Annotated in this window: 52 protein-coding genes and 1 pseudogene (1 of these 53 only partly in view); 27 read left to right on the forward strand and 26 right to left on the reverse strand. The window is 73.6% G+C overall.

The features are described 5' to 3' along the window. Positions 1-63: 63 nt before the first annotated feature. From ACZ5D2_RS24280 to ACZ5D2_RS24300, 5 genes are all read left to right on the forward strand, one after another. Positions 64-1,260: a methyltransferase gene (locus tag ACZ5D2_RS24280; protein ID WP_371681092.1), complete on the forward strand. Its 1,197-nt coding sequence runs from the start codon at positions 64-66 to the stop codon at positions 1,258-1,260. Positions 1,261-1,288: 28 nt separating this feature from the next. Beyond that, positions 1,289-2,044, forward strand: coding sequence for a MerR family transcriptional regulator (locus ACZ5D2_RS24285; RefSeq protein ID WP_371675512.1), 756 nt, complete (start codon positions 1,289-1,291; stop codon positions 2,042-2,044). A 152-nt stretch (positions 2,045-2,196) separates the two neighbouring features. After that, entirely contained in the window at positions 2,197-2,826 is a 630-nt protein-coding gene (locus tag ACZ5D2_RS24290) for a DUF6230 family protein (RefSeq protein ID WP_371675513.1), read from the forward strand. Further along, entirely contained in the window at positions 2,817-3,254 is a 438-nt protein-coding gene (locus ACZ5D2_RS24295) for a DUF6114 domain-containing protein (RefSeq protein WP_371675514.1), read from the forward strand. Before ACZ5D2_RS24290 ends, ACZ5D2_RS24295 begins: the two co-directional genes overlap by 10 nt. After that, the gene (locus ACZ5D2_RS24300) at positions 3,251-3,901 is read left to right on the forward strand and encodes a hypothetical protein (RefSeq protein ID WP_371675515.1); all 651 of its coding nucleotides are present in this window, start codon (positions 3,251-3,253) and stop codon (positions 3,899-3,901) included. The genes ACZ5D2_RS24295 and ACZ5D2_RS24300 overlap by 4 nt, the downstream gene beginning before the upstream one ends. A gap of 84 nt (positions 3,902-3,985) precedes the next feature. On the opposite strand, the gene ACZ5D2_RS24305 is transcribed toward ACZ5D2_RS24300, so the two are convergent. The 6 genes from ACZ5D2_RS24305 to ACZ5D2_RS24330 form a co-directional block, all read right to left on the reverse strand. Further along, on the reverse strand, positions 3,986-4,756 hold the full coding sequence (locus ACZ5D2_RS24305; protein ID WP_371675516.1) for a metallophosphoesterase: 771 nt from the start codon (positions 4,754-4,756) through the stop codon (positions 3,986-3,988). Positions 4,757-4,924: 168 nt separating this feature from the next. Next, the gene (locus ACZ5D2_RS24310; protein ID WP_371675517.1) at positions 4,925-6,355 is read right to left on the reverse strand and encodes a dihydrolipoyl dehydrogenase family protein; all 1,431 of its coding nucleotides are present in this window, start codon (positions 6,353-6,355) and stop codon (positions 4,925-4,927) included. A 43-nt stretch (positions 6,356-6,398) separates the two neighbouring features. Further along, the gene (locus tag ACZ5D2_RS24315) at positions 6,399-6,800 is read right to left on the reverse strand and encodes a thioredoxin family protein (RefSeq protein WP_371675518.1); all 402 of its coding nucleotides are present in this window, start codon (positions 6,798-6,800) and stop codon (positions 6,399-6,401) included. 81 nt (positions 6,801-6,881) lie between these two features. Further along, positions 6,882-8,321 carry an aldehyde dehydrogenase family protein gene (locus tag ACZ5D2_RS24320; RefSeq protein ID WP_371675519.1) on the reverse strand — a complete coding sequence of 480 codons (1,440 nt, stop codon included), beginning with the start codon at positions 8,319-8,321 and terminating at the stop codon, positions 6,882-6,884. Positions 8,322-8,472: 151 nt separating this feature from the next. Further along, positions 8,473-9,672 carry a thiolase family protein gene (locus ACZ5D2_RS24325; protein WP_468931919.1) on the reverse strand — a complete coding sequence of 400 codons (1,200 nt, stop codon included), beginning with the start codon at positions 9,670-9,672 and terminating at the stop codon, positions 8,473-8,475. A gap of 193 nt (positions 9,673-9,865) precedes the next feature. Continuing rightward, positions 9,866-10,942: a LacI family DNA-binding transcriptional regulator gene (locus ACZ5D2_RS24330; protein WP_371675521.1), complete on the reverse strand. Its 1,077-nt coding sequence runs from the start codon at positions 10,940-10,942 to the stop codon at positions 9,866-9,868. A 733-nt stretch (positions 10,943-11,675) separates the two neighbouring features. Between ACZ5D2_RS24330 and ACZ5D2_RS24335 the strand changes: the two genes are divergently transcribed. From ACZ5D2_RS24335 to ACZ5D2_RS24350, 4 genes are all read left to right on the forward strand, one after another. Continuing rightward, complete coding sequence (locus ACZ5D2_RS24335; protein ID WP_468931923.1) at positions 11,676-13,148, forward strand: amidase; 1,473 nt, start codon at positions 11,676-11,678, stop codon at positions 13,146-13,148. A gap of 73 nt (positions 13,149-13,221) precedes the next feature. Next, positions 13,222-13,650, forward strand: a complete 429-nt coding sequence (locus tag ACZ5D2_RS24340) for an ester cyclase (protein WP_468931926.1) — start codon at positions 13,222-13,224, stop codon at positions 13,648-13,650. Between the two features lie 140 nt (positions 13,651-13,790). Next, entirely contained in the window at positions 13,791-14,135 is a 345-nt protein-coding gene (locus ACZ5D2_RS24345; protein WP_468931929.1) for a hypothetical protein, read from the forward strand. A gap of 96 nt (positions 14,136-14,231) precedes the next feature. Then, entirely contained in the window at positions 14,232-15,509 is a 1,278-nt protein-coding gene (locus ACZ5D2_RS24350) for a pyroglutamyl peptidase (RefSeq protein WP_371675524.1), read from the forward strand. On the opposite strand, the gene ACZ5D2_RS24355 is transcribed toward ACZ5D2_RS24350, so the two are convergent. Beyond that, positions 15,493-16,998, reverse strand: a complete 1,506-nt coding sequence (locus ACZ5D2_RS24355; protein WP_468931932.1) for a cellulose binding domain-containing protein — start codon at positions 16,996-16,998, stop codon at positions 15,493-15,495. The genes ACZ5D2_RS24350 and ACZ5D2_RS24355 overlap by 17 nt on opposite strands. 324 nt (positions 16,999-17,322) lie before the next feature. On the opposite strand from ACZ5D2_RS24355, the gene ACZ5D2_RS24360 reads away from it, so the two are divergent. Beyond that, complete coding sequence (locus ACZ5D2_RS24360) at positions 17,323-17,787, forward strand: type II toxin-antitoxin system PemK/MazF family toxin (RefSeq protein WP_371675526.1); 465 nt, start codon at positions 17,323-17,325, stop codon at positions 17,785-17,787. Positions 17,788-17,911: 124 nt separating this feature from the next. Here the strand turns inward: ACZ5D2_RS24360 and ACZ5D2_RS24365 are convergent, their stop codons facing one another. Then, positions 17,912-18,724 carry a TIGR02452 family protein gene (locus ACZ5D2_RS24365; RefSeq protein WP_468931934.1) on the reverse strand — a complete coding sequence of 271 codons (813 nt, stop codon included), beginning with the start codon at positions 18,722-18,724 and terminating at the stop codon, positions 17,912-17,914. A gap of 107 nt (positions 18,725-18,831) precedes the next feature. Here ACZ5D2_RS24365 and egtA point away from each other — a divergent pair, with 107 nt between their 5' ends. From egtA to egtD, 4 genes are read left to right on the forward strand one after another with little or no spacing between them, the layout of a single operon-like run. Next, positions 18,832-20,148, forward strand: a complete 1,317-nt coding sequence (egtA, locus tag ACZ5D2_RS24370) for an ergothioneine biosynthesis glutamate--cysteine ligase EgtA (protein WP_468931936.1) — start codon at positions 18,832-18,834, stop codon at positions 20,146-20,148. Next, positions 20,145-21,467: an ergothioneine biosynthesis protein EgtB gene (gene egtB / locus ACZ5D2_RS24375; protein ID WP_371675529.1), complete on the forward strand. Its 1,323-nt coding sequence runs from the start codon at positions 20,145-20,147 to the stop codon at positions 21,465-21,467. The genes egtA and egtB overlap by 4 nt, the downstream gene beginning before the upstream one ends. Further along, on the forward strand, positions 21,467-22,225 hold the full coding sequence (egtC, locus tag ACZ5D2_RS24380; RefSeq protein ID WP_468931940.1) for an ergothioneine biosynthesis protein EgtC: 759 nt from the start codon (positions 21,467-21,469) through the stop codon (positions 22,223-22,225). Before egtB ends, egtC begins: the two co-directional genes overlap by 1 nt. 11 nt (positions 22,226-22,236) lie before the next feature. Beyond that, positions 22,237-23,208, forward strand: coding sequence for an L-histidine N(alpha)-methyltransferase (gene egtD, locus ACZ5D2_RS24385; RefSeq protein WP_371681093.1), 972 nt, complete (start codon positions 22,237-22,239; stop codon positions 23,206-23,208). Between the two features lie 431 nt (positions 23,209-23,639). Here the strand turns inward: egtD and ACZ5D2_RS24390 are convergent. The 3 genes and pseudogenes from ACZ5D2_RS24390 to ACZ5D2_RS24400 all read right to left on the reverse strand — a co-directional run. Next, positions 23,640-24,170 (reverse strand): annotated as a pseudogene (locus ACZ5D2_RS24390) (lysophospholipid acyltransferase family protein); the annotation flags it as partial. Next, on the reverse strand, positions 24,167-24,970 hold the full coding sequence (locus ACZ5D2_RS24395; RefSeq protein ID WP_468931943.1) for a GNAT family N-acetyltransferase: 804 nt from the start codon (positions 24,968-24,970) through the stop codon (positions 24,167-24,169). The gene ACZ5D2_RS24395 and the pseudogene ACZ5D2_RS24390, both read right to left, overlap by 4 nt. A gap of 156 nt (positions 24,971-25,126) precedes the next feature. Continuing rightward, on the reverse strand, positions 25,127-26,392 hold the full coding sequence (locus ACZ5D2_RS24400) for an extracellular solute-binding protein (RefSeq protein WP_468931983.1): 1,266 nt from the start codon (positions 26,390-26,392) through the stop codon (positions 25,127-25,129). A 173-nt stretch (positions 26,393-26,565) separates the two neighbouring features. Here ACZ5D2_RS24400 and ACZ5D2_RS24405 point away from each other — a divergent pair, with 173 nt between their 5' ends. Continuing rightward, complete coding sequence (locus tag ACZ5D2_RS24405; protein WP_030241592.1) at positions 26,566-26,781, forward strand: dodecin; 216 nt, start codon at positions 26,566-26,568, stop codon at positions 26,779-26,781. Between the two features lie 225 nt (positions 26,782-27,006). On the opposite strand, the gene ACZ5D2_RS24410 is transcribed toward ACZ5D2_RS24405, so the two are convergent. Then, the gene (locus ACZ5D2_RS24410) at positions 27,007-27,501 is read right to left on the reverse strand and encodes a phosphatase domain-containing protein (protein ID WP_266846921.1); all 495 of its coding nucleotides are present in this window, start codon (positions 27,499-27,501) and stop codon (positions 27,007-27,009) included. 117 nt (positions 27,502-27,618) lie between these two features. On the opposite strand from ACZ5D2_RS24410, the gene ACZ5D2_RS24415 reads away from it, so the two are divergent. Both ACZ5D2_RS24415 and ACZ5D2_RS24420 read left to right on the forward strand, forming a co-directional pair. Continuing rightward, positions 27,619-28,611 carry an LLM class flavin-dependent oxidoreductase gene (locus ACZ5D2_RS24415; protein ID WP_371675532.1) on the forward strand — a complete coding sequence of 331 codons (993 nt, stop codon included), beginning with the start codon at positions 27,619-27,621 and terminating at the stop codon, positions 28,609-28,611. Positions 28,612-28,629: 18 nt separating this feature from the next. After that, positions 28,630-31,074 (forward strand): excinuclease ABC subunit UvrA, encoded by a 2,445-nt coding sequence (locus ACZ5D2_RS24420; RefSeq protein WP_468931946.1) that lies wholly within the window; start codon positions 28,630-28,632, stop codon positions 31,072-31,074. Between the two features lie 10 nt (positions 31,075-31,084). On the opposite strand, the gene ACZ5D2_RS24425 is transcribed toward ACZ5D2_RS24420, so the two are convergent. The 4 genes from ACZ5D2_RS24425 to ACZ5D2_RS24440 form a co-directional block, all read right to left on the reverse strand. Then, positions 31,085-31,738, reverse strand: coding sequence for a hypothetical protein (locus ACZ5D2_RS24425; protein WP_468931947.1), 654 nt, complete (start codon positions 31,736-31,738; stop codon positions 31,085-31,087). Positions 31,739-31,931: 193 nt separating this feature from the next. Then, a complete protein-coding gene (locus ACZ5D2_RS24430; protein WP_371675535.1) occupies positions 31,932-32,672 on the reverse strand; it encodes a succinate dehydrogenase/fumarate reductase iron-sulfur subunit in 741 nt (246 codons plus the stop codon). After that, a complete protein-coding gene (locus tag ACZ5D2_RS24435; protein WP_266846940.1) occupies positions 32,669-34,582 on the reverse strand; it encodes a fumarate reductase/succinate dehydrogenase flavoprotein subunit in 1,914 nt (637 codons plus the stop codon). The genes ACZ5D2_RS24430 and ACZ5D2_RS24435 overlap by 4 nt, the downstream gene beginning before the upstream one ends. A gap of 122 nt (positions 34,583-34,704) precedes the next feature. Further along, complete coding sequence (locus ACZ5D2_RS24440) at positions 34,705-35,409, reverse strand: succinate dehydrogenase cytochrome b subunit (RefSeq protein WP_468931949.1); 705 nt, start codon at positions 35,407-35,409, stop codon at positions 34,705-34,707. Between the two features lie 95 nt (positions 35,410-35,504). On the opposite strand from ACZ5D2_RS24440, the gene ACZ5D2_RS24445 reads away from it, so the two are divergent. Then, a complete protein-coding gene (locus ACZ5D2_RS24445; protein ID WP_468931951.1) occupies positions 35,505-36,383 on the forward strand; it encodes a LysR family transcriptional regulator in 879 nt (292 codons plus the stop codon). A 235-nt stretch (positions 36,384-36,618) separates the two neighbouring features. After that, complete coding sequence (locus ACZ5D2_RS24450) at positions 36,619-37,359, forward strand: class I SAM-dependent methyltransferase (RefSeq protein WP_371675537.1); 741 nt, start codon at positions 36,619-36,621, stop codon at positions 37,357-37,359. 141 nt (positions 37,360-37,500) lie between these two features. Here ACZ5D2_RS24450 and ACZ5D2_RS24455 read toward each other — a convergent pair whose 3' ends face one another. Beyond that, on the reverse strand, positions 37,501-38,151 hold the full coding sequence (locus ACZ5D2_RS24455) for a TetR/AcrR family transcriptional regulator (RefSeq protein WP_371675538.1): 651 nt from the start codon (positions 38,149-38,151) through the stop codon (positions 37,501-37,503). Positions 38,152-38,256: 105 nt separating this feature from the next. Here ACZ5D2_RS24455 and ACZ5D2_RS24460 point away from each other — a divergent pair, with 105 nt between their 5' ends. Beyond that, positions 38,257-39,327, forward strand: a complete 1,071-nt coding sequence (locus tag ACZ5D2_RS24460) for an FAD-dependent monooxygenase (RefSeq protein WP_468931954.1) — start codon at positions 38,257-38,259, stop codon at positions 39,325-39,327. 152 nt (positions 39,328-39,479) lie between these two features. Here the strand turns inward: ACZ5D2_RS24460 and ACZ5D2_RS24465 are convergent, their stop codons facing one another. The 3 genes from ACZ5D2_RS24465 to ACZ5D2_RS24475 form a co-directional block, all read right to left on the reverse strand. Continuing rightward, positions 39,480-41,639 carry a putative bifunctional diguanylate cyclase/phosphodiesterase gene (locus ACZ5D2_RS24465; RefSeq protein ID WP_371681097.1) on the reverse strand — a complete coding sequence of 720 codons (2,160 nt, stop codon included), beginning with the start codon at positions 41,637-41,639 and terminating at the stop codon, positions 39,480-39,482. A 140-nt stretch (positions 41,640-41,779) separates the two neighbouring features. Next, positions 41,780-42,610: an SAM-dependent methyltransferase gene (locus ACZ5D2_RS24470; RefSeq protein ID WP_371675540.1), complete on the reverse strand. Its 831-nt coding sequence runs from the start codon at positions 42,608-42,610 to the stop codon at positions 41,780-41,782. Between the two features lie 392 nt (positions 42,611-43,002). Next, positions 43,003-43,155, reverse strand: coding sequence for a hypothetical protein (locus tag ACZ5D2_RS24475; protein ID WP_468931956.1), 153 nt, complete (start codon positions 43,153-43,155; stop codon positions 43,003-43,005). 333 nt (positions 43,156-43,488) lie between these two features. On the opposite strand from ACZ5D2_RS24475, the gene ACZ5D2_RS24480 reads away from it, so the two are divergent. From ACZ5D2_RS24480 to ACZ5D2_RS24490, 3 genes are all read left to right on the forward strand, one after another. After that, a complete protein-coding gene (locus ACZ5D2_RS24480; protein WP_371675541.1) occupies positions 43,489-43,614 on the forward strand; it encodes a hypothetical protein in 126 nt (41 codons plus the stop codon). 67 nt (positions 43,615-43,681) lie between these two features. Further along, the gene (locus ACZ5D2_RS24485) at positions 43,682-44,452 is read left to right on the forward strand and encodes a bestrophin-like domain (RefSeq protein ID WP_468931958.1); all 771 of its coding nucleotides are present in this window, start codon (positions 43,682-43,684) and stop codon (positions 44,450-44,452) included. A gap of 224 nt (positions 44,453-44,676) precedes the next feature. Further along, positions 44,677-45,387, forward strand: a complete 711-nt coding sequence (locus ACZ5D2_RS24490; RefSeq protein ID WP_468931960.1) for a hypothetical protein — start codon at positions 44,677-44,679, stop codon at positions 45,385-45,387. 145 nt (positions 45,388-45,532) lie between these two features. Here ACZ5D2_RS24490 and ACZ5D2_RS24495 read toward each other — a convergent pair whose 3' ends face one another. Continuing rightward, positions 45,533-46,033 (reverse strand): hypothetical protein, encoded by a 501-nt coding sequence (locus tag ACZ5D2_RS24495; RefSeq protein ID WP_468931962.1) that lies wholly within the window; start codon positions 46,031-46,033, stop codon positions 45,533-45,535. A 353-nt stretch (positions 46,034-46,386) separates the two neighbouring features. On the opposite strand from ACZ5D2_RS24495, the gene ACZ5D2_RS24500 reads away from it, so the two are divergent. Continuing rightward, positions 46,387-47,052, forward strand: a complete 666-nt coding sequence (locus tag ACZ5D2_RS24500) for a class F sortase (RefSeq protein ID WP_285529027.1) — start codon at positions 46,387-46,389, stop codon at positions 47,050-47,052. A gap of 111 nt (positions 47,053-47,163) precedes the next feature. On the opposite strand, the gene ACZ5D2_RS24505 is transcribed toward ACZ5D2_RS24500, so the two are convergent. Then, positions 47,164-48,048 (reverse strand): polysaccharide deacetylase family protein, encoded by an 885-nt coding sequence (locus ACZ5D2_RS24505; protein WP_468931964.1) that lies wholly within the window; start codon positions 48,046-48,048, stop codon positions 47,164-47,166. A gap of 91 nt (positions 48,049-48,139) precedes the next feature. Next, on the reverse strand, positions 48,140-51,442 hold the full coding sequence (gene lysX / locus ACZ5D2_RS24510; protein WP_468931965.1) for a bifunctional lysylphosphatidylglycerol synthetase/lysine--tRNA ligase LysX: 3,303 nt from the start codon (positions 51,440-51,442) through the stop codon (positions 48,140-48,142). A gap of 60 nt (positions 51,443-51,502) precedes the next feature. Here lysX and ACZ5D2_RS24515 point away from each other — a divergent pair, with 60 nt between their 5' ends. Beyond that, the gene (locus tag ACZ5D2_RS24515; protein ID WP_371675547.1) at positions 51,503-51,964 is read left to right on the forward strand and encodes a universal stress protein; all 462 of its coding nucleotides are present in this window, start codon (positions 51,503-51,505) and stop codon (positions 51,962-51,964) included. Positions 51,965-52,069: 105 nt separating this feature from the next. Here ACZ5D2_RS24515 and ACZ5D2_RS24520 read toward each other — a convergent pair whose 3' ends face one another. Further along, a complete protein-coding gene (locus ACZ5D2_RS24520) occupies positions 52,070-53,275 on the reverse strand; it encodes a CapA family protein (RefSeq protein ID WP_371675548.1) in 1,206 nt (401 codons plus the stop codon). Positions 53,276-53,542: 267 nt separating this feature from the next. Here ACZ5D2_RS24520 and ACZ5D2_RS24525 point away from each other — a divergent pair, with 267 nt between their 5' ends. Both ACZ5D2_RS24525 and ACZ5D2_RS24530 read left to right on the forward strand, forming a co-directional pair. Further along, positions 53,543-54,076: a sigma-70 family RNA polymerase sigma factor gene (locus tag ACZ5D2_RS24525; RefSeq protein WP_371675549.1), complete on the forward strand. Its 534-nt coding sequence runs from the start codon at positions 53,543-53,545 to the stop codon at positions 54,074-54,076. A gap of 257 nt (positions 54,077-54,333) precedes the next feature. Next, on the forward strand, positions 54,334-54,798 hold the full coding sequence (locus tag ACZ5D2_RS24530; RefSeq protein ID WP_371681098.1) for a hypothetical protein: 465 nt from the start codon (positions 54,334-54,336) through the stop codon (positions 54,796-54,798). Between the two features lie 82 nt (positions 54,799-54,880). Here ACZ5D2_RS24530 and ACZ5D2_RS24535 read toward each other — a convergent pair whose 3' ends face one another. Beyond that, a complete protein-coding gene (locus ACZ5D2_RS24535) occupies positions 54,881-55,294 on the reverse strand; it encodes a hypothetical protein (RefSeq protein WP_371675550.1) in 414 nt (137 codons plus the stop codon). A 27-nt stretch (positions 55,295-55,321) separates the two neighbouring features. Further along, positions 55,322-55,724 carry the 3' end of an Fpg/Nei family DNA glycosylase gene (locus tag ACZ5D2_RS24540; protein WP_371675551.1) on the reverse strand. It continues 458 nt past the right edge of the window, so 403 of the gene's 861 nt are visible here — the last part of the coding sequence; its start codon lies beyond the right edge, outside the window; its stop codon occupies positions 55,322-55,324.

Genomic DNA, 55,724 nt, shown 5'->3' on the forward strand with positions numbered 1-55,724 from the left:
TCCGGCCCCGCGTGTGCGGGGCCGGGGGGCGGCCTCGGCTAGCCTGGGTTCCATATGAACCGCCTGACCACGCCTTTCGGCTCCTACGAACTCACCCGTTTCCCCGTCGACCCGCGCGACCAGCTCCGCGCCTGGGACGCCGCCGACGAGTACCTGCTGCGTCATCTCGACGCCGGTACCGGCGAGCGCGGCCCGGTGGACCTGGCCGGCGCCGGGCAGGTCACCGTGGTCGGCGACCGCTGGGGGGCGCTGACGACGGCCCTGGCCGCGTACCGTCCCACGCAGATCACCGACTCCTCGCTGACCCGCGCCGCCACCGAGGCGAACCTGGACCGGGCCGGCATCGGCACGGCGAAGTCCACGGTGACCCTGCTGACCACGCAGGACGCGCCGCCCGAGCGGATCGACGTCCTGCTGATCAGGGTGCCCAAGAGCCTGGCGCTGCTTGAGGACCAGCTCTACCGGCTGGCCCCGCACGTGCACGCGGGCACCGTGGTCATCGGCGCCGGCATGGTGAAGGAGATCCACACCTCCACGCTGCGCCTGTTCGAGAAGGTCCTCGGGCCGACGAAGACCTCCCTCGCAGAGAAGAAGGCCCGCCTGATCTTCTGCACCCCCACCGCCCCGGGCGCGGCCCGGCCGGCGGGCACGGACCCGTGGCCGGTGACGTACACGGTGGACGAGGACGGGGGCTCGGGCGCCGGGCTGACCGTGGTCAACCACGCCGGGATCTTCTGCGCGGACCGGCTGGACGTCGGCACGCGCTTCTTCCTCCAGAGCATCCCGACGAACACGGACGGGGCCCGGGTCGTGGACCTGGGCTGCGGCAACGGCGTCGTCGGCACGGCGGTCGCCGTCGCCGACCCGGACGCCGAGGTCGTCTTCACGGACGAGTCGTACCAGGCGGTCGCCTCGGCGCGGGCGACCTACGAGGCCAACGTCCGGCCGGGCCGGCGCACGGCGGAGTTCCGGGTCGGCGACGGGGTCGCGATGCTGGAGCCGGGTTCGGTGGACCTGGTGCTCAACAACCCGCCCTTCCACTCGCACCAGGCGACGACGGACGCGACGGCGCTGCGCATGTTCGCGCAGTCCCGCAAGGTGCTGCGCACCGGCGGCGAGCTGTGGGTGGTGGCCAACCGCCACATGGGTTACCACACGCACCTGCGGCGGCTCTTCGGCAACAGCGAAGTCGTCGCGAGCGAGCCGAAGTTCGTGGTCCTGCGGGCGGTCAAGCGGGAGGCGCGGCAGCGCCCCATGTGACCTGCCGGTACGTCCTACACTCGGCCGCGTGAGCAACGGGGCGCGGACGGACACGGGCGGTGAGCGGCGCTACCGCCGCGAGGAGGTGGCCCGGGCGGCGGGCGTCAAGGTGCGCAACCTGCGCTACTACCAGGAGCGCGGGCTGCTCCCGCCGCCGCGCCGCGAGGGCCGGATCGCCTGGTACTCCGACGACCATCTGACCCGGCTGCGCCTGGTCAGCGACCTGCTGGGGCGCGGCTACACCGTCAACGGCATCGCGGAGCTGCTCTCCGCCTGGGAGCAGGGCGGCGGCCTGTCCCAACTCCTGGGCCTGGAGCGGGAGATGACCCGGGACTGGGTGCAGGAGGACCCGGTGTCGATGACCCGGGCCGAGCTGCGCGAACTCTTCGGCCCGGCGGCTTCGGCCGGCGACACCCGGCGGGCGGCCGAGCTGGGCTACGTACGCCTGGACGGGGACCGGGTCACGTACCCGAGCCGGCGGCTGCTGGAGGCCACGGTGGCGCTGGTGCGGCAGGGGGTGCCGCTGGCGGAGATCCTGGACGCCGGGGAGTTCGTCCAGTCCCAGGCGGCCGCGCTCGCGGACCGGTTCGTGGGACTGTTCCGCCGGCATGTGATCGGCCCGGACGGGCTGGAGCATCTTTCGGCCACCCAGCTGGATCACATCCGGGAGGCGGTGGCGGCCCTGCGGCCCGTCGCGGGTGAGGTGGTGGCCGCGGAATTCGCGCGGGCGATGGCGCGGCGGGTGGAGGCGGAGGTAGCCGAACTGCTGCGTACGGAGCAGTAGGAGTCGGCCGAAAAGGTGCGCTCACGCAACCTTGCCAACCACCATTGGCACTCTTACATTCAACTCGTCGGTAACAAAGGTGCACAGCCGAGATAAGGGACGATCTCATGGCAAGCTCACCGAACTTATCCGAACCGCCCGGCGGGGAAGGCATGGCCTCCCCGGACGCCGCGGACGCCGCCGACAGAGGTGAGGGCCGGGTCCGCTGGCGCCGCTTCGCCCTGTTGACCCTGCCCGCCGTGGCGGTGACCGCGGGCCTGGGCATCGCCCTCGCGCAGGGGGCGCTCGCCGCCTCCTTCGCCGTGTCGGGGCAGCAGTTCAAGGTGTCGGCGACGAGCCTGGAGGGCGAGGGCTTCGCCCAGTACGGCAGCGTCGACGTCAACGCCCGCGAGGAGCTCATCCCGGTGGCGGTCACCGCCATCAAGGAGGCAAAGCTGCACAGCCTCTGCCAGTCGGTGGTCACCACCCTCCCGGTCATCGGCGACATCTCGCTCAACCTGACCGCGGGCAAGAAGGACCCCGTCGAGGCCAGCAACCTGTTCGTGGACGCGACCCAGCTCGCCGGCGACGCGGTCTTCAAGAACATCGAGATCGGCCGCGACGCCTCCACCCTCGACAAGGGGCCGGCCGAGGCGGTCGGCATGCAGGACCTCTTCGCCCAGCAGGCCGACACGGTCACCATCTCCAACCTGCAGCAGACGGCGTGGGCGACCAACGCCGGCACCTTCAAGCTCTCCGGGCTGAGCATGAACATCAGCAAGGGCAAGAAGGAATGCTTCTGAGCCGCTGGCGGCGGTGGCGGCGCGGCCGGCCCTTCTGGGGCGGGCTCTTCGCGGTCCTGGCCGGGGCCTGGATCTGCGTACTGCCGCTGGCACCGCTGAAGATCATGCTCCAGCAGGGAGTGGCGGGGATCCCGTCCGTCCTGATGGGGATCATCATGATCGTCCTCGGTCTCACCGCCTGGTTCTCCCCCCGGCAGCGCTCCCTCGCCGGGGTTCTCACCACGCTCATCGCCACCGCCGCGCTGGTCCTGTCGAACCTCGGCGGGTTCCTGATCGGCACCCTGCTCGGCATCCTCGGCGGCGGGCTGATGTTCGCCTGGCAGCCGAACGCCGCCCCGCGCACCGGGGGCTCCGCCGCCCCCGCCCGGCCCTCCCCCGCCGGGGACTCCCCCACTCCGCACCCCGATCCCCAAGGAGCACAGCCATGAGCCGTACGCGTACCGCGCTCGCCCTCGGCATGGCGGCCGCAGCCGCCCTGACGGTGGCCTCCGCCACCGCCACCGCCGCGCCGTTACCGCTGGCCGGGTCGACGACCGTCACCCCGGCCGGGCACGCCTTCCAGGCCACCCTCAGCGGGAAGGCCACCCTCAAGGCCGGTTCGGTCACGGTGACCTGCACGGTCTCCGTCTCCACCGGCGCGGTGCCGGCCGCCCCCGGCAACCACAACGCGGCCGGGCCCGTCTCCTCGCCCATCTCGCCGCCGACCTACAGCTCGTGTACGTCGAGCCTGCCGGGCGTGACCCCGACCGTGACCACCAGCGGCGCCTGGTCGGTGTCCATGCAGAACGGCTCCCCGATCACGGCCACCATGACGGTGCCGACCGGCGGTCTCGTCGTGCACACGACCGGACTCGCCACCTGCACCGTCACCGCCGCCCCCGGCGGCCCGGCGGCCGTCCCGGGCACCTGGGCCAACGGCGCCCCGTCGAGCCTGACCTTCACCAACGCCTCGGTCCCGGTCACGGTGACCGGCGGCTTCGGCTGCCCGACGAGTGCGACCTCGTCCACCTTCAACGCCGTCTACAAGGTCACCGACACCACCGACCCGGCGCAGCAGATCACCGTCGCCCCCTGACCGGGGCCGCCCCGCGCACCGCCGTCCCGCCGTTGCCGGAACCCCCGGCGACGGTGGGACGTGCCGTTGCGGCTACAGCCGCGGCTACGGCGCCGGCCTGTCGACGACCACCCGGTAGTGCGTCGTCAGCCGCCCGTCGTCGCCGATCACGTGGAAGGCGACCGCCGGCGGCTCGTCGAGGTGGACGTGGTGGTCGGGATCCGTCTGCACCTCCCAGGGCAGGCGCAGGGTGGACACCACCCCGGGCGCCACCAGCAGCGGGCGGCCCGCGAAGGTGGTCACGGCCGCCGTGTGGGCGTGCCCGCACAGGAAGGCGAGCAGGTGGGGGTGGCGCTCCGCGAGGGCCGCGAGCCGCTCCTCACCGAACTGCCTGATGTCGTCCACGTACGGGGTGTGCAGCGGGACCGGCGGATGGTGGAAGGCGACCAGCACCGGGACCTCGTGCGGGGTCCCGGCGAGGATGCCGTCGAGCCAGGCGAGCGTGGAGTCCTCCAGGTACCCGTGGTCCTTGCCGGGGACCGAGGAGTCGCACACGGCCAGGACGAAGCCCTCGCCGCGCAGCACCTGGTTCACGGGCTCCGCGGACGGTTCCTCCTGACCCAGCAGGACCCGGCGGAACGCGCCGCGCTCGTCGTGGTTGCCGGGGCAGACGACGGCCGGATGGCGGGAGGCGAGCGCCCTGCGGGCCTCCTCGTACTCGGCGTCCGTCCCGTGGTCGGCTATGTCGCCGCTCATCAGGACCGCGTCCAGGTCGTACGGGAGGGCGTCCAGGTACTCCAGTACGGCGCGGGTGCGCTCCGCTGCGCGGGTCCCGCCGTCGAGATGGACATCACTGAGCTGCGCGATCACGATCACGAACGGTGGCTCCTTCGTCGCCGGTGCGTGGCCGTCACCGGCGTCGCGCGTGACGGTGGGTCACGGCCCCGCCGGGGACGGCTCGTTCGGCCCATTCAACAGGGTGTGCGGGGAGCCCCCGCCCCCGCCCACCGGGTGCGGCCGCGCCCCACCGCCCGGGGCCCGCCGCTACCCCCGGTACGTCTCCAGCAGCCGCAGCCACACCTCGCTGATCGTCGGGAAGGACGGAACCGCGTGCCACAGCCGCCCGATCGGCACCTCGCCCACCACCGCGACGGTCGCCGCGTGTACCAGTTCGGCCGCGCCGGGCCCCACGAAGGTGGCGCCCAGGAGAACCTCCCGGTCGAGGTCGACGACCATCCGGGCCCGCCCCCGGTACCCGTCGGCGTACAGGCCCGCGCCGGACACCCTGCCGAGGTCGTAGTCGACGGCGCGCACCCGGTGACCCGCCCGCTCCGCCTCGGCGAGGGTGAGGCCGACCGCGGCGGCCTCCGGGTCGGTGAACACCGCCTGGGGCAGGGCCTCGGTATCGGCGGTGGCGGCGTGCGCGCCCCAGCGGGCGGTGTCCGGGGCCGGCGATCCGGCCGCGCGGGCGGCGATGGCCGCGCCCGCGATCCGGGCCTGGTACTTGCCCTGGTGGGTGAGGAGCGCCCGGTGGTTGACGTCCCCGACGGCGTACAGCCAGTCGTGCCCGGGGACCCGGCAGCCGTCGTCGACACCGATCCAGCCGCCCGGGGTCAGCCCGACCGTGTCCAGCCCGATGTCCTCGGTCCGCGGCGCCCGCCCGGTGGCCATCAGCAGCTCGTCGCCCTCCAGGGTCTCGCCGCCCTCCAGCACCACGGTCACCGGCCCGGTCGGACCGTCCCGTACGACCGCCTCGACCGCCACCCCGGTGCGCACCACCGCGCCGGCCTCGGTCAGCGCCTCGACGACCAGCTCGCCCGCGAAGGGTTCCATCCTCGGCAGCAGCCCCGGCCCCCGGACGAGGACGGTCACCCGGGATCCGAGGGCCTGCCAGGCCGTGGCCATCTCGGCGGCCACCACGGAACCGCCCACGATCAGCAGCCGGCCGGGCACCTCCCGGGCGGAGGTCGCCTCACGGCTGGTCCACGGCCGGGCCCCGGCGATGCCGGGGAGGTCCGGGACCACGGCCCGGGTGCCGGTGGCGACGACCACGGCGTGCCGGGCGGCGAGCACGTGGTGCTCCCCCTCGGGACTGGTCACGGCGACCTTGCGGACCCCGTACAGGCGGCCGTGGCCCCGGTAGAGGTGGGCTCCGATGGAGTCCAGCCAGTCGAGCTGGCCGTCGTCCTTCCAGTCACCCGTCCAGTAGTCGCGGTGCGCGAACACCGCCTCCGCGTCGAGCGGCCCCCGGACCGCCCCGGCCAGGCCGGGCACCCGGCGCGCCTCCGACCGGGCGAGCGCCGGGCGCAGCAGGGCCTTGCTGGGGACGCAGGCCCAGTACGAGCACTCCCCGCCGACGAGTTCGCTCTCCACCAGCGCCGTGCTCAGCCCGGCGGCGCGGGTCCGGTCGACGATGTTCTCGCCGGCCGGGCCCCCACCGAGCACCACGACGTCGTACTCCACCGCTTCAGTCATGCGGTCCAGTGTCACCGCAGCGCGGGGGGCACGTCCCGCAAGGTCAGGCCTCCGGCGTGCCGGGGGCCCCGTCCGCGCCCCCGCCGGGGGCGGACTCGGCGATCTTCGCCCGGACCTCGTCCATGTCCAGGGCGCGGGCCTGCCCGATGAGGTCGGTCAGCGCCGCCTCGGGCAGCGCTCCGGGCTGCGCGAAGATGGCGACCTGGTCCCGGACGATCATCAGCGTCGGGATCGAGCTGATCTGGAAGGCCGCCGCCAGCTCCTGCTGCGCCTCGGTGTCCACCTTGGCGAAGACCAGGTCGGGGTTGGCCTCGGCGGCCTTTTCGTAGACCGGGGCGAACTGCAGGCAGGGGCGGCACCAGCCCGCCCAGAAGTCGATCAGCACGAACGGGTTCTCGCTGACCGTCCGGTCGAAGTTCTCCTTGGTGAGTTCGACTGTAGCCACGGTTTCCGGACCTCCTGATCGCAGTGTGTCCTGCTGGAACGATCGGCCGGCGCCCTGAATTCCGCCGGCGCGGCGGGGTCGCTAGAACGGGTGGGCCGGCGGGGTGGTGCGGGCCGTGGTCCAGCGCAGCTCGGTGAAGGCGTCGAGGTTGGCCTCGCCGCCGAAGCGGGCGCCCGTACCGGAGGCGCCGACCCCGCCGAAGGGGGCCACCGCCTCGTCGTTCACGGTCTGGTCGTTGACGTGGGCGATACCGGTCGGGATGCGTCCGGCCAGCTCCAGGCCGTGTCCCGCGTCGCGGGTGACGATGCCCAGGGAGAGTCCGTAGGGGCCCGCCGAGGCCAGCTCCACCGCTTCGTCCTCCGTTGCGAAGGACCGTACGGGTGCCACCGGACCGAAGACCTCCTCCGCGTAGGCGGGGGTGTCGTCGGCCACCCCCGCGAGCACGGTCGGCCGGTAGAACAGGTCCCGGTGGGTGCCGCCCGCGACCAGCTTGGCGCCCTGCTCCACGCTGGCCTCGACCAGGCCGTGGACCCGCTCCAGCTGGGTCCGGTCGAGCAGCGGGCCGAGGTGCACGGGCTCGCGGTACGGGTCGCCGACGGCCAGGGCCTCGGCGCGGGCGGCGAGCCGTTCCACGTACTCGTCGTAGAGCGAGGCGTGGACGAGGTGGCGTCCCGCGGTCATGCAGATCTGGCCCTGGTGGAAGAAGGAGCCCCAGGAGGCCTGAGCGACGGCGGCCTCGACGTCCGCGTCGGCGAGCACGACGAGCGCCGAGTTCCCGCCCAACTCCAGGTGGGCACGGGTGAGATGACGGCCCGCCAGTTCGCCGACGGAGCGCCCGGCGGCGGTGGAGCCGGTGAAGGACACGACCCGCACGCGCGGGTCGGCCACCACCGCGGAACCCGTCCGCGCCCCGCCGGGCAGGACGTGCAGCAGCCCGGCCGGCAGTCCGGCGGCCGCGAACACGGCGGCGAGGGCGAGGCCGCCGCAGACGGCGGTGCGGCGGTCCGGCTTGAGCAGGACCGCGTTGCCGAGCGCGAGCGCGGGCGCCACGGAGCGGATCGAGAGGATCAGCGGGGCGTTGAAGGGGGCGATCACCCCGACCACCCCCGCCGGCACCCGCCGGGTGAAGGAGAGCCGGGGCGCCTCACTGGGCAGCACCTGCCCGACCGGGCGGGAGGCCAGCGCGGCGGCCTCGTAGCACTCCTGGGCGGCGACGTGCAGCTCGAAGTCCGCCTTGCCGGGAATCGAACCCGACTCCCGGACCAGCCATTCCCGCAGTTCACCGGCGTGGGCCGTGAACAGGTCCCCGGCGCGGCGCAGCACGGCCGCGCGCTCCGGGTGGCCCGCCCGAGCCCAGTCGCGCTGGGCCGCGCGGGCCCGTACGGCGGCCTCCCCCACGTCGGCGGGCCCGGCGAGGTCGACGGTGGCGAGGGTACGGCCGGTCGCGGGTTCGACGACCGGGGCCGTGCCCCCGGTGAGGGTGGGTCCGTCCTGCCAGAGAGTCGGGTCGAGCAGTGGCATGACGCGGGGCCTCCGGATGGGGGTGGGCGGGGCGGGGGGCGGCAGCACGCGCCATCGTGCCAGACCGGGGGCACCACTTCTGTTCAGTTATTGGGCAGTTGACGGGATCCGGTGACCGGAAACGATCGACTCCCCCGGGGCGTGGGCGGGTTCAGCGCTCCAGGACCAGCGCGATGCCCTGCCCGACGCCGATGCACAGCGCCGCCATACCGGTACCCGAACCGGCCGCCGCCAGCTGGTGGGCGACCGAGCCCGCCAGCCGGGCGCCCGAGGCGCCGAGCGGGTGGCCGATGGCGAGGGCCCCGCCGCGCGGGTTCACCGTGGCCGGATCCAGCTCGGGCCAGGCCCCGAGACAGCCCAACGCCTGGGCCGCGAAGGCCTCGTTGAGCTCCAGGACGGACAGGTCGGCCAGTCGGCGGTCCGCCTTGGCGAGCGCCCGCGCGACGGCGTCGACCGGTCCGAGGCCGAAGAGCTGCGGCTCGATGCCGGTGACGGCGGAGGCGCTGATCCGGGCCAGCGGCTCGCGTCCGGTGGCGGCCAGCCCCGCCTCGTCGGTGAGCAGCAGGGCGGCGGCCCCGTCGTTGAGCGGGGAGGCGTTGCCGGCGGTGACGGTGCCGGAGCCGTCGCCGCGGAAGGCGGGCTTGAGGCGTGCCAGGGACTCGGGGGTGGACCCCTCGCGGACGGACTCGTCGCGCACGAGGTCCACGCCCGGGTAGCCGACGACCTCGCCGTCGTAGAGCCCGGCGGCCCAGGCGTCCGCGGCCTTGCGGTGGCTCTCCAGGGCGAACAGGTCCTGTGCCTCGCGCGAGATGCCGTGCTTCTCCGCGATCAGCTCGGCACCCTCGCCGAGGGAACCGGTCCACTCGGGGGGCATGGCCGGGTTGGTCATCCGCCAGCCGAGGGTGGTCGACCACATCTGCTGGTGCCCGGCGGGGAAGGCGCGTTCGGGCTTCTGCACCACCCAGGGGGCGCGGGTCATCGACTCGACGCCGCCCGCGATGGCGACGGAGGCGTCACCGACCGCGATGGCGCGGGCGGCCTGGATGACGGCTTCGAGCCCCGATCCGCAGAGCCGGTTGACGGTCACGCCGGGCACCGTCACCGGCAGTCCGGCAAGCAGTACGGCCATGCGGGCCACGTCGCGGTTGTCCTCGCCGGCGCCGTTGGCGTCGCCGAAGACGACGTCGTCGATGCGGGACGGATCGAGGTCGGGCGTACGGTCCACCAGGGCGCGCACCACGTGCGCGGCCAGGTCGTCCGGCCGGATCCCGGCGAGGGCCCCGCCGAACTTGCCGATCGGGGTGCGGACGGCGTCGACGACGTACACGTCGCGGACGGTGCGGATGCTCATGGGGTCGCTCCTGGGCGGATCCGTACGGGCGGGCGGCGCGTTCGGTGCCGGTGTGGGCACCGGGACGCACCCCCGGGGCACGCCCGGTGGGGCGCGCCCGCAGTCTCCGCTCCCGCGTCGCCGCCTGTCAACGGCCCCCGGCCACCCCTCGGCCGCCGGGCCGGGGGGGGGGCGGCCGGGGGCGGGCCCGCCGTCAGGTGGATTCGCGGTGTACGGCCGTCGCGGACATCAGGTCGTGCCGCCCGGTGATCTCGGACGGCTCCCGCACCGCGCGGTCCACGAGCGAGGCCAGGTGGTCCCCGGTCGGCAGCTCGATCTGGACGGTGCTGAGCCGGGGGCGCAGCAGCCGCCCGATGAGCAGGTCGTCGGCGCCCATGACGGCGACGTCCCCGGGGACGTCCAGCCCCTCGTCCTGAAGGGCCCGCATCAGCAGCATCGCGTACTCGTCGTTGTACGCGAACACGGAGTCCAGGCCGAGCGAGCGCCAGCGGCCCGCCAGCTCCGCCGCGGACCGCTCCGTGTAGGCCATCGGCAGGACCTCGGTCCGCGCGCCCTCCACCGACCGGGCTCCGGCGAGCCGGGGTGCCGAGAACAGCTCCAGACCTTCCTCCTCCGGGACGATCACGCCGATCCGGCTCCGGCCGCGTTCCACGAGGTGGGCGGCGGCCCGTGCCCCGACCTCCGCCTGGTCCATCACGAGGGCGTGGGCCCCCGGTACGCCGACCGGGCCCAGCGTTATCACCGCGCGCGCCCCGGCCCGCTTGAGGGTGGCGACGTTGCGCGCGGACAGGCTGATCTCCCCCAGCGAGATCACCGCGACGGGCCGCAGTTCGGCCCACGCCCGCGTCGCCTCGTCACCGCTCAGGCCGAGGCTGCCGTACTGGACCACCGTGTAGTCGAGACGGCGCAGGGCCCACTGGAGCTCGTTGAGGAAGGCGCTGTACATCGGGCCGACCGGGACGTGCGAGGCGGGCAGCAGGACGATGCGGGTGTGCCCGGCGCGCAGGCTGCGGGCGGCGGCGTGCGGGACGTAGCCCAGTTCCTCGGCGGCCTCGCGGACCTTGCGGCGCGTGGGCTCGCTGATGCGTACGGCTTCCGCGTTGTTCAGCACGTACGAGACCGTCGCGCGCGACACGCCGGCCAGGCGGGCGACATCGGCGCTGGTCGGGACGGGTGCGGGCGCCGGCTCGGGGGGCGGGGTGGCCGGGGCCCGGCGGCTGCGCGGCTTCGGCGAGCTCGGGGGGATCGGCGCGTTCGATGAGTGAGACATTGCCGAGGCATCCTTCCAGACCGATCACGTCCGGGGTCTGGCGGATGGCCGGAAACGGGTGCCAGACAGTGGTTACACGTTAATTGACACGTGTAACGCGCCCGCCGTCACCCCAGCACCCGGGCGTCACCCTCCCCGCTCCGCAGCCCCGTCGCGCCCCATCGCACCCCCGCCCTCGCGACGGGCGGCGCGCACCCCCTCACCCGCTCACCCGCTCGCATTCCCTGCCCAGGAAGGCACCCTCGCCGCACATCGGCGTCGGCGGCATCCTGCTCGCCCTCCAGGTCGAGCATGTCGACCCGGTGCACAAGGTCTCCGACTTCGGCCTGATCGCGGGGGTCTCGGCGATCTTCGCGACGGTCTTCAACCCGGTCGCCGGCGCCCTGTCCGACCGCAGCGGACGGCGCAACGCCTGCATCCTCGGCGGCGGGCGCGCTGGCGGTACGGCCGATCCGCGGCGTCCGCTGACGGCTCCCCCGCCCACCCCTCCCCCCTCGTCTCCTCCCCGCCCACCTCCCTCCCTCCCTACCTTCGGGAAAGGCTCCACCGCGCAGCTGCGCACCCAGACCTGGGGCGAGGGCGACCGCCTCGCCCTCTGGGACGAGGCCACCGCGCTCGGCCTCACCGCACTGGCCGGCCGGGACGGAACACCCGATGACGCCGCCGGCGGTCCCTTCCGGATCGGGGCCGCGTCCCCTTACCGTCGGTACTACCGATCGGTAAGGGGGGTCCGATGGCGGGCTCGTTGCATGCGGCCAGTACGACAAGGACGTTGAGGGGGCACACCCCACAAGGCCCCTCAGGTCTGCGGGAGATGGCCGAGGCGCTGGCCGAAGGAAGGGTCACGGCACGCCGGCTGACCGAGCGTTCTCTGGAGAGGATCACCGCGTCCCAAGGCTCGCTCAACGCCTTCCGGATCGTCCGGACCGAGGCGGCCCTCGCGGAGGCGGACGCGGCGGACGCGCGGCTGGCCCGCGGTGAGCGGCTGCCGCTGCTGGGCGTGCCGGTCGCGGTCAAGGACGACATGGACGTGGCCGGGGAACCCACCGCCTTCGGCTGCCCGGGGGACTTCCCGCCCAGGACCGCCGACAGCGAGGCGGTACGCCGCCTGCGCGCGGCCGGCGCCGTGATCGTGGGCAAGACCCAGACCCCGGAGCTGGGGCAGTGGCCGTTCACCGAGGGTCCGGCCTTCGGTGCGACCCGCAACCCGTGGAACCCGGCCCACACCCCCGGCGGTTCCTCGGGCGGCTCGGCCGCCGCCGTGGCCGCGGGGCTGGTGCCGGCCGCGCTCGGCTCCGACGGCGCGGGCTCGGTGCGGATCCCCGCGGCCTGGACCCACCTGGTGGGGGTCAAGCCACAGCGCGGGCGCATCTCCACCTGGCCCGAGCCCGAGTCCTTCCACGGCCTCACGGTCAACGGCGTGCTGGCCCGTACGGTGGCCGACGCCGCGCTGCTGCTGGACGCGGCCAGCGGACCCGCCCCGGGGGACCTCCACCGCCCGGCACCGTTCTCGGCGGTGGAGGCGGCCGGCCGGCCGCCGGGCCGGCTGCGGATCGCCCTGTCCTACGGGACGGCCTTCACCGCCTCGGCCACGCCCCTCGACCCCGTGGTCCGTGCGGCGGTGGAGCGGCTGGCCGGGCGGCTGGAGGCGCTGGGCCACGAGGTGATCCCCGAGGATCCGCGCTACGGCCCGGTCGGGCCCGCCTTCGTGCCGCGCGCGACGGCGGGCGTACGGGAGCTGGCGGCGCGGGTCCCGGACCCCGGGCTGCTGGATCCGCGCACCCACGGGGCGGCTCGTACGGGCCGCCTGCTGGGCGGGCTGGCGCTGCGGCTCTCACGGCGGGCCGAGGGACTGCTGCGCCGCCGGACCGGGGAGATCTTCGACCGCTTCGACGTGGTGCTGACCCCGACGACGGCCACCCCGCCCCTGCGGATCGGTGCTCTGGCCGGGCTGGGGGCGCTGGCCACGGACCGGTCGATGATCGCCGCGTGCCCGTACGCCTGGACGTGGAACGTGCTGGGCTGGCCGGGTGTCGGCGTCCCGGCGGGGTTCACCCCCGACGGACTTCCGCTGGGCGCACAGCTGTTGGGCCCGGCGGAGTCGGAGCCGAGGCTGCTGGCGCTGGCGGCGCAGCTGGAGGCGGCCGAGGACTGGGCACGGCACTGGCCTCCAGGGAACGTTTGCCCGGAGTTGGGGCGTCCTTGAGCCGCCCCGGACAACCGCCCGCTTACGCTCGCGGCGACTTGAATTCGATCTTGTACTACGGGGGAGCGCCGCCATGGACACCGAGACCAACAAGCAGACCGTGAAGGGTTTCTTCGAAGCCGTGAACGAGCGGCGGGCGGACGACCTCCCGCTCTTCATGGCGCCGGACGTCATCGACCACAACCAGATCATCCACGGCGAGCCCGACGAGCCGGGCGCGGCCTTCGACGGACTGCGTCAGCAGCTGGACGCCTTCGACCCGTTGACCGTCCGGGTCGAGGAACTGCTCGCCGAGGACGACCGCGTGGTCGCCCGGGTGGCCCAGCTCGGACGGCACACCGGGCGGCATCCGCGGATGCCCGAGCCCACGGGCCGCGAGTTCGAGGTCGAGGCCATCTGGCTGTTCACCCTGGCGGAGGGGAAGATCTCGCAGATCCGCGGGGTCAGCGACCGGCTGGGGCTCTTCATCCAACTGGGCTGGGACTGGCCCGAGGTCGGCTGATCCGGGCGGGCCACCGGGGCCACGGAGAAGAGCGCGACCGCATTATTCGGCCACCTGTCTCATTCGCATATGATTCGGCACGCCCGGCTCGCGGCGCGATCCGGACTTCTCCAACTCCTTGCAGAACAGGTGGCTTTGCCATGTCCAGAAACCTCAAGTTCGCCTCGGTCGCCCTGGCCGGCGTCCTGGCCGCGACCGGCCTGACGGCCGCGACCGCCTCGCCTGCCGCTGCCGCGCAGACCTGCCCCTGGCCGTACGTCTGCTTCCTCGACGGCAACGAGAACATCCTGACGATGTACAAGGACACCGGCTGGCAGCCCACCAGCGCCAAGACCCGCACCGCCCGCTGGGTGACCGACGCGCGCAACCAGGACTGCGCGTACCTGAAGTACGCCAGCGGCTACGTCGACCAGATCCGCCCCGGCCAGAGCTTCGGCCTCGGCTCCGGCGTCGTCGAGATCAACATCACCAACGGCTGCCCCTGATCCCGCGGGCCCCGCATTCCCCGGCCACCGCGACCGTGGCCGGGGAAGGCCGGATCCCCCTCCCCTCCCGCGCGCCCCTGAGTAACGTCACGTCACATGATGTTCTTACGCCGCGCGGCCCTCGCCGCCGCCTTCCTCGGCGTCACCGCCGTCCTCCCGCCCGCCGCCGCGCACGCGGCCCCCTCCCCCGCCTGCCAGGACTCCCCGGCACCGGCCGCCGCCCCCGCACCGGACCCGGAGCAGGCCCGCCTCGCGGACCCGCGGACCGCCGCGTTCCCGGAGCGGGCCGGACTCGACTCCTTCGTACGGCGCTTCCCCGCCGCCCTGTGCACCACCCGCGACGCCGCCGGGGCGCAGCGCCTCCTCGACACGTGGGGCGAGGCGCTGTGGCAGGCCGCCGTGGACCGCGCCCAGGGACACCGGACCGGCGGTGACCTGCCCGCCGGCGACGACCGGCCGCTCTACTGGGCCAGGCTCGCGATGACCGTCCGGCTCGCGCGGTGGCAGCCGGAGTTCCCCGTCGACCGCGCGGCCCTGAAGTCCCGGTTCGAGGACGCCTCGCGCGGGCTCACCTCCAACGGGTTCCGTCCGGCCCCGGGCGTACGGCGGATCTTCGTCAGCGGCTTCGACCCCTTCGGGCTGGACGCCGAACTGCGCCGGGCCAATCCCTCCGGCTCGGCGGCGCTCCGGCTCAACGGCCGCCGGATCACCCTCGCGGACGGGACGACCGCCGAGGTCCGGGCCGTCGTCCTGCCCGTCCGCTACGCCGACTTCGACGCGGGCATCGTGGAGCGCGCCTACGGACCCCGGCTGGCGGCCGGCCCGCGCTCCGCCGACATGATCACCAGCATCAGCCAGGGTTACCCCGGGATCTTCACCCTGGAGGCCTGGGCGGGCCGGGCCCGTTCGGCGGACCCGTACCCGGACAACGCGGGCGCCCTCTCCGGCGGTACGTACGAGCACCCCGTCACGGCGCCCGGCCTCGGCCCGGGGGCGGAGTTCCTGCCCACCAGTCTGCCCACCGGGGCCATGACCGGTGTCCAGGCGCCCCATCCGGTCCGCCTGAACACCGCCGTCACGGAGATACCCGCCGGGCAGCAGGGACCGGTGGACCGGGCGGACGGACCGACCCCCGGATCGCGCGCCGTGGCGGGCGGAGGCGGCGGCTACCTCTCCAACGAGGTGGCCTACCGCTCCAACCGGCTCCGCCTGGAGCTGCGCCCGGACCTGCCCGGCGGCCACCTGCACACCCCGGTGCTCACGGGACTTCCCGCCGACCCCGGCCGGTTGACGGGGGCCGAGTTCGAGCGCAACGAGGACGCGATCACGCAGGAGGTGCTGGAGGTACTGCGCGCCTCTAACGCAGGGCGCTGAACGCCTTGGTGAAGGCGAGGGGCTGCTGGAGGACCGAACTGCACGTGGCGTCGGCGTGGTTCACCGCTCCGGCCGCGCACTGCTTGTCGCGGGCCGCCGACCACATGGCCAGGCGCCCGATCCCCTTGGACGCCGCGAACTCGACGAGCCGCGTCGCGTCGGAGACCGAGAAGACCTCCGTCGCGACGTCGTTGACGCCGATCATCGGGGTGACGGCGACGGCCTTCCAGGCCGCCTGGTCGGAGAGCCCGAGCACGCCCTTGAGCTGGGCCTGGGTCGCGGTCGCGGCCTGGATCGCGTACTGGCCCATGTCCCCGCCGTACGCCGGTCCGTAGTCCATCGCCATGATGTTGACCGCGTCGATCCGCACGCCGTTCTTCCTGGCGTCCGCCAGCAGCGCCACGCCCGGCTGGGTCAGCCCCTCGGGCATCACGGGCAGGGTGAACGCCACGTCCAGGCCGGGGTGGGACTTCTGCAGCCGGGCTATGGCCTGGGCGCGGCGCGCGTTGGCGGCGGTGTCCGGCAGGGCGGCGCCCTCGATGTCGAAGTCGACCTTGGTGAGCCGGTACTGGTCGATGACCTTCCCGTACGCGGCCGCGAGGTCGTCGGCGCTCGCGCAGTTCAGGGCCAGTTCGCGTCCGGCGGCGCCGCCGAAGGACACGCGGACGTCGCCGCCCTTGGCACGCAGCGCGCCGATCTGCGCGGCCACCTTGTCGCTCGCCAGGTCGGTGACACCGCCCCACAGCGGGGAGCATCCGCCCCCCGAGGTGACGAAGGCGAGGTGGAACTCCTTCACGCCGGTCCGGGCCACGGTGTCGAGCAGGTCGTAGGCCGGGTAGAGGGAGGTGTCGACGTACGGGGCGAAGCGCGCGCCGGCGCCCGGGGCGGGCGCGGGGACGGTCGGGGCCGCGGTGGCGGTCGGGGTCGCGGTCGCGGTCGCGGTCGCCGTGGGGGCCGTGGTGGGGGTCCGGGTCGGAGCCGTCGGCACCGGGGTCGGGCCGCCGGTGGGGCCGCCCGTGGGCCGGCCGCTGGGCTGCGGGGTCGCGCCCTGGTCGACGGAGCACTTCACCCCGTTGATCAGGCACCCCGTCGGAGCGCCGGGGGCACCGGACCCGCTCGCGACGAAACCGACGGTGACGGAGGCCCCGGGGGCCAGGGTCCGGTTCCAGCTCGCGGGCTTCACGGTGACGCGCTGACCGGCGACCGTGTGGGTTCCGTTCCACAGGGAGTCGATCTTCGTGCCGGCGGGCAGGTCGAACTGCAGGGTCCAGTCCTCCCGGGCCCCGGCCGTGTTGTTGGTGACGACGTACTGCCCGGTGTAACCGCCGCTCCAGGAACTGGAGGTGGTGTACACCGCGCCGACCGAGGTGGCCTGCGCGGTCCCGGTGAACGCGAAGGCGGCGCCACCGATCACCGCCGCCGCCACGATCGCGCCCGTGATCTTCGCCTTGCCGCTGGTCGTACGGCGGTGACCGACTGTGCTGCCCATGGCGTGCCTGCCTCTGTGTTACCGGGGAGTTGGGGTGCGGCAGCACGCTAGCTTCACGGAATCGGACATTCCCCCCTTCCCGTCCACCGGCCGCGAACCTTAGGTTCCGCTTAAGGTGGCGGTAAGAGGGGGATGAGGAAACGGACTTCCGTGCGTACGTCACCGCGCGTCTGAAGCGAAACGTCCGCGCGGGTGCCGGTTCGGGCGGGGCCGGGGCCCGGCCCTCCACGGCCGGTGAGCAGGGGCTTCACCCTCGGCGGGGACACGTCCCGGCGCGGGACGGGCTGCGCGACAGGGGCCGCGAAACCCAGTAGCCTGCGCCGGATGACGGCTCTTTCGCATCACGGCAACAGTCACGTCGAACAGCCCGGCCGGGACGGCGACACCGCCACCGCCGAGGCCGATCCGCGCGCCATCGGCCCCGTGCGCACCGAGTACGCGCCCGATCCGGACGGGGATCCCGACCCCGGGGAGATCGTGTGGACCTGGGTCCCCTTCGAGGAGAACGACGGCCGCGGCAAGGACCGTCCGGTGCTCGTGGTCGCGCGGGAGGCGGGCGGGCACACGCTGCTCGCCGTCCAGCTCTCCAGCAAGCGGCACGACGCCGACCGCGAGTGGGTGGCGATCGGCTCGGGACCCTGGGACGGCGCGGGACGGGAGTCCTGGGTGGACCTGGACCGGGTGCTGCGGGTCCACGAGTCGGGCATGCGCCGCGAGGCGTGCGCGCTCGACCGCGGCCGCTTCCGGCTGGTGACCGACCGTCTGCGGGAGCGCTACGGCTGGCAGTAGTCCGGCACCCCGCGCACCCCGCGATCGGGGCCGTCCCCACCGCCCCCGGGCCCGGAAGCACGGGCCCGCCGCGCTCCGCGACGGGGAGGCCGGGCCGGGCCGCCCGCGGGCCCGGCCGGCGCCCTCAGCCCGGGAAGGCCCGTTCGAAGGCCTCGCGGGGTTCGGGGGAGCGGTCCAGGATCCCGAACACGACCTCCTCGAACACCCCTGCGAAACGGCCGGTCAGCAGCCCCCGGAAGGCCTCCGCCACCTGCGCCGGGTCGTTGCGGAACACCCCGCACCCCCACGCCCCCAGTACGAGCCGCCCGTAGCCGTGCAGGGTCGCGACCTCCAGCACCCGCTCGGCCCGCCGGGCCAGGGCGCCGGGGATCTCGTGGGCCCGCTCCGGCTCCTGGCGGCGGATCGTGCCGGCGTTCGGGGCCGGGGAGGTGAGGAAGCCGGCACGGAACGGCACCTCCAGCAGCTCGCCCCGGTCGTCGCGGAAGACGGGCACCCCGGGCGAGTGAATCACCCGGTCGGTGTAGAAGGTGCTCTTCCCCTCGCGGTGCACCTCGTAGTACTCCGGGGCTTCCAGGAGGGTCTCGTAGAGGGCCGACGCGCGGCACAGGGCCTCCTCCTGCGCCTTGGCCCCGCGCACGTATCCGCCCCCGGGATTGCGGGCCGAGGCGAAGTTCAGGACCGCGACCGGACCGCGCCCCGCGAGGCGACGGGCTGCGACCGTGCTGCTCTCCCCCGTCACCTCGAAGACCGTTGCGGCGGCACCACCGATGGACTCGCCGCCTGGAATGACCTGGTTTGGCCCATATATTCTGGTTCCGGCCTTGGCTTCCGCCAGGTCGGCGGCGAGGGAGATCCGCCGCCCCGACCGCGTCCGGTATCCCCCGGCCGCCAGGATCAGCGCGTTCTCCCGCGCGATTTCACGCAATCTGCTGCTCACGTCGCCATCCTCGGTGCGGACCACCGGGACGGCAAAGGCATTTGTGCCCCGGGCACGGGTAGGCACCGGTGACATCACTGCCGACGACAGGAGGCGAGGTTCCGGTCATGACCGAGGACTCACCCGCTCCGCCAGCGCAGGACTTTGCCCACCCGCCGCTCACCGAGGCGGCCGCCGAGGACCTGGTCCACGGCATCTGTTTCAAGACCGGCCCGCCCCGGCTGGTCGGCGCCGAACTGGAATGGCTGGTGCTCGACGCCGAGCGGCCGTGGCTGCCGCTGCCGCCCGAGCGGCTGACCGCGGGCCACGAGGCGGCCCGCGCCCTGTCCCTGCGGTCCCGCCTCACCGTCGAGCCGGGAGGCCAGCTGGAGCTCAGCTCCGCCCCGGCCGCCTCCCTCACCGACTGCGTGGACGGCCTCCAGGCCGACCTGGCCGCCGTCCGCGCCGTCCTCGGCGACCGCGGCCTGGTGCTGCGGGGCCTCGGCCTCGATCCGCGCGGACCGCAGCGCCGCCTGCTGGCCAGCCCGCGCTACGAGGCCATGGAGGTCTACTTCGACCGGACCGGCCCCGCCGGCCGCGCCATGATGCGCTCCTCCACCTCCGTCCAGGTCTGCGTGGACGCGGGCCACGAGGAGCCCGGCCCGCTCGGGCACGGCCGGCGCTGGCGGCTCGCGCACCTGCTGGGCGCCGTCCTGGTGGCCGCCTTCGCCAACTCCCCGGCGCACGAAGGCCCGTACCGGGGCTGGAAGTGCGCGCGGCAGGGCGTCTGGAGCGACATCGACACGCGCCGCTCCCTCGCCCCACCGCTGGACGCCGAGCCCCGCGCCGCCTGGACGCGGCACGCGCTCGACACCGAGGTGATGTGCGTACGGGCGTACGGGGACGGGACCTGGGCCGTGCCGCGCGGGCTCACGTTCCGCGACTGGCTGCGCACCGGCGGCAGCCGCCACGGCCTGCGCCGGCCCACCGCCGAGGACCTGGAGTACCACCTCACCACCCTCTTCCCGCCGGTCCGGCCCCGCGGCCACCTGGAACTGCGGATGATCGACGCGCAGCCGGGCGAGGACGGCTGGCTGGTGCCCACGGCCGTCACCCACGCGCTCTTCGACGACCCGGAAGCCGCCGAGACCGCCTACCGGGCCGTGAAGGCCCTGGCCGACGCCTACGGCTGCGCGCGCGCCCCGCGCAACGCGCTGTGGCACACCGCCGCCCGGGCGGGACTGGCCGACCGGGACCTGCGCACGGCCGCCACGGCCTGCTTCGCGGCGGCCGGCGAGGCACTGCCGCGGCTCGGGGCGAGCACGCACGTACGGGACACGGTCGGCGCCTTCACCGAACGGTACGTACGGCGCGGCCGCTGCCCGGCCGACGACGCCGGGGAACACGAACTCCTGCACACCGCCGGGAAGGGACAGCGCCCGTGACCACCGAGACCCACGCCGAGACCGGTACCGGGCGGCTGCGCGAGCGGGCCGTCGCCGCCCTGACCGCGGCCCGCGCCCGGACGGCCGGGCTGACCGACGCCGTCGACGACCGGGACCTGACCGCGCAGCACTCCCCCCTGATGTCCCCGCTGGTCTGGGACCTGGCGCACATCGGGAACCAGGAGGAGCTCTGGCTGCTGCGCCACGTGGCCGGCCGCGCATCGATGCACCCCGAGATCGACCCGCTGTACGACGCCTTCGAGCACCCCCGCGCCGAGCGGCCGAAGCTGCCCCTGCTGGGCCCGGAGGCGGCCCGGTCGTACACGGCCGAGGTCCGCGGACGCGTCTTCGACCTGCTGGAGCACACCCCGCTGGAGGGAACGCCCCTGCTCGACGGGGGCTTCGTCTTCGGGATGATGGCCCAGCACGAACAGCAGCACGACGAAACGATGCTGATCACCCATCAGCTGCGGGCGGGCGCACCCGTACTGACCGCGCCCGACCCCGAGCCGCCGCTGGGCCCGCCCCCGGCCTCGGCCGAAGTCCTGGTACCAGGAGGCCCGTTCACCATGGGCACCTCCGCCGAGCCCTGGTCGCTGGACAACGAACGGCCCGCACACACCCGGGAGACCGCCCCCTTCTGGATCGACACCGCGCCGGTCACCTGCGGCGCGTTCCAGGCCTTCATGGCCGACGGCGGCTACGGGGAGCGCCGCTGGTGGGCCGCGGCCGGCTGGGACCAGATCCGCACGCACGGCATCGGGGCCCCGCTGTTCTGGCACCGCGAGGGCGGGCAGTGGCTGCGCCGCCGGTTCGGGGTGACCGAGCCGGTGCCCGAGGACGAGCCGGTGCTGCACGTCAGCTGGTACGAGGCGGACGCGTACGCCCGCTGGGCGGGCCGGCGGCTGCCCACCGAGGCGGAGTGGGAGAAGGCCGCCCGGTACGACCCTGCCACCGGCCGCTCCCGCCGCTACCCCTGGGGCGACGCCGACCCCACCCCCGCGCACGCCAACCTGGGCCAGCGCCACCTGCGCCCGTCCCGCGCGGGCGCCCATCCGGCCGGGGCCTCCCCGCTCGGGGTGCGCCAGCTGATCGGCGACGTGTGGGAGTGGACGGCGTCGGACTTCCTGCCGTACCCGGGGTTCCGCGCCTTCCCGTACCGCGAGTACTCGGAGGTGTTCTTCGGGCCGGAGCACAAGGTGCTGCGCGGCGGCTCCTTCGCGGTGGACCCGGTGGCCTGCCGGGGCACCTTCCGCAACTGGGACCTGCCCGTGCGGCGGCAGATCTTCTCCGGCTTCCGTACGGCGAGGGATGCCTGATGTGCCGTCACATAGCCTATCTGGGCCCGCCCATATCCCTGGGGCGGCTGCTCATCGAGCCCGAGCACGCGCTGGTCCGGCAGTCCTGGGAGCCGCGCCGGCAGCGGTTCGGCACCGTGAACGCGGACGGCTTCGGCGTGGGCTGGTACGCCGAGGGCGATCCCGTCCCGGCCCGCTACCGGCGGGACCAGCCGATCTGGGGCGACCCGGGGTTCCAGGACCTCGCCCGGGTGGTGCGCAGCGGGGCCTTCCTCGCCGCCGTGCGGGACGCCACCGTCGCCGGGTCCGACGGGGAAGCGGCCGCCGCCCCCTTCGCCTCGGGGCCCTGGCTGTTCAGCCACAACGGGAGACTGCGCGACTGGCCGGACTCGGTCGCCGAGACCGCCTCCGCGCTGTCGCCGCAGGAGCTGCTGCAGCTGGCCGCGCGCACCGATTCGGCGCTGGTGTGGGCGCTGGTGCTGCACCGGCTGCGGCAGGGCGACGACCTGGGCACGGCCCTGGCGGAGCCCGTCCGCGAGCTGGCCGACGCCGCGCCGGGCTCCCGGCTGAACCTGCTGGTGACCGACGGCGCGGCCATCGCCGCGACGGCCTGGGGGGACTCCCTCTGGTGCCTCTCCGATCCGCCGGCGGGGCGGGTGGTCGTGGCCTCCGAGCCGTACGACGACGATCCCCGCTGGTACGAAGTGCCCGACCGCACCCTGCTGAGCGCCACCCCCGCCCGGGTCACCCTGACCCCCCTCAAGGAGACCAGCCCGTGAACGACTTCCAGATGACCCGGACCCTCGACGAGCACGCCGCCGAGGCCGCGCTGCGCACCGATGTGCTGAGCGGACTGACCCGCTTCCCCAAGGAGCTGCCGCCGAAGTGGTTCTACGACGCCCGGGGCAGCGAGCTCTTCGAGGAGATCACCCGGCTGCCCGAGTACTACCCGACGCGTGCCGAGCGGGAGATCCTGCTGGAGCGGGCCCAGGAGATCGCCTCCGTGTCCGGGGCGCGCACCCTGGTGGAGCTGGGTTCGGGTTCCTCGGAGAAGACCCGGCACCTGATCGAGGCGATGCCCGCGCTGGAGACGTACGTGCCGGTGGACGTGAGCGAGAGCGCGCTGACGGGCGCGGCCGAGTCGCTGCTGGCGGAGCATCCGCGGCTGCGGGTGCACGCGCTGCTGGCGGACTTCACCCGGCCGCTGCGGCTGCCGGAGTCGGCCGGGCCCCGGCTGGTGGTGTTCCTGGGCGGCACCATCGGGAACCTGCTGCCGCCCGAGCGGGCGGTGTTCCTGGCGTCCGTACGGGCCATGCTCTCGCCCGGCGACGCCCTGCTGATGGGCACGGACCTGGTCAAGGACGAGGCCGTGCTGGTGGCGGCGTACGACGACGCCCGGGGGGTGACGGCGGAGTTCAACAAGAACGTGCTCGCGGTGATCGACCGGGAGCTGGGGGCGGACTTCCACACCGCCGACTTCGCCCACGTGGCGGTGTGGAACCGGGAGCACGAGTGGATCGAGATGCGGCTGAGGGCCCGGGAGGCGGTGACGGTGAAGGTCCGGGCGCTGGACCTGGTGGTGCCGTTTGAGGCGGGTGAGGAGATCCTGACGGAGATCTCCGCGAAGTTCCGTCAGGAGGGGCTGCGAAAGGAACTGGCAGAGGCCGGACTGGAGTTGACCCAGTGGTGGACGGACTCGGCGGGACGTTTCGCACTGTCCCTGTCCGTGGCGGACGGGGTGGTCGCCGGCCCGGCCGGCTGATGCGGCACGGGTGAGGGGCGCTGCTGTGCGGGTACGCCCACCAGCAGGTCCCGCCCGTCCCGCGGCCGCGGCTCCCGCTCGCGGCCCGGCTCCCGCGCCCGGCCGCCTTCCCCGCCGCCTTCCCCGCCGCCTTCCCGGTCGCCCTCCCACCCGCGGCCGCGGTCCGGCTCGGCTGCGTCGAGTACGGCCAGCCGGGCCGCCGCGGCGAGTTCCCGCCGGTCCGGGTGACGGTCCGGCGGGATCCGCGGGAGCAGCCACACCTCGGCGCGCACCCCGCGGGCGCGGGCGATCCGCCACAGGGAGGCGGTCAGCGGGTCCTCCCCGACGAAGGCGGGCGCCCCGGCGACCTCCCCGTCCGCCAGTCGGTAGCGCAGCCGCACCGGCTGTACGGGAACCCGCGCGTCGAGCGCCGCCTGGAAGGCGGCCCGCCGGAAGGGCCCCTGGGCACGCCCGCACCAGGTGGAGCCCTCGGGGAAGACGGTGACCCGGTCCCCGGCCAGCAGGGCCCGGGTGACGGTCGCGACGGTTTCGGGCAGGGCCCGGATCCGGTCGCGTTCGATGAACAGGGTCCCCGCCCGGGCGGCGAGGGCGCCGAGCACCGGCCAGGCCCCGATCTCGCTCTTGGCCAGCATCCGGGACGGCAGGACGGCCGTGACCAGCGGGATGTCCAGCCAGGAGATGTGGTTGGCGACGATCAGGCGGCCCCCTTCCCCGCCGGGGGCGCCGTGCACGGTGATCCGTATCCCCAGGGCCCGCAGGAGCGCGGCCGACCAGACCCTGATCAGGGCGCGGCGGGGGCGGACGGGGAGCATCCGCACCGGTGCCGCGGACGGGACGGCGAGCAGGAACAGGGCGAGGGCGGTGGCGAGCCGGAGCACCGCCCTCGGGATCCCCGCGGCCCGTCCCGGGTGGTCCGCGCAGGCCTGCGGGGTGCAGGGCGCCGTGGGCAGCCAGACGCTCATGCGCCCGGGGCGAGCGAGAGGAAGTGGTTCAGGTAGCGCGGGTTGGTCCGGCGCAGGGAGAGCAGTACGTACAGGTCCGCGCAGCCGAACCCGGCGTCGAGGGCGGGCTCGCCGCAGACCCAGGCGCCCAGGCGCAGGTAGCCGCGCAGCAGCGGCGGGAGCTCCATGCGTCCGGGAACGGTGACTCCCTCGGGGCTCCAGGGGAGGTGGGGGGTGACCCGGTACTCCTGCGGGGCGAGGTTGCGGGCCAGGACGGTCTCACGGGTGGCGGCGGCCAGCACGCCTCCGTCGGCCAGCGGGATGGAGCAGCAGCCGGCGAGCCAGTTGTGGCCGGAGCGCTCCATGTAGCGGGCGAGCCCGGCCCAGATCAGGGCGATGACGGCGCCGTTGCGGTGGTCGGGGTGGACGCAGGAGCGGCCGACCTCGACGAGGTCGGGGCGGATCGGGGCGAGGGCGGAGAGGTCGAACTCGCCCTCGGAGTAGAGGCGGCCGGCGACGGCGGCGCGTTCGGGCGGGAGCAGCCGGTAGGTGCCGACGACCTGCCCGCTCTCCTCGTCGAGGACGAGGAGGTGGTCGCAGAAGGCGTCGAAGGAGTCGGAGTCCAGGCCCGGCTCGGGGCCGTCGAGGCGGGCGCCGAGCTCACCGGCGAAGACCTGGTGGCGCAGGCGCTGGGCGGCGCGCACCTCGTCCTCGTCGCGGGCGAGGCGGACCGCGTACCGGGGTCCGGCCGGGGCGGGCTGCGCGAGGGGGGACGGTGCGGGCGGGGCGAGGGGGGACGGGGACAGGGGTGCGATGGTCATGGCTGCTCCTGATCCGGGCACGTGGAGCCGGGCCGCAGGTGGGCGGGCCCGGCTCCTTTACTTCTTCCGTGACCGGCTGGATTCGACATGACCGCTCAGCGGCACTTGGATGTGCGGACGCTGAACTCAGCGGACCGGGGTTCCGGCGTACGGGTGTCAGCGGTCGGAGCTGAGGACCCTGCTGACGGTGTCCGAGGCCGTCTTGGCCGCCGCCGCGGCGTCCTGGCCGTTCAGGACGGCCGTCATGTACGCCTTGATGGGGTTCTTGGCCTCCACCTCGGCCCAGCGCGCGGACTTGGGGGTGGCCCGGCCCTGGGCGGCGCCGGGGGCCATGGCGGCGGCTCCGTCGTTGCCGGCGACGACGTGCGCGAGGGTGGTCTTGTTGGGGACGTAGCTCATCGTGCGGGCGAGTTCGGTCTGCCACTTCTCGCTGACCAGCGCCGTGATCAGGTCGACGGCGTGGGCGCGCTGCCCCGTCTTCTCCGGGATGATCAGGTCGGAGCCGCCGGTGAAGACGGCCCCGGGCTTCTCGGGGGTCTTGCCGGGTATGGGGAAGAAGCCGAGCTTGCCCTTGAGGGCGGGGTTGGCGGCCTCGATCTGGGCGGCCTGGCCGGGCGGGGCGATGATCTGGGCGACCTGGCCTCGGGCGAAGACCTCGGACTGCGGGGGCGTCTCCTCGTCGGCGCCCCTGGGTCCGTCGCCGAGGCCCTGGAGCTGCTTGTAGAAGTCCATTCCGGCGAGGGCGTTCCCGTCGTCGAGGGTGCCGACCCACTGGCCGCTGGTCTCCACGGCGAGGTCGCCGCCCTCGTCCCAGATGAACCCGGCGAGGACGTACCAGTTCTGGCCGGGCAGGTAGATGCCCTGCTGGTCACCCTTGTCGAGCTTCTGGGTGTCGGCGATCCACTCCTGGCGGCTCTTGGGCGGGGTCTTGATCCCGGCGCCCGCGAACAGGTCCTTGTTGTAGATGACCACCCGGTTGGCGGCGTACCACGGGACTCCGTACTGGGCGCCGTTGATGCTTCCGGGGTCGGAGAGGCCCTTGAGCCAGTCCTTGCTGCCCCATTCGCGCAGGCCCTCCAGGGTGAGCTCGGAGAGGCCGCCGGTCTCCACGTACTGGGCGACCTGGGTGTTGCCGACCTCGATGACGTCGGCGCTCTCCCCGCCCTTGCCGGCCAGGACGGCGTTGACCTTGTCGCCGATGCCCTTCCACTCCTGGATCTTCACGTCGAGGTCGATGCCGGGGTGCTGCTTCTCGAAGTCGGCGGTGAACTTCGCGATGAAGTCGTCGGAGGCGCTGCCCTTCATCAGCCAGAGGGTCACCTTCTCGGAGCCGCCGCCCGAGCCGGCCGACTGGCCGCCGCAGCCGGTCAGTGCGGCGGCCGCCGCGAGGGCCGTACACACGGCGAGGAAGCGCGTCTTCACGAGGGTCACGGGGGTCACCTTCTGGGGATGGATCTCAGATGGCTTGAAATTGGCATAGACCAATGGGTGGGTCAACCCCCTTTCACCCGGGACTGTTCACGCAAAGTTCGCGGACCCGGCCGTACTGGGGCACCGTGGAACAAGGCAACAGCGACGACTGGCGGGAGAGCACCGTGTCCAACCACACCTACCGGGTGACCGAGATCGTCGGCACCTCCCACGAGGGCATCGATCAGGCCATCCGGAACGGTCTGGCCCGCGCGGGCCAGACCCTCCGGAACCTGGACTGGTTCGAGGTCACACAGATGCGCGGGCACATCGAGAACGGGCAGATCGCGCACTACCAGGTAGGGCTGAAGGTGGGCTTCCGCCTCGACGGCGAGGACTGACGGGCGCGGGAGCCCGGATCGACGGCGACGGCTGCGAGCACGACGAGGCCGCCGCGGGCGCGGGCGACGGGGGCGCGGGCGACGCGGTGGTTCCACCCGGGCAGGTCTGCGCGGGCAGGGCGGAGACGGGTGGGGCGGAGACGGGTGGGGCGGAGACGGGTGGGGCGCGGGTGAGTGGGGCGGAGGCGGCCGCCGCGGCGTGTGGCGGCCGTCGGCCGCCGGCGCTCAGGTGCGGCCCTCGCCCTCCTGGGCATCCTTGAGCTCCGGTGCCTCCGCCGCCCAGTCCGCGAGGACCACCCGGAAGCCGGCCGCGCGGGCGGCCTGGCAGACGAGTTCGTCGTCGTCGACGAGCATGCGCACCTCTCGGCCCCGGGCGAGCCGCTGGAGCACCTCCAGCTTGGTCTGCCGGGCCGGCCGCCGGTCCTGGTTGCCGCGCATCCAGATCCGGCCCCCGGGCAGGCCGTGCCGGACCAGCCAGTCCTCGGTGTCGGCCCGGCACCGCTCCGGCCGGCCGGTCAGGTACACGACCTCGCAGTCGGCCGCGCTCTCCACCGCGAGCGCGATGCCTCGCGCCAGCGGGGGATCGGCCGGGGCCGCGCCGAAGAACCCCTCCCAGTCACGCGGCCGGCCTTCCAGGAAGTGCTGGCGGTGGCCGGTGTCCGCCAGGGTGTTGTCGATGTCGAACACGGCCAGCGGGCGGCGGGATGCAGTCTCGGTCATGACGGCAGCGTAGGCGCCGCCTCCGACAGCGGGAACCGAGCGGGCGGGACCGGCCCCGGAGGGGCTCCGGCCGTCCCGGGCCGGGAATCACCACCGGCGCCACGCGTTGAGACCGGTGTGATCACAAGAATCTCGATCCTGGACCGCTCCCGCACCCGCGAAGGGCACCCCGCCCCCGAGGCACTGCGCGACACCGTGGAACTGGCCCGCGCGGCGGAGGAGCTCGGCTACCACCGCTTCTGGGTGTCCGAGCACCACAGCGTGCCCGGGGTCGCGGGCTCCGCCCCCACCGTCCTGGCCGCCGCCGTGGCCGCCGCGACCCGGCGGATCCGGGTCGGCACCGGCGGGGTCATGCTGCCCAACCACCAGCCCCTGGTGGTCGCCGAACAGTTCGGGGTCCTGGAGGCGCTGTTCCCCGGCCGGATCGACATGGGCCTGGGCCGTTCGGTCGGCTTCACGGGCGGCATCCGCCGCGCCCTGGGCCGGGACACCGGGGACGCCGACCGCTTCGAGGAACAGCTGACCGAACTGCTCGGCTGGATCGACGGCACCCAGCGGGCCCACCCCGAGGTGCACGCCCGCCCCGCCGAGGGGCTGCGCGTACCGGCGTACGTACTGGCCACCGGCGAGGGCGCGGGGATCGCGGCCCGCGCCGGACTGCCGCTGGTGGTGGGCGACCTGCGGGCCCGCGCCCGGGTCACGGAGGCGGTCGAGCGCTACCGGGCGGAGTTCCGGCCCTCCGCCCGGCGCTCCACCCCGTACGTCGTGGTGTCGGGGACCGTCGCGGTCGCCGCCACCGAGGAGGAGGCGCGGCGCATCCTGGTCCCGGAGGCCTGGTCGCTGGCCCGCTCCCGCACCCGCGGCGCCTTCCCGCCCCTGCGCCCGGCCGCCGCGATCGAGGCGACGGAGATGACCCCCAAGGAACGGGAGCTGTACGAGGGCGCCCTCGCCGGGCACGTCGCCGGCACCGAGGAGCAGGTCGCGGCGGAACTCGCCCGGATCGCGGAGAGCACCGGGGCGGACGAGCTGCTCGTCACCACCTCCACGTACGACCGCACGGCCCTGCTGGACGGCTTCACCAGGCTGGCCCGGATCGCCGGGCTGTCGTAGGGCCCTAAACTGGGGCGAATGCGCCACTCCCCCGATGCCCCCGGCCCCGATGCCCCCGGTCCCGCCGCCCCCGGTCCCGGTTCCGGTTCCGGCCGCGACGCCGTCGACCCCTGCGTACGGGTGCGGGGTGCCCGGGAGCACAACCTGCGCGGGGTCGACGTGGACATCCCCCGCGACACCCTGACCGTCTTCACCGGGGTCTCCGGCTCCGGGAAGAGCTCCCTCGCCTTCGGCACCCTCTACGCCGAGGCGCAGCGCCGGTACTTCGAGTCCGTGGCCCCCTACGCCCGGCGCCTCATCCACCAGATCGGCGCCCCGAAGGTGGACGCGGTGACGGGGCTGCCGCCCGCCGTCTCCCTGGAGCAACGCCGCTCCTCCCCGGGCTCGCGCTCCTCGGTGGGCACGGTGACCCTCCTCTCCAACTCCCTGCGGATGCTGTACTCCCGGGCCGGTACGTACCCCCCGGGCGCGCCGCGCCTGGACTCGGACGCCTTCTCCCCCAACACCGCCTCCGGGGCCTGCCCTTCCTGTCACGGGCTCGGGCGGATCCACCGCACCAGCCAGGAGCTCCTCGTACCGGACCCGTCGCTGTCGATCCGTCAGGGAGCCGTCGCGGCCTGGCCGGGCGCCTGGCAGGGCAAGAACCTGCGCGACGTCCTGAAGGCGCTCGGCCACGACGTGGACCGGCCCTGGCGGGAGCTGCCGGCGGCGGAGCGCGAGTGGATCCTGTTCACCGAGGAGCAGCCGGTGGTCACCGTGCACCCGGTGCGGGACGCCGACCGGATCCAGCGCCCCTACCAGGGCACCTACATGAGCGCCCACCGGTACGTGATGCGGACCTTCTCGGACACCAAGAGCGCGACCCTGCGGGCTCGGGCCGAGAAGTTCCTGACCGACGCGCCGTGCCCGGTGTGCGAGGGCCGCAGGCTGCGGCCGGAGGCCCTGGCGGTGACCTTCGCGGGCCGCACGATCGCGGAGCTCGCGGGGCTCGCGCTGAGCGAGCTGGACGGCGTACTGGCGTCGGCGCGGAACGGGGGCGAGGCGGCCCGGGTGCTGGCCGAGGACCTGCGCGGGCGGATCGCGCCCGTCGTGGAACTCGGGCTGGGCTACCTGAGCCTGGACCGGACCGCGCCGACCCTGTCCGCGGGCGAGCTCCAGCGGCTGCGGCTGGCCACGCAGCTGCGGTCGGGGCTGTTCGGGGTGGTGTACGTCCTCGACGAGCCGTCGGCGGGGCTGCACCCGGCCGACACCGAGGCGCTGCTCGGCGTACTGGACCGGCTCAAGTCGGCCGGGAACACCGTCTTCGTGGTGGAGCACCACCTGGACGTGGTGCGGAACGCGGACTGGCTGGTGGACGTCGGACCGCTGGCCGGGGAACACGGGGGCCGGGTGCTGTACAGCGGACCGCCGGAGGGGCTCGCGGGGGTGGCGGAGTCGGCGACGGCGCGCCACCTCTTCCCGCGGCCGGAGGGGGCGGCGCACGCCCGGCCGGTCCGTACGGCCACCGGGACGGTCCGGGTCACCGGAGCCGACCGGCACAACCTGCGCGATCTGACGGTGGAGTTCCCGCTCGGGGTGTTCACGGCGGTGACGGGGGTGTCGGGTTCGGGCAAGTCCACGCTGGTGGGGCAGGTGCTCGCGCGGGAGGTCGACGGGCGGCTGGCGGAGGCGGACTTCCCGGTGCGGCGGCTGGTGGAGGTGGACCAGAAGCCGATCGGGCGGACGCCCCGCTCGAACCTGGCCACGTACACGGGGCTGTTCGACGTGGTGCGCAGGCTGTTCACCGCGCTGCCGGAGTCGAAGGCGCGCGGCTGGAAGGCGGGCCGGTTCTCCTTCAACGTGCCGGGCGGACGCTGCGAGACCTGCCAGGGCGAGGGCTTCGTCTCCGTCGAGCTGCTCTTCCTGCCCAGTACGTACGCCCCCTGCCCGGTCTGCGCGGGCGCCCGCTACAACGCCGAGACGCTGGAGGTCCGGTACGCCGGGCTGGACATCGCGCAGGTCCTGGGGCTGACCGTGGAGGCGGCGGCCATCTTCTTCGCGGACGTCCCGGCGGCGGCGCGCAGCCTGCGGGCGCTGGTGGACATCGGCCTGGGCTACCTGCGGCTGGGGCAGCCGGCGACGGAGCTCTCGGGCGGCGAGGCGCAGCGGATCAAGCTGGCGACGGAGCTGCAGCGGCTGCGCCGCGACCACACCCTGTACCTGCTGGACGAGCCGACGACGGGTCTGCACCCGGCCGATGTGCGGGTGCTGCTGGGGCAGTTGCACGGGCTGGTGGACGCCGGGCACTCGGTGGTGGTCGTGGAGCACGACATGGAGGTGGTGGCGGGCGCGGACTGGGTCGTCGACCTGGGTCCGGGCGGCGGCGCGGAGGGCGGCCGGGTCACGGCCTGCGGCCCGCCCGCGGAGGTGGCCGCCCGGGGCGAGGGCCGTACGGCCCGCTACCTGGCCCGCGCGCTGTCGTAGGCCGGGTGCCCTACGCGTCTCCGGGCAGCAGGTGCTGCGGGAGTTCGCGGAAGGCCCACTGGCCGCGGGTGCGGGTGAGGACCCAGACGAGGTCGTAGCGGTCGGGCCAGGCCGCGGGGAGGCCGCGGACCCGGTCCGCGCCGAGGGCGTGGAGCAGCCGGGGGATGCCGCTGTGCTCCCAGCAGACGAGGACGGGCATCCGGGCGGCCAGCACCTCGCGGGCCAGGTCCGCTTCGGCGCCGAGGGCGAATCCACCGCGTACGGGCATCCGCAGGGCGGCGGCCAGGGGCTCCAGGGTCTGCCTGCTCCGGGCGGGGGCGCTCGCCGGCCCGCCGGTCGCGAAGAGCACGGCGGGCCGGGGCAGCAGGGCGCCGGCGGTCGGCGCGAACAGCAGGTGCAGCTCTTCGGCGCGGCGCACGCCCCGGCCGGCGAGGTAGCCGGGGTGCTCGACGCCGTCGTCGTCCTCGCCGGTGTCCCCGGCGTAGGGCTTCTCCGCGTGCCGCATCACCATGACGAGGGCGTCCTTGGGGGGCGGCTGGGGGCCGGGCGCCCCGCTGCGCGAGGTGTCCTCGGCGGAGCATCCGGCCGCCGCCAGGGGGGCGAGGGCAGCGGCGGCCAGCACGCTGCGTCGGCGCGGTCCGGACCCGGCGGGGGCTTGTGGCATGCGGTCCACTGAACCGCACGCCCCGGGCGCGCCCGGGGCGCGGCGCGGCGCGGGGCCCGTACGAGCGCCCGGTCGGCCGATCGGATCAGCCGATCGGATCAGCCGATCGGATCTGCCGATCGGCCCACCGCCCGAACGGACGATGGGCCCACCGGTACCGGCCGCGGGGCCCACTGGCGCCGGCCGCCGGGCCTCAGCTCTTGCGGACCGCGCGGAGCCATTCCTTGTTCATCGCGGCGATCGACGGCAGCGGGATGCCCTTGGGGCAGGCCGTGGCGCATTCGCCGGTCAGGGTGCAGCCTCCGAAGCCCTCGTCGTCCATCCGGGCCACCATGTCCAGCACCCGCGTCTCGCGCTCGGGGGAACCCTGCGGGAGCACGTTGAGGTGGTTGATCTTGGCGGAGGTGAACAGCATCGCGGAGCCGTTGGGGCAGGCCGCCACGCAGGCACCGCAGCCGATGCACTCGGCGTGCTCGAAGGCGGAGTCGGCGTCGGGCTTGGGCACGGCGGTGGCGTGTGCCTCGGGGGCGGATCCGGTCGGCGCCGTGATGTAGCCGCCGGCCTGGATGATCCGGTCGAAGGCGCTGCGGTCCACGACCAGGTCCTTGACCACGGGGAAGGCCGAGGCCCGCCACGGTTCGACGTCGATGGTGTCCCCGTCGGCGAAGGAGCGCATGTGCAGCTGGCAGGTGGTGGTGCGCTCGGGTCCGTGGGCGTCGCCGTTGATGACGAGGCTGCACGCTCCGCAGATGCCCTCGCGGCAGTCGTGGTCGAAGGCGACCGGGTCCTCGCCGCGCAGGATGAGGTCCTCGTTGAGGGTGTCGAGCATCTCCAGGAAGGACATGTCCTTCGAGATGCCGTCGACCTCGTAGGAGGCCATGGCGCCGGGGGCGTCGGTGTTGCGCTGGCGCCAGACGCGCAGGGTGAGCTTCATGCGTAGCTCCGCTGGGTGGGGTGGACGTACTCGAAGACGAGGTCTTCCTTGTGCAGGACGGGTGCGGCCGCGGTGCCGCGGTACTCCCAGGCGGCGGCGTAGCCGAACTCCTCGTCGCGGCGGGCCGCTTCGCCGTCCGGGGTCTGGGACTCCTCGCGGAAGTGGCCGCCGCAGGACTCGGCGCGGTGGAGGGCGTCGAGGCACATCAGCTCGGCGAGTTCGAGGTAGTCGACGATGCGGTTGGCCTTCTCCAGCGACTGGTTGAACTCCTCGCCGCTGCCGGGGACCTTGATGCGTCGCCAGAACTCCTCGCGGATCTCCGGAATGCGGTTCAGTGCCTTGCGCAGACCCTCCTCGGTGCGGGCCATCCCGCAGTACTCCCACATGAGTTCGCCGATCTCGCGGTGGAAGGAGTCGGGCGTGCGGTCCCCGTCGACGGCGAGCAGCTTGGCGAGGCAGTCGCGAGTCTCGCGGACGGCGGCCGCGGCCTCGGGGTGGCTGTCGTCGACCTCCTCGTGGTGCGGGTGGCGGGCGAGGTAGTCGTTGATGGTCGAGGGGAGCACGAAGTAGCCGTCGCCGAGGCCCTGCATGAGGGCGGAGGCGCCGAGGCGGTTGGCCCCGTGGTCGGAGAAGTTGGCCTCGCCGATCGCGAACAGGCCGGGGACGGTGGTCTGGAGGTCGTAGTCGACCCACAGTCCGCCCATCGTGTAGTGCACGGCGGGGTAGATCCGCATCGGGACCTCGTACGGGTTCTCGGCGGTGATCCGCTCGTACATGTCGAAGAGGTTGCCGTACTTCTCGGCGACCTTGTCGCGGCCCATGCGGCGGATGGCGTCGGCGAAGTCGAGGTAGACGCCCTGCCCGCCGGGGCCGACGCCGCGGCCCTCGTCGCAGACGTTCTTCGCGGCGCGGGAGGCGATGTCGCGGGGCACGAGGTTGCCGAAGGAGGGGTAGATCCGCTCCAGGTAGTAGTCGCGCTCCGCTTCGGGGATCTCGGCGGCGGGGCGGGTGTCGCCCTTGGCCCTGGGAACCCAGATGCGGCCGTCGTTGCGCAGGGACTCGCTCATCAGGGTGAGCTTGGACTGGTGGTCGCCGGTGCGCGGGATGCAGGTGGGGTGGATCTGGGTGAAGCACGGATTGGCGAAGTACGCCCCGCGCCGGTGCGCCCGCCAGACGGCGGTCGCGTTGGAGTTCATGGCGTTGGTGGAGAGGTAGAAGACGTTGCCGTACCCGCCGCTGGCCAGCACCACGGCGTCGGCGTAGTGGGTGGAGATCCTTCCGGTGACCAGGTCGCGGACGACGATGCCGCGGGCGACTCCGTCGACGGTGATCAGGTCGAGCATCTCGGTGCGGGCGTGCATCTCGACGTTCCCGGCGGCGATCTGCCGCGACAGCGCCTGGTAGGCGCCGAGCAGCAGCTGCTGACCGGTCTGGCCGCGGGCGTAGAAGGTGCGGGAGACCTGGACGCCGCCGAAGGAGCGGGTGTCGAGGAGGCCGCCGTACTCGCGGGCGAAGGGAACGCCCTGGGCCACGCACTGGTCGATGATCTCGACGGAGATCTGGGCGAGGCGGTGGACGTTGGACTCGCGGGCGCGGAAGTCCCCGCCCTTGACGGTGTCGTAGAAGAGGCGGTGGACGGAGTCCCCGTCGTTGCGGTAGTTCTTCGCGGCGTTGATGCCGCCCTGCGCGGCGATCGAGTGCGCGCGGCGCGGGGAGTCCGAGAAGCAGAACTGGACGACGTGGTAGCCCTGCTCCGCGAGGGTGGCGCCGGCCGCGCCGCCCGCCAGGCCGGTGCCGACGACGATGACGCGGTGCTTGCGGCGGTTGGCGGGGTTGACGAGCTTGGCCTCGAAGCGGCGGCGGTCCCAGCGCTCTGCGATCGGGCCCTCGGGGGCCTTGGTGTCGGCGATCGGGTCGCCGGTCGTGTATTCGGCGTAGGCAGTGTGGGCGGCGTGATCACAGTGGTCCGTGTGATCGGTGTGATCGAAGTGATCGGTGTGGTCGGTGTGGTCGGTGTGGTCGGTGTTCACGGTCAGCTCACCATTCCGGTCATGACGGCGACGGGGACGGACACGAAGCCCGCGAAGAGGACGAGGGCCAGGGCGTTGGCCAGGAACTTCAGCGTCCGCTCGCGCCGGGCGCCGCCCGCGCCGAGGGTCTGGGCGGCGCTCCAGAAGCCGTGGCGGACGTGGAGGCCGAGGGCCGCCATCGCCACGATGTAGATGGTGTTCCCGTACCAGGTCGAGAAGGTGGCGAGGACGTTCTCGTAGGGGTGGCCGGCCCAGGCGCGCTCGTTGACGGTGAGGGTGGTGAGGTCGAGGAGGTGCCAGACGATGAACAGGGCGAGGATGAACCCGCCCCAGCGCATGGTGCGGGTGGCGTAGCTCGCGCGCCGGCGCTTGTGTGCGTACTTCACCGGGCGCGCCTTGATGTCACGCCGGCTGAGCTGGTAGGCGCACACGGCGTGGGCGACGACGGCGGCGACCAGGACCACGCGCACGATCCACAGGGCCCACTCGTGGTGCAGGAACGGGGAGCCGAGGGTGCGCAGCCAGTGGGCGTAGCCGTTGAACTCGTCCGCCCCGAAGAAGATCTTGAGGTTGCCGAGCATGTGCACGACGAGATAGCCGAGCATGATCAGGCCGGATACCGCCATCACGGACTTCTTGCCGACGGTGGAGTCCCAGATGGTGCGCGTGGTGGACGGCCGTCGATCCGTCCGCGTTGCCAGAGCCATGCCATCGACCGTAAGGACCAAGGTCCCGAAAGGTCCAAGACATGGTGGAGCTGATCGCGATAGGCAGTACCTATCGTAGGCGCTAGCCTGGCGGTATGCAGTTCCAGCAGCTCGTCTATTTCGTGGCCGTCGCCGAGACCCGGCACTTCACCCGCGCCGCCGAGCGTGAGCACGTGGCGCAGCCGTCGCTGTCGCAGCAGATCAAGGCGCTCGAACGGGAGCTGGGCGCCGAACTGTTCAGCCGCGCCCGGGGGAACATCACGCTCACCGACGCGGGCGAGGCGCTGCTGCCGCTGGCGCGGCGGATCCTGGCCGACGCCGACACGGCGCGGCTGGAGGTGCAGGAGCTGGCGCAGCTCCGGCGCGGCCGGGTGCGGCTGGGCGCGACGCCGAGCGTGTGCACGGGCCTGCTGCCGGCGGTGCTGCGGGCCTTCCACACGGCGCACCCGGGGATCGAGCTGCTGATCGAGGAGAGCGGTTCGCTGGACCTCGTGCGGGAACTGGCGCGGGGGGTGCTGGACCTGGCCCTGATCGCGCTGCCGCTGCCGCCCTCGGCGCCCGCGCTGACGACGGTGGAGCTGCTGACGGAGGACCTGGTGGTGGTCTCGTCGGCCGACCTCCAGCCGCCGGCGGGCGGGCGGGAACCGGCCATCGCGGACCTGCGCGACGAGCCGATGGTGATGTTCCGCCACGGCTACGACCTGCGGGACCTGACGGTGGCGGCCTGCCGGGCGGCGGGCTTCGAGCCGGTGTTCACGGTGGAGGGCGGCGAGATGGACGCGGTACTGGGCTTCGTGCGGGCGGGTCTGGGCATCGCGGTGGTTCCGGCCATGGTCGTCGACACCGCCGGCCCGGGCCTGCGCGCCACCCGGCTCGCCGGCTCGCCGCTGCGCCGCACGATCGCGCTGGCCCACCGTACCGACGTGGCACCCCCGCGCGCGGCGCGCGAACTGAAGCGCATGCTCGTCGGCTGAGCGGCCCGCGCCGGGCGCGTCCCGCACCTTCCCCGACCCCAGACCTTCCGCGCGGCGGCGCCGTCACCACGCCGGTGCGTCGCCCCCCTCGCGCCGTGAGCGGCACGATCCCCCCGGGGGACCCCGAGGGCTCGTCCGGCGGATCACGGGCCGAACCAGGGCCGGACCGGGGCGACGGCCGGCCGGTGCCCTCATCGTGTTGACCGCCCCCGGCAGGCAGTGCTGGAGTCGACGCGTGGACAGCATCCCCGCCAACCGGCGGCTCTGGAACCGGATCAGCAGCTCCTACCAGCACAGGCACGACCCGCGAATCGGCGCCACACCCCGGCTGTGGGGCATGTACTCCATCCCCGACGCGCACCTGCGCGCCCTGGGCGACGTCACCGGCAAGCGCGTCCTCGAACTCGGCTGCGGCGCCGGCCAGTGGTCCAGGGCGCTCGCCGCCGAGGGCGCCACCGTGGTCGGGCTCGACCTGTCCGAAGCCCAACTCGCGGCAGCGGCCGACGCGATGGGAGCGGCCCCCTACCCGCTGGTGCAAGGTGCCGCCGAACAACTCCCCTTCGCCGCCGACAGCTTCGACCTGGTGTTCTGCGACTTCGGTGGGCTCAGCTGGGCGCCCCCGCACCTGGCCGTCCCGCAGGCCGCACGCGTCTTGCGCCGAGGCGGGCGCCTGGTGTTCAACGTCGCCAGCCCATGGTTCGAAGCCTGCTACGACGAGGCCGCCGGCCGCGTGACCACGACGCTGCAGCAGGACTACTTCGGGCTGAACACCATCGCCGAAGGCGACGGCGCGACCAGCTATCAGCTCACCTACGGCGGCTGGGTCAAGGTCCTGCGCGGCGCGGGTCTCATCATCGACGACCTCATCGAGCCGCGGCCCGAACCCGGAACACGCAACGGCTACAACGAAACCGACCCCCCGGAGTGGGCACACCGCTGGCCGGCGGAACTGCTCTGGGTAACCCGCAAACCGTAAGTCCCGCCGCGCCGAGACGTGGAGGCCTCCCCCCGCCGGGCAGGCCTGGTGCCGTGTTCCTTCAAGGCAGTAGGTGAGGCACCCCTCTCCTGCCGGCCGCCGGCCGTCCTGTCCCCGCGCTCCATGGGCCGCCGCACAGCGTCAGTTCGGACGTCTGGGCGGGAGCAGCGCCCGGTCGAAGCCGTCGGCCAGCATGCCGAAGGCTTGGTTCGCCTCGGCCACGGCCGCCGGTTGGATCGCGTCGACGGTGGCGCCCGCCGCGAGGCGGCGCCAGTTCTCCCGGCCCAGCTCGTGGCGGACCGCCACCAGGTGCGTGGCGGCGAGCCGGGCGGCGAGCGGCGGCACCGACTCCGCCTCCAGGGCGGCGGCGAGCAGCTCCACCTCGCGGGCCGTGTAATGGGCGATCCGGGCCTCAAGGCTCGTGGTGGAGTAGAGCAGCCCCTGGAAGGCGAGCACGTCCGGGTGGTCGCAGAGTCCGGTGATCGGGTCGCGCCCGGCGAGGGCCGCCAGGAAGTGCGCGTGCACCGCCCCGACCGGAGTGAGGCCCGCGTCCCGGTCGCGCACGATGCGGGCCACCTCGTCCTGATGGTCGGCGAAGCGGTCGAGCACCAGGTCCTCCTTGCTCGGGAAGTACCGGAACAGGGTGGGTTTGGACACCTCGGCCGCGGCGGCGACATCGGCCACGGACACGGCGTCGAAGCCCCGCTCCAGGAAGAGTTCCAGCGCCGTGGCCGCCAGCAGGCGACGCGTACGCAGCTTTTTGCTCTCGCGCAAACCCGTCGTGTTGTCCATGCGTCCACCGTACCACAGAATCGTGACCGAGTTAATTTCGTGACCGGGTTGCATTTTCTTCCCCGAGGCGCTTCCCTTGTGTCATCGACGACGGAAGGACATCCGATGACAGACGTACTGGTCGTGGGCTCCGGCCCTACGGGACTGACCCTGGCCTGTGAACTCGCCCTGAGTGGAGCCGCCGTCCGCGTCATCGAGGGACGCGGCGCAGCGCACCGCGAGTCCCGCGGCAAGGGGCTCTGGCCGAGCAGCATGGACGTCCTCCGAGGGCTGGGCGCCGCCGAGCCCTTGACGGCCATCGGAAACAGCGAGGTGGTCCTGCGCAAATACTTCGACGGAGCACATGTCAACGACACCCCCATGCCCGGCAGCGGCCTGCTGATAGGGCAGTGGCAGATCGAAGAGGCACTGCGCGACCGCCTCGCCGACCTGGGCGTGCGGGTCGAGTACGGGGCCCGGCTCGCCGGGATCACCCAGGACGCGGCGGGGGTCCGCGCGGAGCTGGAGGACGGCGCCACGATCGGAGCCGGCTATCTCGCCGGGTGCGACGGCGGGCGCAGCACCACGCGCAAACTCCTCGGCATCCCCTTCGAAGGCAGCGGGGAGGAGGAGCCCGCGATGGTCATCGGGGACGTCCGTGCCCCCGGGCTCAGCCGGGACTTCTGGCACCAGTGGTTCACCTCGGAAGGCGGCGGGATCCTGCTCTGCCCGATGCCGGGGACGGATACCTTCCAGTTGCAGGCCGCGCCCGAGCAGGACGGGCGGGGCGGACTGCTGCCGGCGTCGCTGGAGAGCTTCCAGCGGCTCTTCGACCGGCATGCCCGGATGCCGGGGATCCGGCTCGCGGATGCCACGTGGCTCTCCTCCTGGCGGGTCAACGTCCGCATGGCCACCCGGATGCGGGAGGGCCGGGCCTTCCTCGCCGGGGACGCCGCGCACGTCCACCCCATAGCCGGCGGGCTGGGCATGAACACCGGCATCCAGGACGCGGCCGCCCTGGGCCGGACGCTGGCCGCAGCCCTCGCCGGGCAGGCCGGTGAGGAGGTGCTCGACGCGTACGGGGCGGAGCGGTTGCCGGTGGCCGCCGAGGTCCTGGCCGACACCTCGCGGCGGTACGAGCGGGTCTTGGCTGCCGTCCGGACGCCCGGCCGGGGCACGGAGGCCGGCCTGGACTGACCGGCCCGGACCGACCGGCCCGGACTTACGGGACCGGCCGCCACGGCGACGCCGGGCTCCGGGGGCTGGCTCCCGGGGCTCGGCTCCCCGAGGGCCGGCTCCGAGGTCCGGCTCCCCGAGGGCCGGCTCTCCCGCCGTGGGCCCTGTGGGCGTCAGGAGGGTGTGGGCACGGCGTCCGAGAGGGAGAGGGCGTGGATGCGGTCCGGGGCTCCGGGGCGGGCGTAGTACCAGCCCTGGGCGGTGTCGCAGCCGAGGGCGCGGAGCTGGGCCGCCTGGGCACCGGTCTCCACTCCCTCGACCGTCACAGCGAGTTCGAGGCTGTGGGCCAGGGCTACGATGCCCTCCACGATCTTGACGTCGACGGGGTTGGCCGGCTGCTGCTGCATCCCCTGGGTGAAGGATCGGTCCAGCTTCAGGACGCTGACCGGGAGGCGGCGCAGGTTGGCCAGGTTCGAGTAGCCGGTGCCGAAATCGTCGAGGGCGATGTCCACGCCGAGGGCGGCGAGTCGGCGCAGCGGCTCCAGGAGTTCGTCATCGGCTCCGATCAGCGCCGATTCGGTGACCTCCAGGCACAGGGAGCCCGGGGCCAGGCCGGAGCTCTCCAGCACGCGCACGGTGTCGGCGACCAGGCCCGGGTGGTGGAGCTGGGTCGGCGAGAGGTTGACGTTGACGCGCAGGGTCGCCCCGCCGTGCTGGCGCTGCCAGTTGCGGGCCTGGCGGACCGATTCCTCCAGGACCCAGCGGCCGAGCGGCACGATCAGTCCGGTCCGCTCCGCGAGCGGGATGAAGCGGTCCGGGCCGAGGACCCCGTACTGCGGGTGCGACCAGCGCACCAGCGCTTCGGCGCCGTGCACGCTGCCGTCGTGCATGTGCACCAGCGGCTGGTACTCGATGAAGAACTCGCCGCGTTCCAGCGCGGCCGGCAGGGCGTTGGTCAGTCCGTGCCGGGTGATGGCGCGGGCGTCGGCCTCCGCGTCGGCGAACTCGAAGCGGTTGCCCCCGGCCGCCTTGGCCCGGTACATGGTGATGTCGGCGCTGCGCAGCACTTCCGCCGCGGTGCGTTCGCCCGCCCGGCCCTCCACGATGCCGATGCTGCCGCGCACCGTGAGCTCCCGGCCCTCCAGCCGGATGGGGGTGGACAGTGCGGAGAGGATCCGGACCGCCAGGTCCGTCACCTTCTCCTCGCTGTCGGCGGCGGGCCCGGTGGTCAGGGCGACGAACTCGTCGCCGCCCAGGCGCGCGACCACCTCGCCCGGTCCGGTCGCGCAGCTCTGGAGCCGGTCGGCCACCTCCACCAGCAGCCGGTCGCCCGCGGAGTGGCCGAGGCTGTCGTTGACCGCCTTGAACCCGTCGAGATCGAGGTAGCACAGGCCGAAGCGGGTGGTGGGCGCTCCGCCGAGGGCCTTCTCCAGCCGCTCGAAGAACAGCGTGCGGTTGGGCAGCCCGGTGAGCGCGTCGTGGGTGGCCTCGTAGCGCAGGCGCAGGTTGAGCAGGCGGCGTTCGGTGGTGTCCTCCATCAGGGCCAGCTGGTACTGGGGGACGCCGTCGGCGTCGCGCAGCAGCGACACCGTCAGGTTGGTCCACAGGACGGTCCCGTCGTGCCGGTAGTAGGGCTTCTCCACCCGGTAGTGCTCGCGCTCCCCGCGCACCAGTTCCCCGTACATCCGCCAGACGTGCGGGGTGTCGTCGGGGTGCCCCCATTCACTGACGTTGCGGCCCCGGACGTGGCCTTCGAGGCCGCCGAACATCTGGAGCAGGGTGTCGTTGACCTCCAGCACGTTGCCCTGCAGGTCGGCGATGCCGATCCCGACGGCCGCGCCCTCGAAGACCGCCCGGAAGCGTTCCTCGCTGGCGTGCAGGGCCTGCTGTGCGTCGATGCGGGCCGTCAGGGCGGAGCGGGCGATGGCCTCCTGCTCCCGCAGCGTCCGTTCGCGCAGGGCCCGGGCGAAACCGGCAGCGATGCCGTGCTGGAGCCGCGCGCAGCGGGAACGGTACTCCTCGGTCCCCTCGGTCCCGGAACCGTCCGGCCCGCAGTAGAGGACCAGGTAGGACTCGACCACGCCCAGGGTGCCGGCGAGCGCCTCGGGGTCGGTGCAGTGCACGGCGACCAGTTCGGCGCCGACGCGCTGGGCGACACCGGCGTCGAAGGGCCGGGCGTGGAGGGCCTCGGTGAGGGTCCGGGTCAGGGGTACGAGGTGCCGTTCGAACTCGGGCCGGGTCAGCGAGGTGGCCGTGACGGGGAAGATGGCCCGTCCCCAGATCGTCGCGAAACGCCCGATCCGGTCCTCAAGGCCGCTGCGCAGCTCGCGCAGCGGCGCCCGGCCCGAGTGCGGGCCGGGCGTTTCGAGGGGTGCCTGCGGGTCCTGCGGGTCCTGCGGGGACGTCGCCCGGCCGATGTCCGCCGCGCGGGACGGACTCGGGGTGGCGGGTGGCGGGGTCGGAGCGGGGAGTCTCACGCCTTGCGTCCCACGCCGCCGTAGCCCGAGAAGGCGTACGGGTCCTCCGGAGCCTCGCCCTCCGCGAGCGGACCGGTGCGGTCCGGACGCCAGTCGGGCATCGACACCAGGCCCGGCTCCAGCAGTTCGAAGCCGTCGAAGAAGCCGCTGATGGCGTCGTGGTTCCGCATGACCAGCGGGTTGCGGATGTCGCGGTAGACGCCGACCGTGCCGGACGCGACCTCCTCGGCGAGCGGAATGCCCTCGTAGGAGGCGTGGGTGAGGATCAGCAGGCTGCCGGGGGCCAGCGCTTCGCGCAGCTGCGCGACGGCGGCGTAGGGCTCGTCGGTGTCCTCCAGGAAGTGCAGGACGGCGACCAGCAGCAGCGCGACGGGCCGGTCGAGGTCCAGCAGCCGTTCGGTTTCGGGGGCGGACAGGATGTCCTGCGGCTTGCGCAGGTCGGCGGCGACGACGCCGGAGCGCTCGTCACCGGCCAGGACGGCCTGGCTGTGCGCCACGGCCACCGGGTCGTGGTCGACGTAGACCACGTGGGCCTCGGGGCTCGCGGCGTGGGCGACCTCGTGGACGTTGCCGAAGGTCGGGATGCCGGAGCCGATGTCGAGGAACTGCGTGATGCCCTCGGCGACCGCGTGGCGGACGGCGCGGCGCATGAATGCCCGGTTGGCCTGCATGATCTTGGGGAGCCCCGGCATGAATTCCATGGCCCGGCGGGCCGCCTGGCGGTCGACCTCGAAATTGTGGGAGCCGCCCAGGTAGTAATCGTAGATGCGGGACACGCTCGGCACCGATATGTCGATGCCTGGCGGGGCCCAGGCGGGGCGTTCCATCGGGGTCTCCAAGCCGTCGTCGTGCCGGTCCGTCCGGGGGGTGGGACGGGGGTCGGACTCCTGTCCGAGCCGAATGTACTGATCATTTGCCAACGGAGCGAGTGAAAGCGGAAATTGGCGGTCCGTTCTTGGTCACACACCAAAGGCACGTGCAGGTCCGGACAGCCGTGGTGAAGAAACCGACAAATACCTTTTGAGATTTGACCGGAGGGCGATCGGAGGCGCTCCGGAGCTGGCTCAAACCTCTACGGTGCCAACTCCGCCCGTTCAGGCGAACCGGTTCCGTGCCCCGCGCGCGCGGGCGCGCGCGGCCGCATGCTCCCCGGGTGAACAGAGCCTGTGCCAGGCGCTTGCTGGCGGTTCCGGTCCTGCTGTGGGCGGCGCTGTCCGCCTCACCGGCCGTGGCCGATAGCTGCGCTTACGCGACGATCGACGCCGGGGACGGCCGGACCGTCCTGGAGGCGTTCGCTGCCGCCGGCGGCGGCGCGGACGGCGCCGGCCGGGGTGGCGGACATCACCACGGCGGAGGGCACGGCGGAGGGCACGGCGGCGGCCACCACTGCCCGCCGCCGCCTCCCCCGCCCTGCCCGCCGAAGCCGACCCCCACCCCGACGCCCACGCCCACGCCGCCACCGCCGAAGCCGACCCCGACGCCCACCCCGACGCCGCCTCCCCCGCCACCACCGAAGCCGAAGCCCGCCCCGCCACCGCCCGCGCCGCCCCGGCCGGCCCCCGTACCCGTTCCCGCACCGCCCCCGCCACCGCCGCCGCCGCCGCCCCGGGTGTACCGGGCTCCCGCACCGGCCCCGCCGGCCCCGCCGGCCCCCCGGCCGACGCCCACCCCCACCGCGACGCCGTCGCCCGCGCCGAAGAAGCACGTGGCCCGCCCCGCGTACCGGTCCACCGTCCGCAAGCCGGCCGAGCACCACATCTCGCCGGTGACCTTCACCCTCATGACCGCGGCCCCCGCCGTGCTCGCGATCGTCGCGCTGCGCCCGCGCTAGGCCGTCCCCCTCCGGACCGCGCACGAACGCACAGCGCGATCCGCCGATTCACCGAACGGGAGTCATCTTGTCGGAATGGCTCGTCCTGTCCCTCGCGATGGCAGCGGCATGCGCCGTGGTCCTGGCCATCGTCTTCTTCCAGCACCGCAGGATCGGCGAGGACGACGATCCCAACGAGACCCCGGACGTCATCGAGTACATGACGATGATGATCGGGGTGATCTACGCGATCGTGCTGGGCCTGGCGATCGCGGGCGTCTGGGAGGGCCGCGGGGCCGCCCAGGAGTACGTGCGCCAGGAGGCCCAGGCCCTGCACGAGATCAGCGTCCGCGCCCAGGTCTACCCGGAGCCGGTGCGCAAGAAGATCCGCGCCGACGTCGACGCGTACGTGACGTACGTGGTCGACACCGAATGGCAGCGGATGGCCGACGACGGCACCCTCACCGACCGGAGCGGCGAACTGCTCGAACGCGTGCGCCGGGACGTGACGGACTACGAACCGCAGACCGACCACGAGGGACAGGCGTACCAGCCCCTGGTGGACCAGGTGGGGGCGGTCGACGACGCCCGCAACGCACGCGGCCAGAGTGCCGGGGCCACCATGCCGGGAGTGGTCTGGTTCGGACTGATCGCCGGGGCCCTGGTGACGGTCGGACTGATCTTCACCCTCCAGATCCGCCGTTCCTTCCGCGAGTTGCTGCTGGCGGGCCTGTTCAGCGCGCTGATCGCCTTCCTGCTCTTCCTGATCTGGGACTTCGACGCCCCCTTCGGCCGGGGGATCGCCGCCACCGCCGAACCCTTCTTCGCACAGTTCCCGCACCTGGGGCTGAAGAACTAGGCGCACCCGCCGGGCCGGCCCGGCGCGGGCCCACCGCGGCCACCCGCCGGGCCGAACCGGGGGCGGCACTCCCGTCCCCGGTTCGGCCTACGGCCGTGCCCCATTCGCCCGTTCCTGATCGCGGGTCACCGGGCCCGCACCTAGCGTGGCGGACATCGAGGTGCACGACCCCCCACGTGCGGAAACGCTGCGCGACTGCTCCTCGGGGAATCCGGAGGACCGCCATGGGCGCGATACGCAGCTCCGCCATCGCCCTGCTGAGCGCCGGCGCCACAGGGGCCGTACTCGCGCTCTGCGCATCCGGCGCGCCCGCCGCCCTCGCGGCCGAGGCGGCGCCCGTCACCTCCTTCGGCTTCGCCATCACCCCGTCGACGGTCGCACCCGGCGGGCAGGCGGTGCTCTCCGTCAGCGGCTGCGGTGCCGCGTACGCCACCGCCTCCTCCGGGGTCTTCGACACCGTGAGCATCGCGCGGGGGCAGACCGCCCGGATCACGGTGGACCGTGATGCCAGGCGCGGAGCCCTGTACTCCGTCTCCTTCACCTGCAACGGGGAGACCGGCTCCGCGGACCTCGTCATCGCCGGGGGCACGTCGAAGCCCACCACCAGCTCCACCAGCGGCCCGCGGCCCAGCCCGAGTACGCGCACCACCACCGCCCCGGCGCCCACGCCCTCGCGCCCCGCGGCCGCCGTCGCCCCGCGCGTCACCGTCGCCCCGCGCGTCACCGTCGTTCCCCCGGCCCCTCGCACCACGAAGGCCACCGCCCCGCGCGGTGTCACCACCACCGCCGCCTCGCTCGGAGTGCGCGGCGGGCTCGGCGGCAGCGTGGCCGGCTCGGATCCCCTGGAACTCGGCGCGGGAGCCGTGCTGTTCCTCGCCGCCGCGGGCGGGGTGGCGTACGCCCTGCGCCGACGCGGCACCGCGCGCCACCACTGACCCTCCCGAAGGGCCCGGCAGCCCCGGCGACCGCCGGCCGCCTCGGGTCCTGAGCGGGACCCGGGGCGACCGGCGGTCGACCGGCCAGGCGCACGTACCGGCCAGGCGCACGTACCGGTCCGGCGGACGTCAGGGCCGGCGGACGTCAGGCCCGCGAGCCGACCGGCCGGCGGCGCCGGATCACGTGCACGCCCGCGCCGAGCGCCGCGACCCCGACGAGACCCGCGCCGATGGCCGTCTCGGCGGTGGACGGGCCGAAGGAGCCGCCGATGCCGCCCTGCGCTCCGTTGCCCTCAAGGATCGTGAAGCGGTGCGTGGCGACCAGGCTGTTGTCGTGGCACTTGACCGAGAGGGTGTGGTGTCCGGGCGAGGCGTGGTTGAAGATCCGGACGGTGGCGAAGCCGATGGAGCCGGCCGACAGGTTGGTCTGCGGAAAGTTGCCGTGCGACCAGACCGTACCGCCGTGGCCACAGCCGGCCGCGCTGACCTGCATCGAGGCGCCCTGGTGTACGGAGTACGGGTTGACCGTCACGTTGCTGGGCCCGTTCCCGCTACCCTGCGGGGAGTTCGCGCTGGCGAACGTGGCACTGAGCCCGATCGCGGCACAGGCGGCCGCGGTCACGGTGAGAGCGCGGAAAGCACGCATGGTGGAACCTCCAACGGGAAGCGCCCCGGGAGCGGTGGCCCGGGCAGATCGACGAGAACGCCTCCCATCACGAACCCTCGGGGCGGCACGCAACCAGCGCATTTCCGCCTTTGGGCCGCCCGGTTGAGCGACACGCCGAAGCGCGGTCCGATCATCTGACGGATCCGCAGGTCACGAGCCGTCAGGCATTTATGTGACGATTACCTGGATGGGCGCACCCCTTACGGCCGCACCACCCGTTCGCCCCTCCCCGATCGCCGTCTCGCCGACGTGGCCTTAGCGTGCGGGAAGAAGGGCGTACCGGGGAGGGACTGGAACGCGGGTCGGGACCCCCGCGTCGGGAAGGGAGAGCCATGACCGAGGACGAGAGCGAGCAGAGACCGAGAAGGCGCTCCCCCTGGGGCGTACTCGCGCTGGTCATGCTCAGCGGCCTCGCCATGATGCGGAACGGCGCGAACGTCGAGGACGGACCGCCGCAGCCGACGGCGGCGGCGGCCGTCGCCGTGCACGCCGACCAGCTGCCGGCGCGTCCGCCGGCACCGCCGTCGGACATGGAGGTGCTGGAGCACTCGTCGGTGCAGCGCATCCGGATTCCGACGATCAACGTGGACGCGCCGGTGATGACGGTCGGCCTGGACGCGCAGGGCTGGATCGACGCTCCGCCGCCGCAGGACCGCAACCTGGCGGGCTGGTACCTCAACGGCATCTCGCCGGGCCAGCAGGGCTCCGCCGTGATCGTGGGCCACGTGGACAACGCGCAGGGCCCGGCGGTCTTCTACGGCCTGGGCTCGCTCAAGCCGGGCCACCGCATCGAGGTGGAGCGCTACGACGGCCGCACGGCCGTGTTCGAGGTGTACGGGGTCGAGGTGTTCGCCAAGGACGCCTTCCCCGGAGCCCGCGTGTACGGGGACACCGGGCACCCGGAGCTCCGGGTGATCACCTGTGGTGGCGGCTACTCGAAGGCCAAGGGCTACGACGGCAACGTGGTCGTCTTCGCCCGCATGGTCGAGGCCCGCTGAGGAATCGTTCCTCCGCCCCCTCCGCCCCCTCCGCCCCCTCCCCCGGTCCGCCTCCCGGCGGACCGGGACAGCGGACCGGGGCGGCGGGGGACGCCGCGCCGGCGCGGCCGTTCAGCGGGGCGGCAACATCGGCAGCGTCATGCGGTAGCCCCGGGCGAGGAGTTGGGGCAGGTACGTCGCGACGGCCTGGACGCTCTGCGAGCGATTGCCGCCGGCGTCGTGGTTGAGCACGATCGCCCCGGGCGCGGCTCCGTCCAGCGCGCGGGAGACGATGGCACCGGTACCGGGTTCCTTCCAGTCGAGGGTGTCCACGGTCCAGGCCATGGGCTCCATCCCCAGGTCGGCACCGATCTCGAAGGCGGCCCGGTTCCAGGCCCCGTACGGCGCCCGGAACCATACCGGAGCCTCCCCCACGCAGCTCTGGACCACCTCGCTCGTGCGCCCGATCTCCGACTCCAGGGCGCCGCGGCCCAGCGAGGGGATCAGCGGGTGCGTCCAGGTGTGGTTGCCGATGACGTGCCCCTCGGAGGCCATCCGGCGCAGCAGGTCGCGGTTGTCGGTGGCCATCTCCCCGCACACGAAGAACATCGCGCGGACCCCGTGGCGGGAGAGGGTGTCGAGGATGGCCGGGGTGTAGCGGGGGTCCGGGCCGTCGTCGAAGGTGAGCACCATCGCCCTGCCGGACCGCTCCTCCACGGGCAGTTCCAGGATGGGCCGGGTCCGGACGGCCGGCTTCGCCGCCGGCGGCCGGACGGGGGATTCGGCGGTCATCGGCCGCAGGCGGTAGGACTTCTCGGGGAGGCCCGCGCCCAGTCCGCGCGGGCCGGCCGCGCCGGCCGCGCCCGGTCCGGCGGCCGGGGCGGGACCGGCGGGTGACCGCGGCGCCGGGGTGTCGGTCTCGCCGCCGGTGAGCATCGCCGAGGCGGCGGCGACTCCGAGGAAGACGGCGGTACGCAGGAGCACGCGTCGCCCTACTGTCGGCTCGTCATTTTTCATTATTACTACGTATCAACGACATCGCCGAAGAAGTCGAGAGGCGCGGACGCGCCCCGCCCCCCTCACCCGCCCGGACCAGCCACCCCGCCGGTCAGCTCCGGCGCACCAGGGGGAACGGCAGCGTCTCCCGGATCGTCAGGCCCGTGAGGAACATGACCAGCCGGTCGACGCCGATGCCCAGGCCGCCGGTCGGCGGCATCGCGTACTCCAGTGCGTCGAGGAAGTCGTTGTCGAGTTCCATCGCCTCCGGGTCGCCCCCCGCCGCGAGCAGGGACTGGGCGGTCAGGCGGCGGCGCTGCTCGACGGGGTCGGTCAGTTCCGAGTAGGCGGTGCCCAGTTCGGTGCCGAAGGCCACCAGGTCCCAGCGTTCCGCCAGCCGCGGGTCCTTGCGGTGCTGGCGGGTGAGGGGGGAGACGTCGGTCGGGAAGTCCTTGTAGAACGTGGGGAGTTTCGTGCGTTCCTCCACGAGCCGCTCGTACATCTCCAGGACCACGTCGCCCCGGGTGTCCTCCGGTCCGTGCGGGACGCCGGCGCGGTCGCACAGCCTGCGCAGGACCGGCTCCCCGGTGTCGGCGTCGACCTCTTCTCCGAGGGCTTCGCTGATCGCCCCGTACATCGTCTTGACCGGCCAGGTGCCGGAGATGTCGTGGACGACGAGCTTGCCGTCCGCGTCGGCCTTGTGGGCGACGGGCGAGCCGAAGGCGGCCGTGGCGGCGCCCTGGATGAGCTCGCGGGTGAGGTCGAGCATCACGTCGTAGTCGGCGAAGGCCTGGTAGGCCTCCAGCATCGTGAACTCGGGGTTGTGCTTGTAGGAGACCCCTTCGTTGCGGAAGGTGCGACCCATTTCGAAGACCTTCTCCATGCCGCCGACGCACAGCCGCTTGAGGTACAGCTCGGGCGCGATGCGCAGGTACAGGTCCAGGTCGTAGGCGTTGATGTGGGTGCGGAAGGGCCGGGCGTTGGCCCCGCCGTGGATCTGCTGGAGCATCGGGGTCTCGACCTCCAGGTAGCCCCGGTCGAGCAGCCCCTGGCGCAGGGCCTGCACGGCGCTGGAGCGGGCTCGCACCACGTCCCGCGCGCCGGGGCTGGCCACCAGGTCGAGGTAGCGCCGACGGACCCGGGCCTCCGGGTCCGCCAGGCCCTTGCGCTTGTCGGGGAGCGGGCGCAGGCACTTGCCGGTGAGCTGCCAGGAGCCGACCACCACGGACAGTTCGCCGCCGCGGCTGGATCCGACCTCGCCGCTCGCGACCACGTGGTCGCCGAAGTCGGCCTGGGAGGTGAAGGACTCCAGGACGTCGGGCCCGCTCTCGTCCCGGGTGAACATCAGCTGGGTGTCGCCGGTCCAGTCGCGCAGTACGGCGAAGACCACCCCGCCGAGGTCGCGCACCACCATCACCCGTCCGGCCAGGGTCACCTGTTCGCCGGTGCGGCTGCCGGGCGGGTAGCCGGGGTGGGCGGACTTGAGCGCGGCGACGGTGTGCGTCCGCTGGCGGATGCCGACCGGGTACGGGTCGGTGCCCGCGGCCCGGATCCGTTCGAGCTTGGCGTGCCGGACGCGCACCTGGTCGGGCAGCCGGTCCTCGCGCGCCCCTTCCCCCTCCTCCCCCACGAGGTCCAGGCCCAGGGAGTCGATGGAGGGCAGCCCGGCGGTGTTGGCAGGAGCGGTGAGGCCCCTGGGGTGGCCGTTGCCCCACAGGGTGCGCAGGCTCGGTACGGAGACGAAGCCCTCGGCGATGCCGGAGGCGAGGCTGACCCGGGCGAGCGAGCCGGCGTCCTGGTAGCAGAGGAAGCGGGGGAACCACTCGGGCCCGTACTTCACGTTGGAGCGGTACAGGGCCTCCAGCTGCCACCAGCGGGAGAAGAAGAGCAGCAGCTTGCGCCACATCTTCAGGACGGGGCCGGCGCCGATCCGGCCGCCCTCCTCGAAGGCGGAGCGGAAGACGGCGAAGTTGAGCGAGATCCGGCGCACGCCCAGGCCCGGGGCGGCGGCGCACAGCTCGGCGACCATGAACTCCATGACCCCGTTGGGGGCGGCGCGGTCGCGGCGCATCAGGTCGAGGGAGATGCCGTCCTTGCCCCAGGGGACGAAGGACAGCAGGGCGATCAGCTCCCCCTCTGAGTCGAAGGCCTCCACGAGCAGGCAGTCGCCGTCGGCACGGTCGCCGAGCCGGTCCAGGGCCATGGAGAAGCCGCGTTCGGTCTCGGTGTCGCGCCAGGTGTCGGCCCGGTCGACGATGATCTGCATCTCGTCCTCGGAGAGGGCCGAGTGGCGGCGGATGAGGGTGGTGGCGCCGGTGCGCCGGACCCGGTTGACGGCCTGCCGGGTGACCCGCATGTCCCGGCCGTCGAGGTCGAAGTGGGCGACGTGCAGGATCGCCTCGTCACCGAGCTGGAGGGCGCTGAGCCCGGAGCGGGCGTACGCGGTCGCGCCGTCCTCGGAGGCGCCCATGACGGCGGGCTGCCAGCCGTAGCGGCGGGCCACGGCCAGCCAGGCGTCGATGGCGGGGGTCCAGGCGGCGGGATCGCCGACCGGGTCGCCGCTGGCGAGGCAGACACCGGCCTCGACGCGGTAGGTGACGGCGGCCTTCCCGTTCGGGGCGAAGACGACGGCCTTGTCGCGCCGGGTGGCGAAGTAGCCGAGGGAGTCGGCCCGCCCGTACGCGCCGAGCAGGGCGCGGATGCGCGGCTCCTCGTCCCCGTGCAGGGCCGCCGTCAGCCGCTGGGAGCGGAAGAGGGTGGCGGCGGCGTTCAGCAGGGCGAGGGCGCCGAAGAGGCCGAGCAGGAAGTACAGCGGGCGGGGCGGGTGCCCGTCGAACTGCCGGGCGGAGAAGAGGCCGCCGAAGACCTGCTTGGCGGCCCAGTCCAGCCACTGCCCCTTGGGCAGGGTGCCGGGGAAGAGGGCGACCAGGCCCCAGCCGAGGAGCACGGCGGCGAGCATCCCGAGGCCCAGCACCAGCATGGCCCGCCAGACGGCGCCGGGGCGGGAGGCGGCGTAGAACTCCTTGCGGGAGGCGATCAGGATCACGAAGGCCGCGACCGCGAGGGCCATCGAGGGGCCGCCGACCCACAGGTCCCCGTCCGCGATGATCAGTACGTCGACGAGGACCAGCAGGGCCAGATAGGTGACGACGATCCACCAGGCGATCTTCTTGCGCATGCCGAGGGCTGCGGCCAGGAGGAAGAGGAAGACGGCGTACGCGAGGTTCGCGCTGACCGGCACCACGAAGTCGTCGAGGAAGTCGACCACGGCCCGTAGCAGCCTGCGCAGGGTCGGGGAGAGCGCCAGCAGCGCGCAGAGCAGCCCGAGCGTTCCGAAGAACGCCCCGAAGGCGTCCGGGACCCGGTTCAGGAAGCGGTTGCGGGTCCCCCGCGTCTCCTCCAGCGTGGCACTCATGCTTGGCACTGTAGGGAGGGGCGCGCCGGTCCGCGCGCCGAACCCCATAGTCTCGGGAGGGTGACGGAGCATGTGAACACGGGTTTCGAGCGCGGTACGGACGGCCCGAAGGTGATCCTCGCCGGGATCGACGGATCGGAGTCCTCGCTCCGGGCCGCGGCCTACGCGGCGGGGCTGGCCCGGCGGCAGAACGCGCTGCTGGCGCTGGTCTACGTCCAGCCGGTGATGGCCGCCGGAGCCTCGCTCGGGGTGCCGGTGGGAGAGACGACCGGGGAGATCGCGGAGGGCATCATCGCCGAGGTCCGCGCCTCCGCGGAGCGCCTCAAGGGGATCTTCGAGGTCCGCTGGCAGTTCCACACCTTCCGCGGCGACCCGTACCAGGGGCTCATGGGCGCCGCCGAGGAACTGAAGGCGGACGCGGTGGTGGTCGGCGCGTCGGAACGGGCCGGCCACCGCATCGTCGGCTCGGTGGCGGTACGGCTGGTCAAGGCGGGACGGTGGCCGGTGACGGTGGTGCCGTGAGGCGTCGGTGATGCCGTGAGGCGTCGGCGCGCCGGTGGTGCGGGCGGTACGGCGGGCGCGGGCGGCCGGCGCGGGCCGGCGCGTCAGCGGGCGCGGGCCGGCGCGTCAGCGGGCGCGCGTGAGGCCGTCCTTGGCCGCGCCCCGGCTCAGGACGGCCTCGGTGACGGCCTCCTGCGCGGTCTCGTACTCGTTCTGTCCGGGTTCCTCGGCGAGGGCGGCCGGGAGGTTGACGATCCGCCCGCTGGAGAGGTCCATCATCTGCGGGATGAACTCGGCCTTGGTGACCTGCCAGCGCCCACCGGGCGCGGCGGGCGGGGCGAAGGTGAAACGGCCGATGGAGCCGTAGTTGCCGCGCATGTCGCGGGCGCCGGAGTGGTTGAACATCTCCCCGGCGACCTGGTCGCCCATCCCGTAGACGATCCAGGTGCCGCCGACCTTCTCGTAGGCCTGCGGGATGTGGGCGTGCGTGCCCAGGATCATGTCCACGTCGGGGCGGCCGCCGGTCCGCGAGGCGGTCAGGGTCTTGCCGAGCGAGAGCTGCGTCTCGTCCGGTTCGGTCTGCCATTCCGTGCCCCAGTGCAGGCTGACCAGCACCACGTCCGCGCCCGCCTGCCGGGCGAGCCGGGCATCGGCGATGATCTTGTCGGGTTCCATCAGGCCGACCGCCCACGGCTGCCCGTCGGGCATCGGGTAGCCGTTGGTGTCGTACGTGTACGCGAGGTGCGCGACCTTGGCCGAGCCCGCGGTGTAGAAGGTGGTCCGGGCCGCCTCCGCCGCCGTGCGCGCGGAGCCCGCGTGGCCGAGGCCGACCTTGTCGAAGCGGTCCAGGGTGCGCTTCAGCCCGTCGGCGCCGTCGTCGAGGGTGTGGTTCGAGGCGGTGGAGCAGCCGTCGTAGCCCGCGTCCTTGAGCGCGTCGGCCACCGCGGGCGGGGAGACGAAGGCGGGGTAGCCGCTGAAGGGTCCGCCGTCCTCGCCGTAGATGGTCTCCATGTGGCACAGGGCCAGGTCGGCCGCCGAGACCACCGGTTTGACGCCGGAGAACATGGGCCGGAAGTCGTACCCGTCGCCTCCCGCGTCGGCCGCCGCACGCTGGATGATCGAGGTGTGCGGCAGCACGTCGCCGCTCGCGACCAGGGTGAAGCCCTTGGCACCGCCGGGCGCGGTGGGCCCGGTGCTGCCCTTCGGGGCTCCGGCGGGCCGGGAGCCGAGGTGCGCGGGGGCCGGTTCCCTGCCGGTGGAGCAGCCTGCCGCCGCAGCGGAGAGGAGGAGGGCCGACAGCAGGGCCGCGGCCTGCCGGGTGCGTTGGGTCATCTATCCCAGCCTTCACTTGTAGGACTGTCGGATAATCCGAAATCCTGAAGAGAAGACTGCTCAAGTCAAGGAGCGGCACCGTCCGCCGGCGCTTTCCCACCCCTACGGCCCAGGGCCGTTCGCCGTGCCGTTCGACCGTTCGTCGCCCGCCACGGCCGCCCACCGGACGACCCGGGTGCTTGGGCGCAACGGCGTCACCGGACGGTTCCCGGGGGGCTCCGCGCAGGTGAGGGTGAGGACAACCCAGCGGACCGGAAGGAGCCACTCGTGCCGCCCACCCCCACTCTCCAGCGCACGGAACCCGAGGCGCTCGCCGAACTCCAGCGCGAACACGGGCGGGCCCTGTTCGGTTTCCTGCTCGGCCTGACGGCAGGCGACCCACAGCGCGCCGAGGACCTCGTCCAGGAGACCCTCGTACGGGTCTGGCAGCACCCGGAAGTGCTCCACACCGGGCACGAGTCCATGCGGCCCTGGCTGTTCACCGTCGCGCGCCGGCTCGCGATCGACGCGCGCCGGGCCCGGCTGAGCCGGCCGCAGGAGGTGGACCCCGACGGGCTGGAGCAGGCGCCCGCGCCCGAGGACGCGGTGGCGGGCTCGGTCACCGCGATCGATGTCCGGCGGGCGGTCGGCAGCCTGGGACAGGAGCACCGGGACGTGCTGCTGCAGGTCTACTTCCGGGACCGCTCGGTGGCGGAGGCGGCGGCGGAGCTCGGCATTCCGGCCGGAACGGTCAAATCTCGCACGTACTACGCCCTGCGCGCCCTGCGCAAGGGGCTCCAGGGGTACGGACTGGGCGCCTGAGCCGGGGAGCTCGGGACACCGGAACGCTCGGGGACCGCTGGAGAAACACTCAGGGAACGCCCGCCGGGCACACGAACCGGACACGGACCGCATCGATATCGGCACCAGTCCGTTCAAGTTGAGTAAACATCCCCCGCTCCGCGAGTCCGCCGGTGAAGGCTCGGGGGTGACGACGGGACGCTCACAGCGCGGGAGAAGGTGGAACGGTGCAGCCCGAGGGTTTGAACGGCACCAGTGACGGCGGACTGGCAGTGCCCATGGCGTGGCTCTACGCGGAGTACATCGCCGACGAACTGCTGCGCACGGGACGCCTGATCCCGGTGAGCACACTGGAGTTCCGTGCCGGACGGGACACGCTCGCGCTGACGATCTACCTCTCGGACGCGGCCGGTGAGCTCTCGGGGATCCGGGTGGTCTCGCAGCTGGAGGAGTGGCTCTCGCTGACGGCGTACGGGCACCCGTGGCGCGACTGGGTCCACACCCGGTTCCTCGCGCTCGGCGAGGAGGCCCGGGAGCGCGGCCGCGGCGACGACCCCGACCTGGAACTGGCGCGGGCGGCGTGGCGCTGGCTGGACCACACCGAGCTGTTCGCCACGAACATCGACCCCGGCCGCCTCGGACACCCCGACACCTCGGCGGGCCTGGACGAGAACGCCCGCGTCTGGACCCCGGCCTGGCAGCTGGGCCTGCCCTTGGGCCACCTCGCGATGCACCTGTTCTGAGCCCGCTCCCCAGACCCCGGGGCCGGCCCGCGTCGGACACCGGTCCGCCGGTGCCGGCGGCGGGTGCGACGAGCGGAACCGCTCAGGGCGCGGTCCGCCGGCCGGCCGTGGACGGGGGTTCCGCCGGGTCGGTGACCAGGCCGGTGAAGGCGGCCTCGTTGCGCTCCGCCCGGGCCACGTACCAGCGGGCGATCAGCCACATCACCGGGTACGCCACCAGGCCGAGCGCGACCCAGACCACCGGGCCCGCGACCGTCCGGGGCAGCAGGAAGCCGAGCGGCAGCAGACCGAGGAGCAGGGCCAGCAGGGTCAGGGCCACCAGCCCGGCGCGGAGCTGGCTGCGCATCAGGGCCCGTACGTAGGTGGCGCCCAGGGTGGTCTGCTCGGAGATCTCCGAGCGCGCCGGGGTGTGCGCGGGAGGCCTGCGGCGCGTGCCCCGGGGAACCCCCGTGACGATCTCCCGCCGGGGCTGCGGCCGCTGCTGGTCCTGAGCCATGGTGCCGGAGTCTACGCAGCGAACGGGCTATTTGAGGAGACGCGAGAGCCTGCGGTCGGCGAGCGGCTTGCCTCCGGTCTGGCAGGTGGGGCAGTACTGGAGCGAGGAGTCGGCGAAGGACACCGAGCGGATGGTGTCCCCGCACACCGGGCACGGCTCCCCCGCCCGGCCGTGGACCCGCAGACCGCTCTTCTTCTCGGCCTTGAGCTGCCCGGCGGCCACGCCGTGCGCCCGCTCGACGGCCGTGCGGAGCGTGTCCCCGACCGCCCGGTAGAGGTGGGTGACCTGGTCCTCGTCGAAGGAGGAGGCCAGTTTGAAGGGGGAGACGCGGGCCGCGTGCAGGATCTCGTCGCTGTAGGCGTTGCCGATGCCCGCGATGACGCTCTGGTCACGGAGCACGCCCTTGATCTGCCGGCGCTCCCCCGCCAGG

Source organism: Streptomyces sp. NPDC031479 (genome assembly GCF_055581065.1).

Bases quoted from the DNA above. Each gene is read 5' to 3' on its own strand.
- ACZ5D2_RS24290 (WP_371675513.1), top strand. From the start codon at position 2,197: ATGGCCTCCCCGGACGCCGCGGACGCCGCCGACAGAGGTGAGGGCCGG.
- ACZ5D2_RS24335 (WP_468931923.1), top strand. From the start codon at position 11,676: ATGGCGGGCTCGTTGCATGCGGCCAGTACGACAAGGACGTTGAGGGGG.
- ACZ5D2_RS24490 (WP_468931960.1), top strand. From the start codon at position 44,677: ATGGGCGCGATACGCAGCTCCGCCATCGCCCTGCTGAGCGCCGGCGCC.
- ACZ5D2_RS24470 (WP_371675540.1), bottom strand. From the start codon at position 42,610: ATGGAACGCCCCGCCTGGGCCCCGCCAGGCATCGACATATCGGTGCCG.
- ACZ5D2_RS24420 (WP_468931946.1), top strand. From the start codon at position 28,630: ATGCGCCACTCCCCCGATGCCCCCGGCCCCGATGCCCCCGGTCCCGCC.
- egtC (WP_468931940.1), top strand. From the start codon at position 21,467: ATGTGCCGTCACATAGCCTATCTGGGCCCGCCCATATCCCTGGGGCGG.
- ACZ5D2_RS24295 (WP_371675514.1), top strand. From the start codon at position 2,817: ATGCTTCTGAGCCGCTGGCGGCGGTGGCGGCGCGGCCGGCCCTTCTGG.
- ACZ5D2_RS24430 (WP_371675535.1), bottom strand. From the start codon at position 32,672: ATGAAGCTCACCCTGCGCGTCTGGCGCCAGCGCAACACCGACGCCCCC.
- ACZ5D2_RS24310 (WP_371675517.1), bottom strand. From the start codon at position 6,355: ATGACTGAAGCGGTGGAGTACGACGTCGTGGTGCTCGGTGGGGGCCCG.
- ACZ5D2_RS24505 (WP_468931964.1), bottom strand. From the start codon at position 48,048: ATGAAAAATGACGAGCCGACAGTAGGGCGACGCGTGCTCCTGCGTACC.
- ACZ5D2_RS24500 (WP_285529027.1), top strand. From the start codon at position 46,387: ATGACCGAGGACGAGAGCGAGCAGAGACCGAGAAGGCGCTCCCCCTGG.
- ACZ5D2_RS24330 (WP_371675521.1), bottom strand. From the start codon at position 10,942: ATGTCTCACTCATCGAACGCGCCGATCCCCCCGAGCTCGCCGAAGCCG.
- ACZ5D2_RS24445 (WP_468931951.1), top strand. From the start codon at position 35,505: ATGCAGTTCCAGCAGCTCGTCTATTTCGTGGCCGTCGCCGAGACCCGG.
- ACZ5D2_RS24455 (WP_371675538.1), bottom strand. From the start codon at position 38,151: ATGGACAACACGACGGGTTTGCGCGAGAGCAAAAAGCTGCGTACGCGT.
- ACZ5D2_RS24345 (WP_468931929.1), top strand. From the start codon at position 13,791: ATGTCCAGAAACCTCAAGTTCGCCTCGGTCGCCCTGGCCGGCGTCCTG.
- ACZ5D2_RS24410 (WP_266846921.1), bottom strand. From the start codon at position 27,501: ATGACCGAGACTGCATCCCGCCGCCCGCTGGCCGTGTTCGACATCGAC.
- ACZ5D2_RS24360 (WP_371675526.1), top strand. From the start codon at position 17,323: ATGACGGCTCTTTCGCATCACGGCAACAGTCACGTCGAACAGCCCGGC.
- ACZ5D2_RS24535 (WP_371675550.1), bottom strand. From the start codon at position 55,294: ATGGCTCAGGACCAGCAGCGGCCGCAGCCCCGGCGGGAGATCGTCACG.
- ACZ5D2_RS24495 (WP_468931962.1), bottom strand. From the start codon at position 46,033: ATGCGTGCTTTCCGCGCTCTCACCGTGACCGCGGCCGCCTGTGCCGCG.
- ACZ5D2_RS24350 (WP_371675524.1), top strand. From the start codon at position 14,232: ATGATGTTCTTACGCCGCGCGGCCCTCGCCGCCGCCTTCCTCGGCGTC.
- lysX (WP_468931965.1), bottom strand. From the start codon at position 51,442: ATGAGTGCCACGCTGGAGGAGACGCGGGGGACCCGCAACCGCTTCCTG.
- ACZ5D2_RS24320 (WP_371675519.1), bottom strand. From the start codon at position 8,321: ATGCCACTGCTCGACCCGACTCTCTGGCAGGACGGACCCACCCTCACC.
- ACZ5D2_RS24395 (WP_468931943.1), bottom strand. From the start codon at position 24,970: ATGACCATCGCACCCCTGTCCCCGTCCCCCCTCGCCCCGCCCGCACCG.
- ACZ5D2_RS24355 (WP_468931932.1), bottom strand. From the start codon at position 16,998: ATGGGCAGCACAGTCGGTCACCGCCGTACGACCAGCGGCAAGGCGAAG.
- ACZ5D2_RS24340 (WP_468931926.1), top strand. From the start codon at position 13,222: ATGGACACCGAGACCAACAAGCAGACCGTGAAGGGTTTCTTCGAAGCC.
- ACZ5D2_RS24325 (WP_468931919.1), bottom strand. From the start codon at position 9,672: ATGAGCATCCGCACCGTCCGCGACGTGTACGTCGTCGACGCCGTCCGC.
- egtA (WP_468931936.1), top strand. From the start codon at position 18,832: ATGACCGAGGACTCACCCGCTCCGCCAGCGCAGGACTTTGCCCACCCG.
- ACZ5D2_RS24440 (WP_468931949.1), bottom strand. From the start codon at position 35,409: ATGGCTCTGGCAACGCGGACGGATCGACGGCCGTCCACCACGCGCACC.
- ACZ5D2_RS24460 (WP_468931954.1), top strand. From the start codon at position 38,257: ATGACAGACGTACTGGTCGTGGGCTCCGGCCCTACGGGACTGACCCTG.
- egtD (WP_371681093.1), top strand. From the start codon at position 22,237: ATGACCCGGACCCTCGACGAGCACGCCGCCGAGGCCGCGCTGCGCACC.
- ACZ5D2_RS24300 (WP_371675515.1), top strand. From the start codon at position 3,251: ATGAGCCGTACGCGTACCGCGCTCGCCCTCGGCATGGCGGCCGCAGCC.
- ACZ5D2_RS24520 (WP_371675548.1), bottom strand. From the start codon at position 53,275: ATGACCCAACGCACCCGGCAGGCCGCGGCCCTGCTGTCGGCCCTCCTC.
- ACZ5D2_RS24530 (WP_371681098.1), top strand. From the start codon at position 54,334: ATGGCGTGGCTCTACGCGGAGTACATCGCCGACGAACTGCTGCGCACG.
- ACZ5D2_RS24425 (WP_468931947.1), bottom strand. From the start codon at position 31,738: ATGCCACAAGCCCCCGCCGGGTCCGGACCGCGCCGACGCAGCGTGCTG.